This is a genomic window from Aquimarina sp. (genome assembly GCF_977115655.1).
This window is the reverse complement of record NZ_CDSBKO010000010.1, coordinates 1-57,671: the sequence shown is the minus strand read 5'-3', so window position 1 is coordinate 57,671 and position 57,671 is coordinate 1. Positions and strand designations below refer to the sequence as shown.

General features: G+C 33.9%; 34 protein-coding genes and 2 tRNA genes (1 of these 36 running past the window's edge). 11 read left to right on the top strand and 25 right to left on the bottom strand.

Annotated features, from left to right (window positions below; all coding sequences use genetic code 11):
- Together pfkA and ACZIYX_RS06190 are read right to left on the bottom strand one after the other, a co-directional pair.
- A protein-coding gene (pfkA, locus tag ACZIYX_RS06195) for a 6-phosphofructokinase (RefSeq protein WP_462681338.1) crosses the window boundary here: on the bottom strand, window positions 1–544 show its 5' portion. The gene continues 443 nt to the left of window position 1, outside the view; the window shows 544 of its 987 coding nt (coding positions 1–544); its start codon is at window positions 542–544; the stop codon falls past the left edge of the window.
- A gap of 91 nt (window positions 545–635) precedes the next feature.
- A complete protein-coding gene (locus tag ACZIYX_RS06190; protein WP_462681387.1) occupies window positions 636–5,021 on the bottom strand; it encodes a translocation/assembly module TamB in 4,386 nt (1,461 codons plus the stop codon).
- A 126-nt stretch (window positions 5,022–5,147) separates the two neighbouring features.
- On the opposite strand from ACZIYX_RS06190, the gene tsaD reads away from it, so the two are divergent.
- Together tsaD and ACZIYX_RS06180 are read left to right on the top strand one after the other, a co-directional pair.
- Complete coding sequence (gene tsaD, locus ACZIYX_RS06185; RefSeq protein WP_462681337.1) at window positions 5,148–6,170, top strand: tRNA (adenosine(37)-N6)-threonylcarbamoyltransferase complex transferase subunit TsaD; 1,023 nt, start codon at window positions 5,148–5,150, stop codon at window positions 6,168–6,170.
- Between the two features lie 162 nt (window positions 6,171–6,332).
- Window positions 6,333–7,037, top strand: a complete 705-nt coding sequence (locus tag ACZIYX_RS06180) for a 16S rRNA (uracil(1498)-N(3))-methyltransferase (protein ID WP_462681336.1) — start codon at window positions 6,333–6,335, stop codon at window positions 7,035–7,037.
- Window positions 7,038–7,349: 312 nt separating this feature from the next.
- Here ACZIYX_RS06180 and ACZIYX_RS06175 read toward each other — a convergent pair whose 3' ends face one another.
- The 9 genes from ACZIYX_RS06175 to ACZIYX_RS06135 form a co-directional block, all read right to left on the bottom strand.
- The gene (locus ACZIYX_RS06175) at window positions 7,350–7,796 is read right to left on the bottom strand and encodes a hypothetical protein (protein ID WP_462681335.1); all 447 of its coding nucleotides are present in this window, start codon (window positions 7,794–7,796) and stop codon (window positions 7,350–7,352) included.
- A 75-nt stretch (window positions 7,797–7,871) separates the two neighbouring features.
- Window positions 7,872–8,477 carry a toxin-antitoxin system YwqK family antitoxin gene (locus ACZIYX_RS06170; protein WP_462681334.1) on the bottom strand — a complete coding sequence of 202 codons (606 nt, stop codon included), beginning with the start codon at window positions 8,475–8,477 and terminating at the stop codon, window positions 7,872–7,874.
- Window positions 8,458–8,592, bottom strand: coding sequence for a hypothetical protein (locus tag ACZIYX_RS06165; protein WP_438712278.1), 135 nt, complete (start codon window positions 8,590–8,592; stop codon window positions 8,458–8,460). Before ACZIYX_RS06165 ends, ACZIYX_RS06170 begins: the two co-directional genes overlap by 20 nt.
- A gap of 54 nt (window positions 8,593–8,646) precedes the next feature.
- On the bottom strand, window positions 8,647–9,099 hold the full coding sequence (locus tag ACZIYX_RS06160) for a hypothetical protein (RefSeq protein WP_462681333.1): 453 nt from the start codon (window positions 9,097–9,099) through the stop codon (window positions 8,647–8,649).
- Window positions 9,100–9,125: 26 nt separating this feature from the next.
- Complete coding sequence (locus tag ACZIYX_RS06155; protein ID WP_462681332.1) at window positions 9,126–9,722, bottom strand: toxin-antitoxin system YwqK family antitoxin; 597 nt, start codon at window positions 9,720–9,722, stop codon at window positions 9,126–9,128.
- Between the two features lie 92 nt (window positions 9,723–9,814).
- Window positions 9,815–10,429 (bottom strand): toxin-antitoxin system YwqK family antitoxin, encoded by a 615-nt coding sequence (locus tag ACZIYX_RS06150; RefSeq protein ID WP_462681331.1) that lies wholly within the window; start codon window positions 10,427–10,429, stop codon window positions 9,815–9,817.
- 34 nt (window positions 10,430–10,463) lie between these two features.
- A complete protein-coding gene (locus tag ACZIYX_RS06145) occupies window positions 10,464–11,087 on the bottom strand; it encodes a toxin-antitoxin system YwqK family antitoxin (protein WP_462681330.1) in 624 nt (207 codons plus the stop codon).
- On the bottom strand, window positions 11,077–12,786 hold the full coding sequence (gene tssD, locus ACZIYX_RS06140; RefSeq protein WP_462681329.1) for a type VI secretion system tube protein TssD: 1,710 nt from the start codon (window positions 12,784–12,786) through the stop codon (window positions 11,077–11,079). The genes ACZIYX_RS06145 and tssD overlap by 11 nt, the downstream gene beginning before the upstream one ends.
- Before the next feature lie 678 nt (window positions 12,787–13,464).
- On the bottom strand, window positions 13,465–15,150 hold the full coding sequence (locus ACZIYX_RS06135) for a T9SS type A sorting domain-containing protein (RefSeq protein WP_462681328.1): 1,686 nt from the start codon (window positions 15,148–15,150) through the stop codon (window positions 13,465–13,467).
- A 410-nt stretch (window positions 15,151–15,560) separates the two neighbouring features.
- Here ACZIYX_RS06135 and ACZIYX_RS06130 point away from each other — a divergent pair, with 410 nt between their 5' ends.
- Window positions 15,561–16,664, top strand: a complete 1,104-nt coding sequence (locus ACZIYX_RS06130; RefSeq protein WP_462681327.1) for an esterase-like activity of phytase family protein — start codon at window positions 15,561–15,563, stop codon at window positions 16,662–16,664.
- A gap of 38 nt (window positions 16,665–16,702) precedes the next feature.
- Here the strand turns inward: ACZIYX_RS06130 and ACZIYX_RS06125 are convergent, their stop codons facing one another.
- On the bottom strand, window positions 16,703–17,980 hold the full coding sequence (locus ACZIYX_RS06125; protein WP_462681326.1) for an alpha/beta hydrolase-fold protein: 1,278 nt from the start codon (window positions 17,978–17,980) through the stop codon (window positions 16,703–16,705).
- 298 nt (window positions 17,981–18,278) lie between these two features.
- Between ACZIYX_RS06125 and ACZIYX_RS06120 the strand changes: the two genes are divergently transcribed.
- From ACZIYX_RS06120 to ACZIYX_RS06105, 4 genes are all read left to right on the top strand, one after another.
- Window positions 18,279–18,911: a DUF4159 domain-containing protein gene (locus ACZIYX_RS06120; protein WP_462681325.1), complete on the top strand. Its 633-nt coding sequence runs from the start codon at window positions 18,279–18,281 to the stop codon at window positions 18,909–18,911.
- Window positions 18,912–19,427, top strand: a complete 516-nt coding sequence (locus ACZIYX_RS06115) for a TrmH family RNA methyltransferase (protein WP_462681324.1) — start codon at window positions 18,912–18,914, stop codon at window positions 19,425–19,427.
- Window positions 19,428–19,522: 95 nt separating this feature from the next.
- Window positions 19,523–20,611, top strand: coding sequence for an AI-2E family transporter (locus ACZIYX_RS06110; RefSeq protein WP_462681323.1), 1,089 nt, complete (start codon window positions 19,523–19,525; stop codon window positions 20,609–20,611).
- Window positions 20,612–20,736: 125 nt separating this feature from the next.
- Entirely contained in the window at window positions 20,737–21,924 is a 1,188-nt protein-coding gene (locus tag ACZIYX_RS06105; protein WP_462681322.1) for a THUMP-like domain-containing protein, read from the top strand.
- A gap of 315 nt (window positions 21,925–22,239) precedes the next feature.
- Here the strand turns inward: ACZIYX_RS06105 and ACZIYX_RS06100 are convergent, their stop codons facing one another.
- Window positions 22,240–23,862 (bottom strand): hypothetical protein, encoded by a 1,623-nt coding sequence (locus ACZIYX_RS06100; RefSeq protein WP_462681321.1) that lies wholly within the window; start codon window positions 23,860–23,862, stop codon window positions 22,240–22,242.
- 242 nt (window positions 23,863–24,104) lie between these two features.
- Between ACZIYX_RS06100 and ACZIYX_RS06095 the strand changes: the two genes are divergently transcribed.
- From ACZIYX_RS06095 to ACZIYX_RS06085, 3 genes are all read left to right on the top strand, one after another.
- Window positions 24,105–24,188, top strand: a tRNA-Ser gene (locus ACZIYX_RS06095).
- 14 nt (window positions 24,189–24,202) lie between these two features.
- Window positions 24,203–24,277 (top strand) — tRNA-Pro (locus ACZIYX_RS06090).
- Window positions 24,278–24,747: 470 nt separating this feature from the next.
- Entirely contained in the window at window positions 24,748–25,518 is a 771-nt protein-coding gene (locus ACZIYX_RS06085) for a lysostaphin resistance A-like protein (RefSeq protein WP_462681320.1), read from the top strand.
- Window positions 25,519–26,141: 623 nt separating this feature from the next.
- Here ACZIYX_RS06085 and ACZIYX_RS06080 read toward each other — a convergent pair.
- From ACZIYX_RS06080 to ACZIYX_RS06025, 12 genes are all read right to left on the bottom strand, one after another.
- Window positions 26,142–26,954 carry an aminoglycoside phosphotransferase family protein gene (locus tag ACZIYX_RS06080; protein ID WP_462681319.1) on the bottom strand — a complete coding sequence of 271 codons (813 nt, stop codon included), beginning with the start codon at window positions 26,952–26,954 and terminating at the stop codon, window positions 26,142–26,144.
- A 3-nt stretch (window positions 26,955–26,957) separates the two neighbouring features.
- The gene (locus tag ACZIYX_RS06075) at window positions 26,958–27,749 is read right to left on the bottom strand and encodes an aspartyl/asparaginyl beta-hydroxylase domain-containing protein (RefSeq protein ID WP_462681318.1); all 792 of its coding nucleotides are present in this window, start codon (window positions 27,747–27,749) and stop codon (window positions 26,958–26,960) included.
- A gap of 1 nt (window position 27,750) precedes the next feature.
- Window positions 27,751–34,884, bottom strand: a complete 7,134-nt coding sequence (locus ACZIYX_RS06070) for a beta-ketoacyl synthase N-terminal-like domain-containing protein (RefSeq protein ID WP_462681317.1) — start codon at window positions 34,882–34,884, stop codon at window positions 27,751–27,753.
- 164 nt (window positions 34,885–35,048) lie between these two features.
- Window positions 35,049–36,413: a hypothetical protein gene (locus ACZIYX_RS06065; RefSeq protein WP_462681316.1), complete on the bottom strand. Its 1,365-nt coding sequence runs from the start codon at window positions 36,411–36,413 to the stop codon at window positions 35,049–35,051.
- 22 nt (window positions 36,414–36,435) lie between these two features.
- Window positions 36,436–40,407, bottom strand: coding sequence for a hypothetical protein (locus tag ACZIYX_RS06060; protein WP_462681315.1), 3,972 nt, complete (start codon window positions 40,405–40,407; stop codon window positions 36,436–36,438).
- Window positions 40,408–40,417: 10 nt separating this feature from the next.
- Window positions 40,418–41,350 carry a hypothetical protein gene (locus ACZIYX_RS06055; RefSeq protein ID WP_462681314.1) on the bottom strand — a complete coding sequence of 311 codons (933 nt, stop codon included), beginning with the start codon at window positions 41,348–41,350 and terminating at the stop codon, window positions 40,418–40,420.
- A 5-nt stretch (window positions 41,351–41,355) separates the two neighbouring features.
- On the bottom strand, window positions 41,356–42,858 hold the full coding sequence (locus ACZIYX_RS06050; RefSeq protein WP_462681313.1) for a hypothetical protein: 1,503 nt from the start codon (window positions 42,856–42,858) through the stop codon (window positions 41,356–41,358).
- A 4-nt stretch (window positions 42,859–42,862) separates the two neighbouring features.
- Entirely contained in the window at window positions 42,863–52,387 is a 9,525-nt protein-coding gene (locus ACZIYX_RS06045; protein ID WP_462681312.1) for a DUF6603 domain-containing protein, read from the bottom strand.
- A 24-nt stretch (window positions 52,388–52,411) separates the two neighbouring features.
- Complete coding sequence (locus tag ACZIYX_RS06040; RefSeq protein ID WP_462681311.1) at window positions 52,412–53,962, bottom strand: lipase family protein; 1,551 nt, start codon at window positions 53,960–53,962, stop codon at window positions 52,412–52,414.
- Between the two features lies 1 nt (window position 53,963).
- A complete protein-coding gene (locus ACZIYX_RS06035) occupies window positions 53,964–54,716 on the bottom strand; it encodes a hypothetical protein (protein ID WP_462681310.1) in 753 nt (250 codons plus the stop codon).
- A 14-nt stretch (window positions 54,717–54,730) separates the two neighbouring features.
- The gene (locus tag ACZIYX_RS06030) at window positions 54,731–55,411 is read right to left on the bottom strand and encodes a hypothetical protein (RefSeq protein WP_462681309.1); all 681 of its coding nucleotides are present in this window, start codon (window positions 55,409–55,411) and stop codon (window positions 54,731–54,733) included.
- Between the two features lie 31 nt (window positions 55,412–55,442).
- The gene (locus tag ACZIYX_RS06025; protein WP_462681308.1) at window positions 55,443–56,024 is read right to left on the bottom strand and encodes a hypothetical protein; all 582 of its coding nucleotides are present in this window, start codon (window positions 56,022–56,024) and stop codon (window positions 55,443–55,445) included.
- Between the two features lie 538 nt (window positions 56,025–56,562).
- Between ACZIYX_RS06025 and ACZIYX_RS06020 the strand changes: the two genes are divergently transcribed.
- A complete protein-coding gene (locus ACZIYX_RS06020) occupies window positions 56,563–57,510 on the top strand; it encodes a T9SS type A sorting domain-containing protein (RefSeq protein WP_462681307.1) in 948 nt (315 codons plus the stop codon).
- Window positions 57,511–57,671: the final 161 nt, after the last annotated feature.

The following is a 57,671-nucleotide window of genomic DNA, read 5'->3' as shown; positions in this document are numbered from 1 at the left end:
CTATAAAACCTGCATCTCTACCCATTACTTCTACAAAAAACAATCGATCGTGTGAGCTTGCTGTATCTCTTATTTTATCGATAGCTTCTACTACTGTGTTTAATGCGGTATCATACCCAATTGTAAAATTGGTTCCGGCAATATCATTATCTATAGTTCCTGGCACTCCTATTACAGGGATTTCAAATTCTTCACTAAAAATTTTTCCTCCTCTAAATGTACCATCACCACCGATCAGCACCATTGCATCTACTCCTATTTCTTTAAGGTTGTCTGCTGCTTTTTTTCTGCCCTCTGGAGTCATAAAATCTTTGGATCTTGCAGATTTAAGTATGGTACCTCCCTGGCTTATTATGTTACGAACACTTCTGGCATTCAGCTCACTATAATCTCCTTCTATCATTCCTTGGTACCCCCTGTAAAATCCTATACATTTTACATTATAATAGGCACATGCTCTTGCTACTGCCCTTATTGCTGCGTTCATCCCCGGAGCATCCCCTCCGGATGTCATTACCCCGATTGTTCTTATTTCTTTGCCCATAATTAGTTGTTTAGCAAACTTTTAGTTTTATAAAACTATATATTGTATTGTATAAGCATTTATTGACCGGTACAGAAAAATCATCTTATACTTATTTGTTTTTTTGTGTAAAGTTAATAAAATCAGGAGTTTTAATTTTGGTTGTATCTACAGGTTTTACAATTGAGTCCACTGTTTTTTCATTTTTAAAAATCTTTCTCCATAATTCTTTAAAATTATCAAAATCCACAGAGTATGACAATCCTATTCCTTGTTCGTAGCCCTGGTTTCCTGATCCTACAAATTGAATTCTGTTTTCGCGGTTAAAAATCTTTCCCCTCAACGACCCATCTTCATTAAACAAATATTCTACCTCAACATTTCCTACTATCCCAGAGTCTTCTACCCCGCCACCTATAGGCACTCCTACTCTTCCGTTTATTAAAATTTTATTATTGATTTGGGTAGATAGTGTCAATCCAAATTGATCGGCATCTTCCTGATCCAAATTACGAACTCCCTGTACATAATTTAACCCTACCTGTATTTTATCTTCTTTATCTGAAAATATCCCATTAAAAAGGCTTGATGCTCTTTCTGCAACTAATCCCCCTGTAAAAGCATTGGCATCAAAAGTACCGTTATAAAACTGTCCTGAGGATACCAAAGAAAGGGCTTGTAGTTCTTTTATAGATTTATCGCTTAGTTTATAATCCAATTCGCTTTTTACTATAGAGCTTGCGTTTGGAAATTCTATATTAAACTCCACATCCGGGTGGATTAATTCTCCTTTAAGATCTACTACTACTTGTACGGGTATTTTACGATTTACAGAAGAGTTTTCTAATAGTATAGCAGGATTTGCTTCGGTTTTATATACGGCACTAAGATCTAAAACGGCTCTGGTCGGGCTTCCATCCCAGTTAATGGTTCCCCCTTCACGCACTGTAAATAATTTTTCGACAAATGCTCCGTACCTAAAATTATAGGTTCCCTGGTATGCCACAAAATCCCCCCACATATTAAATTTGCCATTGGTGTTGATCTCGATAAGCAATGTACCGGCTCCCCGCCCTTTTAAGGAGCTTCCTGTGCTTTTGTCCACTACAATTTCTACTTCGGCATCATCTGTTACATCTAATTCAAAATTAAGCTCCAAGCCTTTGATTTCTTGTAATATTATTTCTTTTCCATCCAATCGGGCCCGTTTTTCTTCGGGGCTTAAAAAATGTATATATGAGTTGTCTCCTATAGATTCTAATTCGTTTAATGGTATTTTAAAAACAGTTCCTTTTTCTGTGGTTGCATTTACGTTTATAACCAATTCGTTAATCATGCCTTTAATAGAAGCTTCTCCACTTATAAAACCTGTACCATAATATAAGGAGTCTTCGTTTTCTTTGGTATCCAGAACCAGTAATTTTTTATTTGCCAAGATCTCCAGCCCCAGTTCCCATTTAGAAAAGTTTTTATGTGCAATAAATCCTTTTAGGATTCCATTTGTTTTATATTTTGTGTCTGTAATACCTACATCTATAAAATTAAACTGTTGCTTTTCTAATACGACTTTAGAGTTGTTTTCTAAATTCAAATCAACGTTTAGGTATGGTATCGTAAGTCCTGCTTTATACAGTTCTAAAACCCCATCGACAGAAGGGTTTTTATAACTACCCGAAATACTTGCTTTTCCAGACACATATCCTCTTATATTGGTAAGGACTTCGCCTCCTAGTGCACTAAATTCTGAAATATTAAATGTATCTAATTTTAGGTCTACATCTATAGAGGGGTTATTTTCTGAAACATTAATAACTCCCAGTGCCGAAAATGTTTGCTGTTTATTAGCTAGTAAACGAGAATTGATACTGTATTGGGTAAGATCTGCATTTCCTACAATATTAAATCTTAATTCTCCTAAGGGGGTTTTATTTATTTGTAAATCATTAATGATTATTGTAGAGGTTGGTAAATAATTACCTTTTTCCTGTAATACCGATAAGTCTCCTTCTACCTTGCCTCCAAAATCCAAACTATCAATTCTGGGGGTTATCTTATGAAGGTCGACATTTTTAAAAGTTGCTTTTAAATTTTTGTAGTCCTTACCTTTGGTTATACCATTTATGGTAATCTCTTCATCCATATAGCTAAGTATTATGGATCGTATATCTATATTTTTAAAATCATTGTCAAAAATAATTTTGTTGTTATCTTTTCTTTTTTCTTTATTAGCATACCAGGTATATCCTTTGTAGGTAAAATCAGATTTTCGTAGCCCTACAACAGAATTATTGTCCTTATTTATGGTGTGATAAAATTCAAGATTAAAATTATCCTCGTTGTTTGTTCCTCCTTTAAACTCAGAATGCATAAACAAGGTATCTTTTAGGGTTACGTTAATCAAACTAAACTCGGATACATCATAATACTTAGAGTCTATACTATCAATTGCTATATAGGTATTAAATAATGGGTTTTTGTTGTCGATCTGGATGTCCACATCATGCATAAAATTATCAAAAGCTTTGATAAACGGGGACTTAAAGGTAAGTTTAAATTCGGATTCATTGCTTTCAACTTTTCCTCTTATAATAGTGTTAGGTGCAAATTCAATTTCTGGAAAAAACACATCTACTATTTTATTGTAAATATTAAAATTAAACTCCATAAACTCATTATCGGTAATTTCTGTAGCTTCAAAATTGGTATACAGACTTCCGATAGAGTTTCTAAACAAATCATATACATTTTCAAACCTAAAAATTCCTTTTACATTTCCTTCTACTATATCGGGGCTATTTATAGTTATAGTTCGTATACTTTTATCATCAAAACTTGAAGTGATATCAAAATCTTCAAAATAGACCCCCCTGTCTTGATTAGTATATAAAGTTTTTTCAAAAGAAATGGTTCCGTAAGCATCATTAACCCCGGTTCCTTTCATATTCATATATACATCTCCCTTAAAAACAGAAATACTGTCTCTGGTAAACAGGTTTAGTTTTTTAAGGTCTATATGGTCTACATAAGCAATAAAGTTATAGTTATGTATTTTTTTTGACAGGTTTGCTACCCCATTAAAACTGAATTGGGCATTGGGGTCTTTAGAATTGAGGTTACCATCAAACACCCGTTCTTTTAATTTTCCTTGTGCATCTATATTGGTATATGTGTATCCATTGAGTTCTAATTTACTAATATCTCCTTCTATCTTGGTATCTAAATTTTCGATAGTGAAACCGCTACCGTCTACATGGATATCAAATGCTGAATTTCCTACAGATTTTTGCCCTATCAATCGCCCTATATTAAAGTTATTTGAAATTACATTACCATTATAGGAAGCATTTTTTACATCATCCAGGTTTTCTAGCAAAACAAAAGCATTAACTTTTCCTAAATGAGAAAACAGATCCATATCAACATCTACTGTTTTGGTGGTAACTATGGCATTGCCTGTAGCCCGTACACTACCAAATTGATATAATTGCCTTGGCAAAGAGTTACCCAATATGTTTGGCAACAGATTGACCAGGTCGTAATAATTACTGGTAAGATTTTCAAAATCCCCTTCTAATTCAAACTCTGAGCTATTGCCCAATGCATTCTTAATTCTAATATCCCCTTTAACAACAGATCTGTCTAATCCGGATATATTGGCATTATTAACTTTAAAATTATTTAGTATACCTCGTACCGATGTATTTCGCATCTTTAATTTTTGATCTTTTCCAAATTCTTTATAAAATGGGATCAAATCATTTGTAGAAATAGTTGCTTTGTCAAAATCTGCATCAATGTTTACTTTATTTTCAAAATCTTCTAATCCTCCTTCTTCATACGAAAAAAGTATTTGCCCTTCTATTTTAGAATCTTTGGTTTCTATAACCAGATCCTGAAAATTCATATTTGTAGGAGTAATCGAAAAACAGGTTTGTAAATTAGAGATATCCAATCCTCTAAAATCTTTACATGCCAAGGCATCAATATTTATATACACATCCTCATCATCTACCAATAAGCTTTCTGCTTTAAGCATAATATCTGTATATTCAACAGCTTTTGGAGTATTCAGGTTTTCGTTGGTAAAACTATATGTACCTCTTGATATGGTTATATTTTTTGTAGATAGTATAAATTTTTGTTCTGAAGATGTTTTTTTGCCTGTATTAAATTTTCTAACAAACGTCATTAAATTATCACTGTTCTCGTCTTTATAAATTTTCATTTTAAAGACCAGGTCTTCGATCGATACTTTTCCTAAAGCCGGTTGTCCATTTATAATTTCATTAATACTAAGAAGTGAAGTTTTTATATTACCCGCATATATTAATGTATCCTGGTGATGATCTTTAATTAATATTTCGTCAAGATTTACATTTCCTGCGTAGGTAAGTCCTATTCTGTTAATATTAATATCAACACCGTATGTTTTATCAAGGTAATTTGTGGCTTTTTTACCTACAAAAGTTTGCACTGCAGAAATAGAAAAAAGCACCACCAAAAACGCGAATAGTGATAAAAGAACAAGAAATGTTCTTAATAATATTTTCCTAAATTTCCTGATACGTTTTATTGTTTTAACTTTGTTGACAATATTAACAATTTCTATGCCTTTTTCCTCATAATGAATCCACAAAAAATATACATATTAGGTATTGAGTCTTCTTGTGATGATACTTCTGCTGCTGTATTATGTAATGGACAGGTTTTATCTAATGTTGTTGCATCGCAAAAAATACACGAGTTATATGGTGGTGTTGTCCCGGAGCTAGCCTCCAGAGCGCACCAACAAAACATAGTACCTGTAATCGATCAGGCTATCAAACAAGCTAACATTAAAAAAGAGGATCTGCATGCTATTGCTTTTACACAAGGTCCCGGTTTAATGGGCTCCTTACTGGTTGGGACTTCTTTTGCCAAGTCATTGGCACTTGCACTGGATATTCCTTTAATTGATGTTAACCACATGCAAGCTCATATTTTGGCTCATTTTATTGAAGAAAAAGGTTTTGATACTCCAGAATTTCCTTTTTTGGCAATGACCATAAGTGGCGGACATACTCAAATTGTAAAAGTTACCAGTCATTTTGATATGCAAATTATTGGCGAGACTATAGATGATGCTGTTGGCGAAGCTTTTGATAAAAGTGCAAAAATATTTGGTTTGCCATATCCCGGGGGACCATTAATTGATAAGTATGCGCAACTTGGTAATCCAAAAGCGTTTCCTTTTCCTAAACCTAAAGTTGGAGACCTTAATTTTAGTTTTAGCGGTCTTAAAACATCGGTTTTATATTTTGTACAAAAGATGGTAAAAGAAAATCCGGATTTTGTTGATGAAAACCTAAATGATATATGTGCTTCTTTGCAGTATACTATCATTAATATCCTTATCGATAAATTAAAAAAAGCGTCTAAGCAAACCGGCATTAAAAGTATTGCCATTGGTGGTGGTGTTTCTGCAAACTCCGGGATTAGAAAAGCTTTAAAGGATGGAGAGCAAAAGTATGGCTGGAAAACCTTTGTGCCTAAATTTGAATATACTACCGATAATGCAGCTATGATAGGAATTGTAGGCTATCTAAAATACCTGAAAAAAGATTTTACAGATATGACCGTAGTAGCTAAAGCACGAGTGCAATTTTAAATTATTATGTGCAGAATACATTATTTATTTTAGACTTTTAAATTAATCTTTAAATACTATAAAAACAGAAAAATGTAAAATTCTAAATAATAAAGTTTCATAGGTTAAATGCAGTCATGAATACTTTATCATTTTATTAATACATACTGAAGCCATCCAAAAATGCAATTATTTTATAACAATACCTTAACCAAATCCAGTACAGAAATCAAGTTCTCCAGAGAAGAGAGTAAGCATATCGCAAAAGTGCTAAGAAAAAAAGAAGGCGATATACTGCATATTACCAATGGTTTGGGATACTTTTTTACTGCTTGCATTACTTTTTCTAACCCTGCACAATGTATTGCCGCTATACAATCGTTTGAGGAACAAGCAAAAAAAACATATCGACTACATCTTGCAGTAGCTCCTACCAAAATGAATGACCGGTATGAATGGTTTTTAGAAAAGGCTACAGAAATTGGTATTGATGAAATTACTCCTATTATTTGTGACCATAGCGAAAGAAAAGTTATTAAAGAGGACCGTTTTGAACGTATATTACAAAGTGCTATGAAACAGTCTTTGCAATATTATTTACCAAAACTTAATCCTGCGGTTTCTTTTTCTGATTTTATAACCCAATCTAACACTGATCAACTATTGATTGCGCATTGCGAAGAGACAAAAAAGCAATCTTTAAAAGATGTTTTACAACTAAAATCAAATACTACTATCCTTATTGGTCCAGAGGGAGATTTTTCTTCTAAAGAAATTGAACTTGCTTTAACTTCTGGATACTCACCTGTTACTTTGGGAGAAACCCGTTTGCGAACAGAAACTGCTGCTATTGTAGCTGCACATAGTGTTGCTTTATTGAATTTATAAAATTGGGATAAAGTTTTCTTAGTACATGACAACAAATCTAATCTTTTATAAGAATGACTAAAAATCAATAAACTACAGACATAATTTGTTGTTTTTTGTCATTTCATCCCTTCAACAAGTTCAGGATAAACTAAAAGCTGGAATCCATTTTCCATAGATTTTATCAATGAGTGGATTCCGTTCTACAACGGAATGACAAATCAGCTCATCTCTATATCTTATAAATATTTGTAATGTACAAAGCAAAGGTTCTTTTTTTATGTTGCACAGGGTTTGCGTATAAGTAAAAAATAATGTGACAGTCAAAATAATTTACCTAGTGCAACTCCTTATAGATTCATAAAAATCACGATACTCCTGATGTGTGATTATTGCACTTTTTTTATCTAATACAATTATTTCTTTTTCAGAAAATTGATTAAAAGGAACAATTTTTCTAGAATACCCTTCAAAGACAATAATAAAATGACTCTTGGTTGTAATCCTGTTCTTATCAAACAAAACCCCAAACTGTCCATCAAAATTAGAATAAGCATTAATGCAAACAGAGTCATTTACTACTAATTTAATGGCGGCTAGAGTAATTGGCTTATCGTTAGCATCAAGTATTACAGCTCCTAATGAGTCATCCCCTAATGCTGACGGGTAGTCGTGAGAATAAATTTCTAATTTCTCTAAATCAGGAATTTTAGGGGGTTCTATTTTGACCTTACAAGATGTTAATAAGATAAGAAATGAAATAAAAATATACGACTTCATAAAAAAGGTTATTTATAATAATTTTTTATATCTTCTTGCATAACTAACCATTACCAATGATAAAAGTCCTTGCGTTTATTCAATTAACACTCCATCTTTATAAACCTCTTTTGTTACTTGTCCTATACTGGTATCTTCTATTAACCAGACCCCTTCTTTTTTATCCTTCTTATATTTTCCAAATTCCTTAATATTCAATGTTTTATCATTACTTTTAAACAAACCAGATTTTAAGTTATTTTTGAATGTCACTTCCATCACATTACCCGCTTCTTTTATTTTCCAGACACCTTGCTTTTTACCATTTTTGCAATAACCTTCTTTAGAGTAAGTATGATTGTCTGACTCAAAATAATAACCATTCATTACGTCATTTTTATAATTAACTACTTTTGCTATAAACATTGACTCCAAACCTTTTAAAAAAGTTAGTGATTCCCCATGTTTTTTTTGATTTTTATATCCTGTAACTTCTATCTCCATCAAAACATTCTCATTACTATACTTGGTTTTATAGTATCTGCCATCTGGAATATTTTTAACATTATTATTTATAATATCATCATACTCAAAATCCAAAAGTTTAATAAAGGAATCTGGATATTCTATTTGACCATACCCTACTGCAAAAGACAGAAAAAGAAATGGTAATACTATATTTTTAATTTTTTGATGTCCCATGATATTTTTTTACTTCTTCTTGTATTATTAGCCATTGCCAACGATTAAAAGAGTTGGGGCTTGTCGTATGATAATCCATATAATTATCTGTTCCAGATTGCTTAAACTTAAACATGTTTGAAGAAATAATACTCTCTAAATCTTGATTGTTGTTTTTTTAGTTAGTTAATCACCAAGAGCACTTTCTTATTTTTGCAGAAAAAGATAGATAATCATCATAACTTAGTATCTTTCCTATCTTATCTATTACAATAGTACTGTCTTTTATAAATATATGAAATGGTACAGACCTTTTGGCTTGTCCTTCCTTAACTACTTCAAAGTAACTAAGATCATTAATTTTAGATTGATCATAATAAACACCAAAATAACCCTCAAAATCTGTCATAGTATTAATACAGATACTATCATTTATTTTTAAAAGGATCGCTGCATTTTGTATTGTGTCACTCGTAGTATTTAATACTATTCCATGTATATAATCTTTTCCTATTGTTTTTCCTTGATCTGGTATATCTTCATTTATTTTATACACCTCAATTGCAGGAGGCGATAATAATTTCTTTGTTTTGCAACAAACAAAAAATGGAAAGAATAGTAGCAAAACATAAAAAAAATTCATAGTGTTTGTTTAATTATAATAGTTAACTATTTTTTCTTAAAAGGATCAATGCTTTCCTTTAAAATTAGCTTTCCTTTTTTATAAGTTTCTTTTAATACCAAACCTAAATCAGAGTCTGTAGTTGTCCATACTCCTTCTTTTAACCCATTAATGTATTGCCCCCTAACAATCATACGATCTTTAGTTGATTTATATACTCCTGATTTTACATCATTAGAGTATTTAATTTCTTCTAAAAAACCGTTCTCAGACAATTTCCATAGCCCTTCTTTCATGTTATCTTTATAAAAACCTTTTTTAGAATAAGAATGATTATCTGACTCAAAATAATAACCATTAAGTTTATTCCTTTTATAATTCGCAACAAAAGCTAGTTTTAAACCATTAAATAAATCACGAAATACCAACCATTCACCAACTTTTTGCCCTTTCAAGTATCTTTTTATTTCAATACTCTTAATTTTCCCTCCATTACTTCTGTCAACAATATAAAAGTTTCCACTTAACTCTTTAGCTACACCATCCTTAATGAAATTTTGAAACTCATAGTTCTCAAGACTAGTATAGTCATACTTACTAAAATCTTGTGAAAACAATGTAAGACAAAAAAAACTTATCATCACAAAGGCTATTTTTTTTAAAAGACTATTCTCCATAATATGATTTAACTTCGTTTCTCATTATTAGCCATTGCCAATGATAAAAGTCCTTGCGTTTATTTAATTAACACTCCATCTTTATAAACCTCTTTTGTTACTTGCCCTATACTAGTATCTTCTATTAACCAGACTCCTTCCTTTTTATCATTCTTATATTTCCCAGTAGTGATAGAAATATTTCCATCAGAATTTTCTTTTAAGTTATAAGCTCCGTGTTTTTTTCCATTTTTATAATGCTCTCTTATGGTAACTAAATAGCCAATTCCGTTATTTTTTTTTGTGTTCCATTCTCCATGTTTTTTATCATTTTTATAGTATCCCTGTTCAGAATAGGTATGATTGTCTGTGCTAAAATAATACCCATTCTTTTTTCCAAATGAATAGTTTTCTACATTAGACAGGTCAATACCTCCCATATGTGATAAGAAAAAAAGCCATTCTCCATGTCTTTTTCCACTTATGTATTCTATTTTACTAATACCAAGTAATTTTCCCTTTGGATTATGCCTTATATAGTATTTTCCGTCAAGTTTTGTTTCTTTACCTTCTTTAACTATTCTAGTATAGTCTTCATTAGTAATTTCTGTATACCCAAAATTATCTTTTGTTTGAGATACCACATAAAAAGGTAAAAGCAGTCCGAATAAAATCAAAAATATTTTACTTCCCATGATATAATTTTATCTCTTGGCTCATCATTTTTACTTAATCACTTAAAGAATCTAATATTTCTGTTGAAATTAGTTTTCCTTTTTTATAGGTTTCTTTTGTTATTTCCCCCGTATTAGTGTCTTCTATAAACCAAACATTTTCTTTTCTATTTTTTTTATACTGCCCTGTACTATTTTTTCCTAATAGGTTATCTTGACTTGAATAGTTACCCGATTTTAAACCATTTTGATAATGTATATTTTCAAAAAAATCATTTTTACGTATCTTCCAAAAACCATGTTTTTTACCATTTTTGTAATAGCCTTCTTCTGAAAAAGTGTGATTATCTGTATCAAAATAATACCCTTCTCTTTTTCCTTTAAAATAATTGGTAACATTAGCCACAAACATTATTCCTAATGCTTTCTTGAAAGTCAAAGATTCACCATGTTTCTTTTGATTTTTATAACCGATAGTTTGAATACTTTTTATTTTTCCGTCTTTATATTTACTTGAAGTATAATACCTTCCATCGGGAATATTGCTTGGTAAATCTTTAAGAATAGTATTATATTCAAAATCTATTAAAGAAATAAATCTTTCTGGATGCTTATTTTGACTGTTACTAATATTACAGATTAAAACTAAGGTTAGGGATACTACTAATTTATTTACCATGATACTGTTTTGTTTCGTTTCTCATTAAGTCCCATTGCCACTTATTAAACGATAATGGTTCCGAAATATAATAATCCATATAATTATCTGTTCCAGATTGCTTAAAAACAAATGAATTACTATCTATAAGACTCTCCAATTGGATAATATTATTTTCTAGTTCTTTAATATATTCACCTATAGTCATAATTTCACCCCTATATCTTATTTTTTTTTCAGATTTCAAACTATATTTTTTTATACTAGCTTTTTTATCTTTAACAAGTCTATTAAGATCCTCTTTAAACCCGTCTTTGAATGAATGTAAGAGCCCTAAAACATGACCAAGTTCGTGTACAAAGGTTTTTTTTTCATTTATACTTACCTGATCAGGAACAATAATTATTGAATTTGACTCTCTTGGATAAACTGCGGAGTGTCCTCCTTGTGTTCCATCTTGAGGTATTGCACTAAGAAAAAATATAACTCCTTTGAAATTAGGATGTTTTTTCTTAAAAATAGTTTCTAATGTGTTAACATATTTAGAATTTCCTTCGTGAAATTGTGGAATGTTACCAAAGGGTCTTTTTAATACATTTTTGGATATTAATTCTTCTATATCTATTACCATTTCTGAAACCTCTATTAAATCAACATTTATAAAAGCTTGATTTAATGATGTTTTGTTAAAAAAATCTATTATTTTGCCTTTATCAAATTTATGAAATGTTCTTTCATTATAAGTATTATCTGGTTCGTTTCCTTTAACCTTTACAAAATGAACTGGCAAAGTAAGTATCTCATCATTCTTTACAACAGTAATCTTGCCAACCCTATGATTTTCTTTATTCAATAACTCTATTTTTGTGTCCTTGTTTAGAGGGGTATCGCAAAATACTTTAATGGTTACCTCCCCTTTTTGAATATCTTTTATTTTTACTTCATTAGGCTCAAAACGTATACCGTTTTTGGAGGGGAGCTTAACAACATCGTCGTTTTTTGGTTTGCCTTCTGTAATTTTTACTTTTAGGTTAAGGGATACGTTTTCCTGATTGGGGAACATGGATAGCCAAGGCACAAAATATGTTTCTCCCTCTATGGTGATTTGCTCATATTCCTTTTTTAGCTCCTCGTAGTTCTCACAAATATCTTTATAGTTGTCCCGCATCCAGTCAAAACCAAACTCTCCCTTATACGTTTCTAACCGCTCTAACCAAGCTATACATTTTACTTCTTCCTTTTTTTCTTCCTCTTCGTTTTGTGGCACATAATTGTCTGTGCTTTGTGGCAGGTAGCTCTCGTTCCAATCTTTTACCAACAATGCGCCATAGTTTTGTATTGCCGGGGATATGGTTATACAGGTAGTCATAGAGGATTCTCCTGTAGCAGTAAACTTTACCCTAATATTGGTAATGGTGGCATCGCTAAACCTGTATCGTTTAACTGGTGGATTATCATAAGAACCGGGATAAAAAACAAGTTCGCCCAGGTTTAAAAAACAAAATCTTTCGTCCCCCGGTATTCGTTCTGAGGGCTTACCTGAATAATACTCAAAAACCTCATCGTCTTTGCTGGATTCAAAACTTAGTTGTAGATATCCTCCTTGCACTTCGGTAGTGGGCCTGCCTGTTTTGTGGTTGATAATACGTTGGTATACTATCTGTACGTTTTGTACTTCTTTTTCTATGCCCAGAAAAAAAAGCTTGGCTAATACGGTCATTTTAGGTTTAGGTTTTAATAAGCCCTTAAATTTAAACTAAAAACCGGTACTTTTTAAAAACCTAATATTTATTTTATGGTTAATTTGGTATAAAAGTAGTTTCTAAAAGCTTTTACCTCCACAATACTACCATCTATTTACAATTTTATAGTCCTCTAAACTTATATAAAAACCTCTTTATAAAGTTATTTTATTCCATATAGATTCTAAAAAAACAAAAAAACACATAAAAAACTGTTTTTAAACACCTTAGCGATATCCTGCGTCCTTGCATCGGATCGATGTATGGATTGGGCTTCGAGTGCCTCAGCTCCCTACTTGATTTTCTGCGAGACTGTTCATTAAAGTGTGTTATAAATGTTTTAAATTATAAATTTGTGATATTATGGAAAAACAAGAGAATTTTGGTTACAATGGTTTTAAGAGAAAAGTTATTGAAGACATTAGAAAATGTAAATTAAAAGCGCTTCGATAAGCTCCCTGTGACAAACAACTTTAAACATCCTTAACTAAACATTACGAAAAAGCCCTCACTAGTTTTTTAAACCAATGAGGGTTAAGTGTATTTTAATCAACACCCTCGGAGCAAGCTTACGAGGTATGCTTCTGAAAATATATTTTGTTTTCGAGACAGGCCTCGGAGAATTAAACTCCACAATGTGGATTAAAATGATATTACTAGTTCTTAAAGAATCTCTTTATATGTATTTCTCCGTTTTTTGTTTTCAATTTAACAACGTATACTCCTGCTAGTAACGATTCTGTATTTAGTACTACATTTCTTTTATCTTCTATTTTTATGTTTTGCAGAACTTCTTTTCCTTGTAGATCAAAAACTTTTATTTCTGCAATCTGTAACGATTTTTGAACTTTTATAGACAGAAAGTTATCTGCAGGATTGGGATACAGTGCTATATCTTCTTTATTTTCAAGTGTTTCCACTTCTTCTGTTTTAGCACCTATTCCTCTTCCGCAACCATCTTGTTTGTACTCTACACGAACTGCCTTAGGATCAATTTTTCGGTATTCGTTTACAAAAATCTGTTGTACGCTTTGGGTTACACATGGCTCTTCCTTTTTTTCTTTCAAACCTACCCCTATTTCGCAAGAGGTATCTGTTTTTCCTGTATCGGTTGTTTCTACCATATAAATTTCTGTAGCTCCTGCTCCAAAAGATGTTGTATATCCTGCAAAAGCAAATCCTTTATCAAACTCGTCCACTACCATTTCTATCCCTGCTTCGTTACCATTTCTTCCATAATTACGTGCCCAAAGTAAATTACCCCCTGCATCTGTTTGAAACATCATAGCCATAGACGATCCAATAATCTGTTGCCCTACTACAGTATATAAAGGAGTACCTGCTGTACTAAAAGTTTCTTCTACCCCATATCCATACTCGGTTCTTTCTGTGCCATAGGTTTTCATTCCTATAAAATTACCATTGCTTTTTAAAAACAGTAAAAACGCATCATAAGAGTTATTGACACCAAAACTATTGGTTATTCCTGTAAGCACATAATTTCCGTTTTTGGTTTGCTTTATACAAGTTCCTATATTGTAATATCTGCCAGAAGGATCAAGTTCTCCGGGATACCCAAATATTCTGTTCCACTCCAGGGTTAGATCTGGTTTTAATTTAATTACAAAAATATCGGTAACCGGATTCGCCAAGGTAGAGGTTGCACCACACCAGTAGTTGGTTGTTGAACCTGTAATAATATACCCTCCATCTTTTGTTTGTTCAATCCACGCGCCTCTTTGATCTCCTCTGCCTCCTATAACTGTTGCTTTTGTAAGATTGCCCATAAGATCTGTTTTGGCAACATAAATACTGGTTCCCGGATATGCTTGCGAATAACTTCTGGTCTCTCCTACCAGTACATATCCAGGTTTTCCTGTTACTTCTCTGATATTTTGTACACAATGTGCCACATCGTATTCTTTGCCCCCATATACCATAGAAAAAACAGGTGCTCCATTTATATCTACTCCTGTAAGGTATGCATCTCCTGCCCCAAAACCAAAACTTTGTGTAGTACCAGCTGCTACATAAGCTACCTTGTTATTAGGGCTGAAATATGTAGATTGCCGCACAGAATTAAAATATTCAGACTTTTCTCCCCCATATACATAAGACCATATTTGATTTCCGTCTAAATCTGTTTTTACTAAAGTAGCATCTACATTACCTATAAAATTTTGAGAGGTATAGCCTGCTATTACATATCCTTTTTCAACTTTTTTAAGTTGGGTTAAAGATCTGCCCATTTCTGATTTTTCTGTCCCAAATGTTCTTTGAAACTGTGAAAAACCCAAGCTTACTATAAAGCTAAAAATCGCACTTAATACAATTGTTTTCATGATGATTTATATTTGAATTGGTTAAAAATAATTTCTTCTTAATCTCAAATAACTTAACTGCCCCGGGAAAAAAATATTAGTACTAATCTTCTGGCTTCTATTTGGTGTTTAATAGGATCAAATACTATTTTACAACTTAATACCCAAGTACTAGCCATTTATCAAAAATACGAAACAAAATAATGGTTATCAAGTGGTTACACCCCATAATTACAGAGGGAAAAACCTGTTTTTTTAATCATCAGGTACAGGTTATCCTTATTTAATTTACAGATTTGTATATATACATTTATTGTGCTAACCCCTATCTTTACCAAATAATAAATGGTGCAATAAATATTACTATGGTTCAAAAAATAGGAAAATGTATTCTAATTGTTTTATTAAGTTACAATTGCTCCAAAAACAATATGTCAGAAATAACTACAGATATAGATACAAATACCATTATCAACGAACAGGCAGAAGAACAAAACACTATTAGTAAGCTTGTCTTTATTGATGAATTTGTAATTCCTGACAAAGAGATAGATGGTATCCCAATCGGTGGTTTTTCCGGGATGGATTACAAAAATGGAAAATGGTATATTATCTGTGATACTTCTACCCCACCTATACGGTATTATGAAGCCCAAATTGATTACAATAAAAATGCTTTTACCTCTGTTAAAATAGATACAATGATAGAGATTAAAGATACAACCGGCAATTCTCTAATACAAGGTATAGTAGATCCGGAAGCTATTAGATTTGATCCTAACACCCAAAAAATCATATATACCAGCGAGGGTTCTATACAAAATGATATAGATCCTGCTTTAATCGAAATAGATACAAAAGGAAATCAAACCCGAAGTTTTACTTTACCAAATAATTTTAGCGCGAATACACAAAATGACACTTTAGGACCAAGACATAATGGTGTTTTAGAGGGGCTTTCTTTAAGTATAGACGATCGTGGGTACTGGATCTCATGCGAGCTTCCTCTAATCGAAGATGGACCAGAACCTACCACTACAGACACACAATCCCCGGTAAGAATCACTTATATAAACAAAACATCGGGTATTGCAGAGCGACAATTTGCTTATGAATTAGATCCTGTTGCCCGTAAAGCTGCATTAGGCACCACATTTGAAGTGAATGGTTTGGTAGAAATTTTAGAGTATGACACCAACAAATTCTTAGCCTTAGAAAGATCTTTTTCTTCGGGTTATGCAGATGGTGGTAATACTATAAAAATTTATAAAGTAGATGCTGGTAATGCTACCAATACTCTTTCTTTAGGAGCGCTTTCCTCTTTGCATTATACTCCTGCAATAAAAACATTACTTTTTGACTTTGATACTATAAGAGACCAACTTACTAATGCTACTGTAGATAATCTGGAAGGGATTACTTTTGGTTCTACATTAGAAGATGGCAGTCGTACTATTGTAGTGATCTCTGATAATAATTTTAATTCATTTTATCCTCAATTTAACCAATTGATAGCTTTTAAGGTAGTGCCTTAACCAAAAAGATAATCCATAGTTTCTTACCAGAACAGCAATTATTGTTTATCTATTTGTGATTGTATATTTTCAAAATTAGAATATAACTCATTCATCATCCATTGTCTGGCTTTACATTTTTTTGCAATTTCGATAGATGTTTTACTAGATTGAAGTGCTTTTTGTAATTCACCTTGTGTTACATATATCTTGGACATCCCATCATAAGAAGAAAAGGACAAAGGGTTCTCTTTAATTCGTGTACTATATATATTCATAGCTTTATCTAATTCTTCGTTTTCTAAGTGATTTAAAGCTAATTGAAGATAATAATCCTCTACAGAACCCGGAAGCTTATTTTTAATCCCGGACTCTAAAATTAACAAATCCTCTTGCTTTTTATGATTAAAATAGTAGTAAATAACATTTCCTAAAAAGTAAGGTGGTATAGAAAACGAAGTAGAAAAATCTGTGGATAACTGACTATAATGATCTATAATCTGTTGTGCGCTTTTAAAACTATAAAACTCTTGTCTGGTGATTTCCCAGTTTTTAAAAATTTCTTCCAAGGATTTTTTTATAGTTACTAATCCTACAGAGTTATGATTTTCATTTTTAAAGTACATAAAACTCCAATCTTTTTCCTCTGGAAAATGCTTATCCAAAACTCCTACAAATTGTCTTACTCCCATTTCTTTGGTATCTGCAAGAGAAATGAAGAGATTTGCTCCTATTTCTTTTTTATCTTTAAAAACAGTGTTCGCTTTATTTATAATTTCATAATCTCCCAACCATAATGCAGGATCTATTGCTATATACGAATCGAATGCTTGTGGATTTTCTAACAGATAATTAGTTACAAAAACACCTCCTATAGAATGCCCAATTAAAATTTCATAACCTGAGACTCTGTAATTTTGATGTATATAAGGTTTTAATTCGTTTTCTATAAACAACATAAAATTAGAGGCATTACCTTCTCTTTTGGGGATATAATCAGGAGTACAGTTTTTTCTGTACTTGGTTTTTCCTTTATCGGCAATACCTACTACTATCATTTCGGGTATTTTTCCACTTACACTGGATAAAAGCTCTATTAGCCCTGTATCATAATGAAAATTATAATCCCCATCTATTAGATAAACTACAGGAAAATTTCCTTTTGGGTTAGAATAATAGCTTGGTGGCAGATATACCTGAAAAGCCCTATCTTCTTCCAACACTTTTGAAGGTATAGATTTTCTCTCACCAATAGTAATACCTGAATTTATTTCTTGCCCGTAAACTATACCGGACACATAAAAGAGTAAAAGTAAAAACAATATATTTTTGTTCATTTTGATGGGTTTTATTTTTTTATAGTTAGTCTTAATAATCATTATCTATATAACATTTACTTTCTTTCATTATTATAAGGTTTAACAGTATAGCTAAGTCTTATAATTTATTCGAAAAATAGTATAATCATTATAAATAAACGATAGTAACGATCAAAAAGTAATGTTAATTATAAAATCAATAATCTCGGATCATAGAATACATTTACACAAAGAATAAGAGTTAATAGCATCATAATCATCTGTATAATTTTAGTACTTTTAGGCTTTATTTTAGACGAATATGAAAATAAATCTTATGAGATGTTTTTTGTTTTTTTTGACAGCTATCTCAATGTACAGTCAGGATATTGCTATTTTACAATATAAAGGAGGCGGCGACTGGTATAGTAACCCTACTGCTTTACCTAATCTTATACAATTTTGTAATCAAAATATAAATACTGCAATAGGAACAAAACCAAAAACCGTAAAACCAGAAAGTACCGATATTTTTCAATACCCCTATATCCACATGACGGGGCATGGAAATGTTTTTTTTACAGATGCAGATGCCAATAACCTAAGAAACTATTTGTTAAGTGGTGGTTTTTTACATATTGATGATAATTATGGAATGGAACCTTATATTCGAAAAGAGTTGATTAAGGTTTTTCCTGATAAGGAACTAGTAGAGTTACCAGTAACTCATCCTATTTTTTCATCAAAATATAATTTCCCGCAAGGATTACCAAAAATACATGAGCATGATGGGAAAAGACCGCAGGCATTAGGGATTATTGATGAAAACAGATTGGTTGTATTATTTACTTTTGAAAGTGATTTAGGAGATGGTTGGGAAAATCCCGAAATACATAATGATCCGGAGGAAGTTCGTGCCAAAGCTCTTAAAATGGGAGCGAATATTATTAAATATGCTTTTGAAAATTAAATGTCAGAACAATTACATCATAACAATAGTACGTTTATAAAAAGAATGTTTCCTATAACACTTGTATGTGACAGAGTAAACTCTCCTGCCAATATAGGTAGCTTATTCCGGATTGCAGATAGTTTTGGTATAGAACAAATTTATTTTTGTGGAGAGGAGATTACTGTTATTAGCAAGCGTATGCAGCGTACTGCAAGATCTACACACGAGATTATACCATATCACCAAACAGAGGATATTAAGGATACTATAAAGCAACTTAAATCTAATGGATATACTATTTTGGCTTTAGAAATTACCAATACCAGTATTCCTGTTTATGATTATAAATATAAAAAAGAGGACAAGATTGCTTTAATTATAGGAGAAGAAAATTTTGGGGTATCCAACGAGATTTTAGAGCTTGTAAAGCAGACTATACACGTAAACATGTATGGAAACAATAGTAGTATGAATGTTGCTACAGCTACCGGAATTGCCCTTTATGAAATCACTAAACAGTTTAGTAAACAATAAAACAGATATATACTGAAGTGGGGTAAACACTTTAAAAAACATGCAAAGCAAAACTTGTACATTTGAGTATGTATCCCTTTTGAAATTTTAAAAATATGAATTCAAAAACAATTGCTTATGGTATCCTTAGGGCAGTAGCCGCAATTATCGGTATTATTTTACTTATATGGTTTTTATATAAAATACAATCTGTACTTGTGTATATTGCATTTGCTTCTGTGATTTCTCTTATGGGAAGACCTTTGGTTTTATTTCTTAAGAAAAAATTAAAATTTAACAATACTCTGGCTGTAGTTGCTACCCTGTTTATAGTTATTGGTTTGTTTTTAAGCATTTTTACATTGTTTGTACCAATTATAAGTGAGCAAGGTCAATTGATCGGAGAAATTAACATTAATGAAGTAAGTAATGATTTAGACAGACTTAATCAAGAAGTAAGCAACTATTTTAAAGTCAAAAAACTAAACTTGGTAGAACTGATAAAGCAAACCGATTTAATGCAGTTTTTTGACCTAAAAACCATCCCTAATATAATTAATTCATTTCTAAGTGGTTTTGGAGCTGTATTAATTGGTTTATTTTCTGTATTATTTATTTCTTTCTTTTTACTTAAAGACAGTCAACTTCTTGAAAATAGTTTACTAGTTTTTGCAAAAAAAGAAGATGAAAATAGATTTATGACTGCTTTTAATAAAATTAAAGATTTACTTTCCCGGTACTTTATAGGCTTATTATTACAAGTTTTTATCCTTTTTGTTTTATACACTATACTTTTACTTGTATTTGGGGTTCATAATGCCATTGCAGTTGCACTGATCGCTGCTATTCTTAATCTTATACCTTATATAGGTCCCTTATTTGGCGGTATATTTGTTTTAATATTAGCAACTACAAGTAATCTTGGGCTTGATTTTCAGGATGTTATTTTACCAAAGCTATCTTATATTTTAATTGGATATCTTATCATTCAGTTAATTGATAATTTTTTAAATCAACCTCTGATTTTTGGAAACAGCGTAAAATCACACCCTTTAGAAATCTTTTTGGCTATCCTTATTTTTGGACTTCTGTTTGGTATTGGCGGTCTTATTGTTGCTGTACCTTTTTATACAGCAATTAAAGTAATAGCTAAAGAATTTTTATCTGAATATAAAATTGTTAAAACTCTTACCAAAGATTTATAAAGTTCTGAACTTGTACAATCACTAACCCTAAGCAAGCTTATATAGTATGCTTCTGAAAATATGTTTTGTTTTTGGGGCAAGCCCCGGAGAATTAAATTCCACAATGTGGATTAAAAGTATAAAAATTGAATATTAAAATTTTAGACAAAGAAGTTCAGGAGTTTATTACTGAAAAAGCAAATAGCACATACGATATAAGTGCTTTGGTTTTAAGCGGAAGTCCTTTTGATGCCATATCGGTTCAAGAACTGGCGCAGCAAGTACAAGCCAAACGTAAAGCTAAGAGCAAACTGCCTACCTGGTATTCTAAAAAAGAAATTTACTATCCGCCAACACTTAATCTGGAGCAAACATCTTCAGAAACTACAGCTTTGTATAAAAGTAATCTGGTTTCCGGGGATTCACTAATCGATTTAACAGGGGGATTTGGTATTGATGACTATTATTTTTCAAAACGTATAAAAAAAGCAATACACTGTGAGTTAAATACCGATTTAAGTGTAATTGCAGCCCATAATTTTAAAGTTCTTGGTTCTGAAAACATAAAAACATATACTGGTAATGGACTAGATATTCTTAAAGAACAAACTTTTGTAGACTGGATATATATAGATCCTTCGCGCAGACATGATACTAAAGGAAAAGTTTTCTTTTTAGAAGATTGTTTACCAAATGTACCAGATAATTTAGATCTCTTTTTTCAAAAAAGTAATAATATATTACTAAAAACATCTCCTTTACTGGATTTACAAACAGGTATTAATGCTTTAAAAAACATAAAAGAAATTCATGTAGTTGCTGTAGAAAATGAGGTTAAAGAGTTACTATGGATTTTAGACAAAACAAATAAAGAGGATATAAAAATAACCACTGTAAATATCCTGAAATCTGGTAACCAGACATTTTCTTTTATACAAAAAGAAGAAGCACGACAGCCCATTAACATTGGGGAACCTATAAAATATCTTTATGAACCAAATAGTGCTATCTTAAAAAGTGGCGGTTTTTTAAGCATTAGTACTGCTTTTAAGGTTAAAAAACTTCATTTACACTCCCATCTATACTCCTCTGACCAAAAAATTGATTTTCCCGGAAGGGAGTTTGAAATATTGGCAATATATCCTTATCAAAAAAAAATAATGTCTAAAGCAGCAATTACCAAAGCAAATATTACCACTCGTAATTTTCCTGAGAGTGTAGCTACTTTAAGAAAAAAACACAAAATAAAAGATGGAGGGGACATTTATTTATTCTTTACAACAGATCATACCAACAAAAAAATCGTTGTTGCCTGTAAGAAAATAAACTTCTAAATAGACTGTTTGGTTATTTACTCGATAAATACTTTAGAATTTGAAATTTTCTATAAGTGGTTCAAGAGTTACAGTTATCCTTTTCAATGTCGTTAAATCAAGAATTTAAACTATTGATTTAAAATTTATTAATAGTGTATCAGCCTACGCAGGATGAACTGTGCTTAAAAACAAATATTTGGTTATTTTGTCATTCCGTTGAAGAACGGAATCCATGATGGAAGTAAAGGGGTATTTTGCTTTTACAGATGTTTAATCCTCAAAAAGATACAGCTTAATAAACGACATTGGTTATCCATTACACCTTAAACACTCTTATTTTGCTACCGATATTTTAAGTAATAAATTGCTTTTTTTACCATCATAAGCTTCCATTATCATATCCATATTAGGTAACGTAGCTGCTTTGGTAAGTTCTAAAACATCCAAACGTGAATTTCTAATATCGCTTCCGGTAAGGATAGCTTCTTTGGTTGTTTCTCCAGATGCATCATCTATCACATAAGAAGTTAGATAAATAAATTCTTTTTTACCATCAAAGTAACGTGCAGGTGTTTCATCAAAAGATCGTTTTAGATTGGTAAAATCATCTATAAAGAACAAATAATGTTTTCCTTTATTTTTAAAATTCAGATAAGACATACTGCGCTTGCTTGTAGTACCTAATTGGTATTTTGGCAATTTATGCATCCAAGCCATTTTATTATCTTGTAATAATTTAAACGCAAAAATATCTCTGTAATAATACCTGTATGTTGTTCTGGACCCAGAGGAACTTGATGTAGTAAAAGATTCTACATAGCGTTGTTCCCCTAGCAATACTATACTACCATCGGTATTAAATACAATATCATTAACCCTAAGGTTTTCTAAATCTTTTTTATCTGATTCTTTTTGTGTTCCTTCATTAATTCGTGTCTCTCTTTTTAGAGCCAGATCTTGGATCATTTCTACAGAAATATCACTTTTCACAATTTTATTTACTGTACCATCTGTAGATAATATTGCTGAAAAAATACCTGAAATTTCTGCTTTATTATTGTTATTAGCATAAAAGCCAGAAATTGTGATTATACCCGATGTATCTTCTTCTATAACTGCATCGGTAATTGATTTTCCAGAAACATCAATTTCACTTTTTATAATTTCACCACCGTTTTCTGTAATCTTAAAAACTTCGGTTCGATATGTACTTTCAATCTTGTTTTTATCTGTCGAAGAAGCATTAAAAACAGAGGCTGTCATATAAAAATTACCTGCATTATCTATTGCAAAATCTTCATTCTCAATTTTATCTGAAGCATAAGGCAATGTTACTTTTCTTTTCCACAAAAGATTTAATTCATCATCAAAAACAGCAATTCCAATTATATCTCCTTTATCAGAACTGGTTTGGATTCTATACAAAACCAATAATTTTTTTTCGTTTGCAGACTTTTTAAATACAAATTTATTTATTCTTCCACCTGCATCAAAACCGTAAGTGCTTTTAAAACCAAAATCTCTGTTTATATTTTCTTTATCATTAATAAGCTGGATAGGTTTTTCTACCACAATTCCGGTAAGAGATACTTTTTGTGCGTATGCTTTATCATTGATGGAGTAAAAAACAACTGCTTTTTCCCCCAATTTCATTACGGTTTCAAAATCTCCTTTGTCCTCTACTATTTGTCTTTTTTTTATATCTTCTTTAAGATCTTCCAATGAATATCTTTGTATAGTCATAGAATTGCGTTCTTTTTTAATGGACACAAGTCTGTTTCCTGATGCAACATGATATGTACCTATGCTTTTTATTCTTTTATATTTTTCTCCTGTTTTAAAAGAAAAATCTTCGAGTAAAATTGGTTTTTGGGAAAAAGCGTGAAAAGAAATGAAAAAGCTAAAAACTAAAAGATATCTAATATTCATTTGTGCATCTTTTTTATAAATATTCATAAGGTTATAGGATAAGTTCAATTCTATACAAATATATAAAAGAAGTATTTAAGGATTTTATTAGTGGCAAGGTAAAATTTTCATGTTTTTTTACATCAAGAAAAATCTGATTTTCAAGCCATTAAAAATAAGTATTCTTCAAATAACAAATTATGGTAAAAAAATCTTGCATTGTAGTTTCATAAAAGCTACATTTGCATCCGCATTTGAAATAATAAATGTGTTGTTCATAACAAAGTTTTGGAGAGGTGCCAGAGTGGTAATGGAGCAGATTGCTAATCTGTCGACGGGTAACTGTCGCCAGGGTTCGAGTCCCTGTCTCTCCGCATTTTTTAATTTTCGGGGTGTAGCGTAGCCCGGTTATCGCGCCGCGTTTGGGACGCGGAGGTCGCAGGTTCGAATCCTGCCACCCCGACAATTTAACATATCAATTGTTACTAAAAACCTGTTAATCGTATGATTATCAGGTTTTTTTGTTTTTAGGAAAATCAAATGATTCGATTTAATGCGTCAACAAATCGGATAACAAAACCGTTTTAACATTTGTGTTGACCTAATTGTTAAAGCAACCTTTTTGGTTCGGTAAATAAATGTATCTTTATAAATGATTTGGCTTTCGTTTGACAATATCTGTTGTTAACTAAAAGACGAAACAAATGAAAACATCGACTACCTTCAGTTAGCAAACTTTTCTTTCTGTAAAAAGGGAGAACCAAGCGACCTTGCAACCGAACGTTATCATGAGATATTGAATAATTCAAAATAATCGTTGGGTCATTGACCCTATCCATGTTGCGATAATTTATGAGAGACTGCATAAAAAATAATCCTATTACACTCTACTTCATTCTGACATTTATAATTTCGTGGAGTGGAATTTTGATCGTGGCAAACCAAACAGGAATTCCTGCCACTACAGAACAATTTGATAAACTACTTCCAATTGCAATGATTCCGTATTTACTGGGCCCTAGTATTGCCGGTTTTATTATGATCGGTCTAACTAAGGGAAAAAAAGGATTTAGCGAGCTATTTAGAAAGCTCTTAAAATGGCGCTTGGGTAGCTCGATCTATCTGATAGCTATATTTACCGTACCAATTCTTTCACTTGTTGTTCTTTTTATTTTATATCAATTTTCAGAATCATACATTCCGGATATTGTTACCACGAATGATAAGACGGCCCTAATTCTAAGTGGATTGATTTATGGTATTATAGGCGGCGGTCTTTTAGAGGAATTGGGATGGTCAGGATATGTAACTCCTAAACTAAGGGAAAAATATAGTATAGTAAAGACCGGTCTTATTATTGGTGTATTCTGGGGAGCGTGGCATTTCCTTCCTGTTTTTTGGGGGTCTGGCGACAGTTCAGGTAACTTGGTGCTATCAAAATTTTTACCAGGTCTGTTTTTTCACTATGCCGGTTCAATACCTGTACGTATACTTATAGTTTGGCTTTATGATAGGTCGCAAAGTCTAATTCCGCCCATAATTTTGCACGCAACACTCACGGCATTCTCATTTTTCATCTTCAATATTTCCCAAGTAGGCGTCTCTCTTTTTATTTATTATGTTCTGCTTGCTATTGGTTTTTGGATACTTGTCGCTCTTATCAAGAACAAATCATTATTGAAACCAAATAAGATTATAAAATGAAAATACCTCAAAAGGCAAAGTTGTTAACATAAAAAGAAGGTTTTACGAGACTGCTTTTTTATTTGTGAAGTAATAATAAAATTTGATAACTCTTATATTGTGTTGAATTACACAAATAATATCTTTGCTTTATCAGAAAGTAAAGCATTTTACTTTAAGTTCATTTATAGTACCGTCAACAAATCGGATAGCAGCTAAATTTTTTAATCTGTAACTGATTGATATATAAAGCATTGTGTGATTGAGTTCAAACTCTGCCACCCCGACTAAGTTAAACCGTTCATTTTCAGTAGATAATGAACGGTTTTTTAGTTTCTATACATCTCAGGAGTTGGCATTTATTCTATACAATGAGCTACACTACTTTTGTAAAAACTAAAATATTATACAAAAGAGGAATTGAGTTTTATAACAATACCTTAGAGAGGTTTCTAAAATGGATTGAGCTTCGTGGACAGTTTCAATTTTGAGTAAAATCTGCACCAATATCTATACACAGAGTCATTTAATTAATATTTCAATTTATCTAGTAGACTTAAAGAATTGTATTTTTTATAAGATTTCTAAGTAATCTTATAAAAAGAAAAAAATCATAAAGAAAATCAAATTTCATCAACAGAAAACTAGGTGTTTTTAAATGTATATCTAATGTACCGCTCTGTCCAATCTTTCTCTTCAAGTGATGATTTAGTATATAATCTGGTTGCAGCAATTGGAAGAAGCCATTCATTAATTTCTTCCCTAGATATTTTTGTAAGACGTATATATTCTTGAAGATATAATTTAGAAAATAATTTTCTATACTGATTATGTAATCGAAAATAATGGTTTGATGTTTTAAAGATCGGTGCCGGAACCGGATGTTCTTGCACCAGTAAAGCATGTACTATATCTCCAACAGGATTACCAGAAAGCGCTTCTTGCCAATCCAAAATTACCGGACCATTTTTAGAGAAGATAATGTTTTCCTGATGCAAATCATTATGACAAAGTTGTCGCCCTTCAGAAAGTGTTTCAAATTGGCTTAAAATAGTATTTGCTATTTCTCCCAAACGCCCTTTGGAGTTCGAAATGGCGTTTTGCATAAATTTTCGCTGATCGCTAAAACCTGAACCCGAAAGCTGATGCATTTCGACCTGAGCCTTAGCAAATTCATGAGCATATATCTTTATTTTATATGGTTCTCTTCTAAGAATATTAGTAACTGTAGGACCTTTTATAAACTCTGAAACTATACCAACACAACCATCTAATTTAATTACATCTTTTATTCGAGGAACAGTAACCCCTTGTTTTATTGCTATTTCAGTGTTAGATACTTCTCGCTTAATATGATTATCACTAACGGTATTATGAAACAATTTTACTACCTGTTCTGCCCCATACATAAATATCTCAGCATGTTTTCCTTTAGCAATAAGCTTTCCCTTTTTCATCTTTTACGATTTTAAGGTAACATTTTGTATAGGAATGTACAAATACATAATTATTCGTATGATGTGGTAGATAATTTTTTTTACATATCTTTTTCTGCGTTTAAGAAAATTATATTTTTGATAGAGCATCTGTACTGCTGCAGATGCTAGTACATGAGCACAAACTTCATTTTTTCTATTTCTAAATTCGGGACGCATAACGTCAAGAATCATTACATAGCGCCTCTCAGAAGTATGATTCCATGCGGTATGTGTTCTAGCATCACAAAAAGGCATGGTTTGCCCTTCTTTCCATTCTCGCATTTCACCGTCTACTTGAAATCCACAATCGGGTAAAGTCCCTGGTATTACCAATCCCATATGGCATCTTATAACAGCATCTGTATCTCCTTGGTGAGGATTTATATTAGATTGTGGTTCTAAAATACTTAAGGAAGCAGAAGTACAACCGGGAAGAGATCTTAAAATTTTCATTGTTTCTGGACAACGATTACAATTCTTGTGATTCTTCATTTTCCAGAATATAAGCCCCATGGTTTTCCATCTTTGAGGAGGAAAAGACATAGACTTATTTATTTTATAGGGCTGTAACCTATCTGGTGTTTCTTCTATTAAATCAATTAATTCTTTTCGAATTACTTCCCAATTATTTTCGAGTATTTTGGTCCATGGCAATTGCTCTTTATCATGAAAAGCAGGCTGATCTCCTAAATATCTTCCACCAAAAATACTATACCAGGGATTGGGTTTAAGGTTTGCTTTTCTTTCTATAGTTTCTGACCCTAAGCTATTCATATTATTCAACATTTGTTAATTCGTCTAAAACTAATTGTATTTCATTTGACCAATTAGCATTTAAATGTCCTTCAATCATGAGGTACAATATTTCTTGTTGTTCTTTTACTAAATCGTGCCCGCCAGGCATATATACAATTTTAAAATCTTTTCTTGATAAAAGCGCCCATTCTCTCACTTTATCAGGTAATAAAAGAGAATCGGATTCCCCAACAATAATTGTAAGCGACGCTAGTACCTCTTCGTTACTTGGCTGGTAGGTTTCTAATAGTTCAATATCTGCTCGTAATAAATTTACGGTTCTTTCAATTGCGGATCGTCTTTCAGGTTGATTTTTTGTGTTTTCAAATTTATCCATTACAGCTTGAACAAATTCTGAATCCGATAAGGTATGAATATGGTTTCCTTCTGTTTTTGAAGGTGCATTACTTCCTGATAAAAAAAGATGATCTGGCAATCTTTTTCCTGCCTTTTTCAATGCTACATAACACTCATAAGCAGTCAAAGCACCTAAACTATGTCCATAAAACGCATACGGGCCTTTTGGAGGTTCAAACGCTTCTATAAAGTCACCAACTAAAAGTTCCATCGATGTATGTGCCTTTTCTGTACTTCTATCATCATGTCCGGGAGACTGAACCCCTATCAATTCTAAATTAGGATGTGCTATAGAAGCCCAAGGTTGAAAAACTAATGGTCCTGAACCTGCATAAGGGAAACAGTACAGCGTTATATCTGCATTTTGTTCTGCAGATTTAATAGTGGTAAACCATTCTCCCTTAGAGAACTCTTTTTTAATGGTATCTCCCTCTTTTACAGACTCTTCATTCTGATCCACAGATTCTTTATACGTACTTTGTGGTTGGTAAACTATATCAAACAAATAATCGGATACCGCTTTTATATGAGGATAATTGTAAGCAAGTGTATTTGCTAATTTTACCTGAAAATATTGCTCTAATTTTGTAGCCATCAAGATTGCCATAAGGGAATCCATTCCTAAAAAATTAAATCGTTTATCATCCGGAATATGATCCATCGATTCAATCAACATAACTGATCGTAGCTCCATTCGTACTACGTCTTCTATAAGTTGTCGTGCTGTATCAGGAGATGCTTGCAAAATTTTATCCAGATGATCTGAAGATGCTACTGTAGACACAGTTGAGCCATTACTTATAACTTGTTCAAATAACGAAGGTTGTAAAGTAAAATCAATAAAAGGGCGGTATTTTTCCCAATCAATTCGTCCAACTAATGACAATGCTTTACCAGTATTCAGGTCATACTCCATAGCTTCTAATGCCTCAGATGGAGGCATCAATGTAAATCCCATTTTACTTAATAGCTCTGTTTCTTCTGGTTTGGCACTCATTCCTACATCTCCCCATGGTCCCCAATCCATACAAAGAGTTTTTTGCCCATTACCTGCGCGATAAAGACTTACCATATCCATAAAATAATTCGCAGCTGTATAGTGACTTAAATTAACAGACCCCCACAGTGCAGAAACAGATGAGAATAAAATGAAACAATCTAAATCATAGGATTCTGTAAGACGATGTAATGCCCAAGTAGCGTGTATTTTAGTTTTTAAAGTTTCAAAAAAAGCATTTGTATCCAGTTCCACTATTTTTGAAAACCAATTCTCTCCTGCAGTGTGTAATACTCCTCTTAAAGGGATCTCTCTTTCTTTTAAGGAAACCAGTAGTGCTTCAAGTTTTTCGATATCCCGTACATCTTGTGTTGCTATTTCTACAATAACCCCTTGTTTTTCAATGCCCAACAACTCTTGAATCAGAGCATATTGATGATGATCTTCTGTAATCGAAGCCCACTTATCGTTAGCTGGTAAACTACGACGGCTCATAAGGATTAAATGCTTTGCTCCTTTAGTTACCGCCCAATTTGCAGATTTAAGTCCTAGACCTCCTATACCCCCTGTTATTAAGAAAGCTCCGTCTCCACGAAATACTACTGGTTCGTATACTTCTTTTTCTACAGGAGCTAATTGTTCTATATATTGAATTCCATTACGAACAGCTACACAATGCTCTCCGTTTGGTTCTAGTATTTTAGCTAATATATTATTTCCTTTTTCTTCTATACTAGAATTTACATCTAAATCCATCATTCCTCCACGCCACTCAGGATGCTCTAAAAATAATGTCTTGGCAAATCCCCAAAGAGGAGCAAGACTCAAATTAAGACGCTTTCCTTCTTCTTTTTTAATTTGTTGCGTTCCTTGAGTAACTATCCAAAGCGGAGGCGTAATAACTACTTGTTTTAACGCTTTTAAATATGGAATAAAAATACCGAGAGTTTCTTGTATTGTTCTATGGATATCATCTACCTCTAGGTCTTTGTTGTTAATTTTAGAAAAATCATCTGTCAAATAAACTACTTTCCATGCCTCTACATTAGCTCTACTTTGGCTGGTTACAATCTTATTTAAGATATTAAATACCGTAGTGGTTTCTAGTTTTTTTGGTAAGATAACATCTGGTTTATGAGTACTTTTAGTATCTGTACTTATCCAAAAACTTTGATGCCCGCGTTCCTTAATTTTATGAATTAAGGTTTGTAAAACAGGAGTATCTCTACCCAAAATAATCCAAGAGGTATTTTTTCTTAATTCTGTAATTGTTAATGGATCCGGAAGTGCTCCACGTTCCACCCAATCCAAATCATAATGAAGGTTAAATTGTGTAGCTATTTCGGGCTTAACCTCAGCTTTTACATAATCTGTGTTATATACCGGACCTGCAAAAGCTGCAATATTTTCGGCTTTTAATTCTTTTATCCAATAGGACTGACGATTAAATGATAACCCTGGTATACTATGTGGCTTCTTTTTACCATTAAGTAATGCTTGCCAAAAAATGTCCCATCCTTCTTGATAAAGTTTACTAAGAGAATCGTAAAAGTAACGTGTTTCAGAACGACCTCCTTTTGGTATATTTAAGGATCGTAAAAGCACTAAATCTTTTTGATTCAGACATTCCCGAACAGCTACTAATGTACTAGCTCCAGGTCCAATTTCTGCATAGTGTCTGATTTCCTCTTTCTCTAACAAACTTACTGCTTCAGAAAAACGAACTGTATTACGCATATGCCGTTTCCAATGATCTGTATTTGGTGCAGAATTCATTTCTTTTGCTGTTGTCGAAGAAATCCATCTTTTTGTTGGTGGCTTAAAAGTAAACTGATCTACATATTCTCCAAAAGATTCTAAAACAGGATCCAAAAGATGACAATGAAAAGCCATATTCATTCGCAGATTATAAAATTCTACCCCAAGATCTGCAAAGTGATTTACAACACGACTAACTTCTTTAGAGCATCCTGCTATTACGGTTTTTTTAGGGCTATTTACCACTGCTATTTGCGCTAATTTTTTATCTAGTACTGCCTCAATTTCTTCGTGGGCAGTAAAAATGGTAACCATTCGTCCTTTATCGGTTAAAGAATCTACCAACTCTGCACGCTTTAGTAATATTTTCATTCCTGTTTCTGGTTCAAAACATCCAGCTAAACAAGCAGCTGCATATTCTCCCAGACTATGTCCTAATAAAACATGAGGTACAACTCCACATTCCTGATAAAGAATACCTAAACTATATTGTATAGCAAACAATATTGGTTGTAAATAAAGGTCATGCCAGATTTCATATTTTTTTTCTTCAAAAGCTATAGTATGTAATGGTATTGGTAAGCTTTCATTTTCTATAGCTTTTGCACAGCGATCAAAACTAGCCTGAAAAATAGGAATAGTATAATATAGTTCTCTTCCCATCTGCATAAACTGCTCTCCCTGACCCGTAAAAAGAAAACAGATTTTATTTTGCTGTGCTGCAGGTATACTTGCAGGATCTGTAGTTTGTACAAATTTTTCTAATTCTAATTTAAGGTTTTGTTTATCCTGCACTAAAAAACACTTCCTGAATTTTAAATGAGAACGACACATAGCCTGAGTATACGTTAAGTCGTTTATGGATATTTCTGGATTTGTATCTAACCAGTTTATCCAATGAATAGCTTGTTCTATTATTCCTTTTTGTAAATGGCTTGATAATGGAAAAGGCTTGTACACCAAATTTCCTGTTGACAATTCAGTATTAGTTACAGGAGCTTCGATATTTACATGTTCTTCTATAATAACATGTGCCAAAGATCCTCCAAAACCAAATGAACTCACTGCTCCCCTAAGTTTTTCTTTACCAGATGTCCATTTCTGACTTTTAAGTGGTATTTCTAAGCGGTTATTTTCTAGATGAATTTGAGGATTTATTTTTTTGATATGAATTTGAGGAGGTATTTCATGATGCTGTAACATTAATAACACTTTGATAATACCTGCAATTCCTGCTGCAGTTTCTAAATGACCAATATTAGCTTTAACAGAACCTACATAGCATGTATCGGCATCTGTTATTTTACTACCATATATCTTTCCTAGTTGTTCCATTTCTACGGGATCACCTGTTGGCGTTCCTGTACCATGTGCCTCTACATAACTAATATTTTGACCTTTTAATCCTGCTTCTGCTAAGGTTTTTGTTATTAGTTTTTTTTGTGCTTCTCCGTTTGGATAAGTCATTCCCATGCTGCGTCCATCTTGACCAATAGCAGAAGCATTAATTTCAGCCAAAATTTGATCTCCATCTCTAATCGCTTCTGATTTTCTTTTTAACATTACAAGACCACATCCTTCAGATCTAACATAACCATCTGCACTAGAATCAAAAGCTTTACAGCGACCCTCTGGAGACATCATACCGAATTGAGAAAGTGTAATTGTTGTACCCGGAGAAATAATAACATTTACGCCTCCAGCAATAGCTTGTTTACATTCTCCTTGAAGAATAGCTTTTGCTGCTAGATGAAAAGCAGTTAAAGAAGAAGAACACGCTGTGTCTACTGCTAAACTTGGTCCTTTCAGGTCATAATAATAAGACAACCTGTTGGCTGCTACACTATTTGAATTACCGAGTCCTGAATATGCATTAAAGCCTTCCATATTAGCAGTTAACTTTATTTTCATATACAAATAATCATTATTAGCAATACCAACAAAGACACCTGTATCTGAATTTTGAAGATCTTCTTTTTTCCAGCCTGTATGCTCTAATAATCGCCACGAAGTTTCTAATAGCATTCGTTGTTGAGGGTCTAATTCTGGAGCCTCATAAGGGGAAATACCAAATAAACCAGAGTCAAACTGATCAATATTTTCTGTAAATCCTGACCATTTTGTATTCATGCGTCCTGGTACTGCAGCTTCTGGAGCATAAAAAATATCATTATCCCACCTGTCTTTAGGGATCTCAGAAATTCCATCTTCTCCTTTACTAAGCATCTCCCAAAAAAGGTCTAAATTTTCTGCTCCACCAGGAAAACGACATGCCATACCTACTACCACAACAGGGTCATTTTTAGGAAAGACCCCTTCTTTATTTTTTTGTTCTTTAGTACTATAAAGAATCTTGAGTTTTTCTAATTGATAAAGTTGTAAGCATTTGTTGCGAGAAACTTTATAGTTCTGGGTTTTAGGCATTAGACCTCTTGCTATTAAAAAAATAGCATCTGGATTAACCCCAAAATCAGCAACCAAATTTGCCCTAATATGATCTGTAATAGTAGTATACTGACCAGGAGTTATATGTCTATGAATCTCTTGAAAAATTAAAAGCTCTTCTTTTCCTGAACTAAGATCCGCAACACAAACCGTTTGATCACTTACCTGAATTAAATCTATGCCAAATTTAGCTGAATGTTCTAAATCTTCTGCATTGTAATTGACACCTCTAATAATGATAATTTCTTTACTACGACCCGTTAAATAAAGAAACCCATTTTGAATAAAACCACGATCACCAGTATGAATAACATGTTCTCCTTCTAACGATTTATTGTTCCATTTTTCCAGATATGCGCCAGAATTATGCACTGCTTTTATATAAATCTCTCCTTCTTCTCCTTCTGGAAGTAATTTTCCTGTAGATGCATTTTGAATATAGATTTGTCCTATCTCGTTATCTATCCTATAAGGAGTTAAACATCTTTCAATTTGTTTTCCTATTTTTTTTGTCTGAAAATTATCTTCTAAATTTGTTACACCTAAACCTCCTCCTGCAACCAAAAGTGTCGCTTCTGCTAATCCATATACTGGACGAATAGAATTTATTTCAAAACCTGCGGAAGAGAATTTTTTAGCAAAATCATCAAGAACATCTCGTCTTACAGTCTCAGAACCAACATATAAATGTTTAAAATTACTTAGATCCCATTGCTCAGAGACTTTTACTTTGCCTGTACACATTTCTAAAGCAAAAGTAGGTGCTGCTGCTGCTGTTCCCTGATAATTGTGGATAGCTTGCAACCATAGGTCTGGTGAAGACAAAAAAGCTGTTGGAGGTAAAAATGCTCCAAAACCAGATTCAAACAATACAGTAAAAAGATGACCTACTAATCCCATATCATGATGAAAAGGTAACCACCCAACAACACGAACTTCTTCTTCCCTCTTAAAAACCCGATACATCTTCGCTAAATTTTGCATTACTTGCTTATGTGTAAGCATCACCCCTTTGGGACTAGCTGTAGAACCCGAGGTATATTGAATATACGCTAAATCGGTATCTGAAATTGTAGGTAAAGAAGTATTGGCAGCAGGTTCTTTATTCAGGTTTTCTAATACAATAACCTTAACAGGAACAGTTATTTCATTTACTAAGTGATCCTTAACCATTGCTTCCTGATTTTTGGATATAAGAAGTGTTCCTACTCTGTTGGATTCCAAAATGTTTTGCACACGACCAAAGCTCATTTTATCTCTTTTATGACGAAAAGAGGGTAATGGAGCTGGTACACAGCCTGCTAACAGGCAACCAAAAAAAGATATAACAAAATTTTCCTGTTCCTCTATAGGCAATAAGATGATTTCCCCCTTAGAAGTTTGATCTACTAAATTTTGGGCGACCCGAAGACAATCTGCTTTTAATTTTTGATACGTAAAATGATATTTTTCTTTTCCTTGATTATCTAAAAATATAAGCGCTTTCTGATCTGTTTTATCATCTGGATAATGTATTACCAAATCATTGACTATAGTTCTATTGCTAATTTTTTTCATCTAATTTTGATCCACATTGTGGAGTTTAATTCTCTAAGGTTTGCTTCGAAAACAAAATATATTTTCTGGAGCATGCCTCGTGAGGGTACTCCGAGGTTATTGATTCTGTTTTCGTAAGTCGTTTTAAATAATCTCTTTTATCTATTTTATTCGATTTTGCTTTCTTATATTTTAAGAACACTCCTAATGGTCTTACCATTATTACCTACACCAGTTAATACTACAGTGTCTGTTTCTGAAGGAATAGTATGCGTACCTTGGTCTATATCTGAAATAGAAATATTTCCTGGATCCAGAGTTAATGACTTTAAATTAGCAGTAATCCAGGATAGATCTCCATCTACAATATCAAAATATTGAATCATAGGATTAACAGTATCCTCCTTACTTAGATAATACAGATCTTTAGTGAACCCTGGTTGGTATATGGTTAATGTTAATGAGTCTGTTGCAAAAACCGAAGATACTGCCCTCCAATCAGAAGGATCAATGGCAAACATAATTTCGGTTAAATCAGGATTTTTATACTTAATGTATACAAGTTGTACAGGATTTACCTTAAATACAAAATTACAGGTAGCGGATTCTTTAAAACCTTCAACAGTTAACGTGTAAGTTACCGTATCTGGCATAAAATCTGCATTGTGATTAGCTATATTATATACCTTGGTAAGCTCTTGTCCCGGTACTGTATTTAGAGGAGAATTTGGATTAATTATTTGAGATTGCAACCATTTCATTACACTACTAGTACCATACATTGCTTTCCAGGATATAACAACTTTCTCCCCTGCTCCTACTATTTGTTCCTCACCAGGGTTTTTAATTGTAATTACCGGAGGAACCTGTGTAAGGGTAATAGATTGTGGTACAGATTGATTACTACCTGCCCACGCAGTTGCTATGTATGTTCGTTGAGATTCGGTATCAGAACCTACAATTACTTTATCACTTGCTGAATAAGGTGGCGTTTCAAATGTTTTTTCTCCTGGTGCTTTAGGATATCCCGAAATCACTACATTCGTGCTTGCGGCACTTTTAAATTGAAGTAAAGATTCTTGATTCAATCCTACAATTAATGGATCTAACCAAACAATAACTCCCAGTTCTGCAGGGATTTTTGAGATTTTTACAGAAGTAGTACCAACTCCTCCGTCTACATATTCATTAATGGCAACAAATGAATCCCCTGTAGATTCATTAATTGGTACCTGAGTAAACTCTACCGAAATTGTTTCTCCCGGATCTATTTGGGTATCCTGAGTCGCTGTAATTACAAAATTACCTCCAACCAAAGTACATGTAAATGGACTGGTTACATTTCCTACTTCAAAGTTTAGACTAGAAGCTAAATCACTATCTGCATCTCCTATCGGAAAAACAACATTAATACTGTCTCCCCCTCTTCCCGCTTTAAATTGAATCGAAGAGCCACTACTTATAGGATTTTCAGCTACTAATTTAAGATCATCTACAGAATTCACAAACACACTATTTGGAAGGAATGAGTATTTTAATTTTATGCTCATTGATTTCTTTTTTAATTAGGTTTTACTTTTTTTTATTGAAACTAGAAAGTTTCAGCCACCCCTCTGTTAAACTTACCGGATCAGGGGTTAATGTTGCATTTGGGGTTTGTTCAACCACAACCTTACCTGGTTGCCATTCTGTAACATCATTTCTTGCAATCCAAGCCCAATCACCACGTATTTCTGCTGGTGTTGGCATTTTTATTCGATTAGGGTTTAGCAACAAAGGTCCCTGACGAAAAGTTGCAGATAAATTTTCTAATGCAATAGACACAGGGCCGTTTGGTAATGAAATACTACTTCCTGTTAAACTACCGGATACAATAGGCATATCTCCATTTGGATCCATTAATAAGGTTAATTTTACAGATCCTTGATTAGCAGCAAGAGATACCAAATGATCTGTAATTACATACCCTGATGAAAATGAAGATTCAGTATCCAGAGTAGATTTCATTTGATCCATTGTAATACCGGTTCCATTTGTTTTTAATAATTGCTGTAATTTTTGGGTCTGTCCTCCTGCACCATAAACAGCATAAAACTTGGTATAATCATCTGCTTCAAAATATCCCATTACCCCATTTTTTTTCATGAGATTATCTCCGATGCGCACATTAAAATCTACAGAAACAAAAGGAGGGTCTTGAGGATCAAAAACACCATTATTATCATAAAACTTTCCAGTTTGATGCCAACTTTGATTATATGCAGGATCTCCTGATAGATTTAGCTCTACCTCTCCCCGCACAACTGCCAATGGTCTCCCCATTAATATTGCTAAATTATCCCCTTCTTCATTTATAGTATTATTTATCCAAAGGGTAGAATCTATTGTACTTAAAAACTCTGTATACGCCATAGCGCCATTACTTGTAGTCCCTGTTGCTAAAAGATCATTAACGAATTTTTGCAAATGCTCGTTATCTAAATTGGGTGCTGCACCAAGTGCTGTATCCAAACCTGGTGTATTATCCCAACGAATAGTTAAGTTATTATCATCTCCTGTGCTTTCTCTTCGAACTTTAATAATTTCACCTTGACTTTTACCTTCGGCATCAAATACCATAAGCGAGTCATTTAAATGATTTGGCATAACCCATCCACAAATAGGACTGGTACTGTCTGAGGAATTTGTTATAATTGTATCGTTATCCCTTTGCAAAAAACGAGGAGTCATAATTGCATCCTGTGTGATTCGAGGGGGCAGTTGGCCATACGTTTGGGTATCTCCAGAATAGTTTGGACTAGAGGTAATCATATCGGTCGACCAAATAATACCCTGAACAGGATCATTTGGGCCAAGTAAATTACTCTTCCCTTTTAAAACCTGACCATACGAATCGACCAACCATAAATCCATTACCTGAAAATGTCCAGAACGAATGGGAGAAAAAGGTTCTGCTGTCTGTTGGTTTGTGGTTCCTGTAACTGGATCAAAAAAAGTATTTTCATTAAGTAGTTCTTGAATATTCGAATCTAATGGTTCGTTTTTCATAGTATTCAAGTATGTATTCAATTGCTGTGTAAGACCCGACATAGATTGAGTTACCATATCCGTATACCCAATATTTTCTGCTACCCACTCAAGATTATCCACCGTATTTTCAGGAAGATTTTGATAGTTAGGATCATTTTTAAACATTGTGAATTTGGTCTGGATATTTTGGGCCGTCTTTAGATTAAGTACAGAGCGCCCCTGAAACTCAATTTCAGGAGATGGAGATGTTAGATTTGATCCTTGCCACTTATAATCAAGTTCTCCTAGTTTCCAATCCTTTAATGCATCAGACACGTTGGTATAAGAAGGTATCCATTTAATCTTCCAATCCATAAAAACAGGAGTCCATGGGTTTTTATTTGGTCGGTATGCCACACCAATAGAATCAGGAAATAACCCTTCAAAACCGCAAGCTAATGTAAGTGGTTCTGTTGGAGGCACTGTCTTAAACTCTGTCCAACAAGCAGTTTGCTGTTCTTGTATTTTTGTGGTTAGTTCTGCCAACTGATTCCCCTCTGGTATTTCTCCTGCCTTTTCAAAATATATAGAAGCAATTAGCATTGCATTACTTGTATCTAAAAACAACGCTTCTAACCAAAGTCCTTGAACTTCTTTTGGAAAAGCATTCCAAGAAGCTACTGTTATTTTATCTAATACATCTTTCCAAGTAATCGAAATTGCATCTGGTTGTATTACAGTATACGTCACATCTATTGCCGTAATTGTTTGTCCTGTAAATCGAATTGGTAACAACTTAGGCTCTCCACTATCCACAGGAGGTAAAAGTTTAGTATCTAATTCGCCACCACTAATTAAAACTACAGGATCTGCGGGAGCAGAAACAGGATCTATATCAATTACTTTTAATGTATAAATAGTTGGATCAATACTTTTTTGAAGATCTTCACTAAAAGCTTCAATTTGATTTTTTAATGTTGCTTGTTGGCTTTTATTCTCAGTTAAAGCTCCGCTAATAGCGTCTATACTACTACTTACTTTTTCTGATAATGTTGAAAAATCGGTGGGATCTATAAAGGAACGGTTATATTCTAAATACTCTTTTTTCATTGCAAGAGCATACAATTCCATTTGTTGGGTAATAATCGTCCAATGCAAATCATTCAGTATAGATTGATTTTTATTTAGTGATATAAGACTTTCTGTATCTTCTTGGTTTAACGGGATGGATTGTTGTCCACTTCTTGTATCTTCTGTATCTGGTTGATTGGATGTATCATCCACTCTTACAACAATCCATTCATGGCCTGCTTTTTTCTTATCAAACTTTGCATCATGAATCATACTCTCTGCCCAAACTGGATCTGTCTGAAGATCAAACAATAAATCTCTTTGAAAAGCTTCAAGTGCAGTGGCTAAATTAGGTATATCTGCTGGAGTAATACCCGATCCTGGAACCTCAGAAGCTTTTGTAGCCATATAAATAGCGATAGATGACTCTGGAGTATTTGCAATGGCCAAAGTTGGTAATTTTTGCTTACCATCTTTACCTATTGGCGCTCCAGAACCGTATGAAGGGCTTTTTCCTCTCCATTGTACGGTAGCAATCATAGAATGACATAGTGTTTGTGTAGGAAGATCTGGTTTATCGCCAGTGATACCATTTACTTGTTGCCAATCATGCCAAGCTTCAATCATTGATTTTGCCTGATCTGGTAAATTCAAATTAGATGGATCCCATGTACCAGATAGCCCGTATTCTTCTTGCCAGGCAGTCCAATCTTCTACTGCTTTTTCAACATCTTCAGATGTCCACTTAAATTTCTGTTCTAACATCGCCAACCAATCACTATCCGAATCGGCAGGTAAATTATATAATGGATCCATTTCAGGATTTGCATACCATCCAACAATCGAGTATGTATATGTTTGTGTTTTATCTGGTAAATCATCGTGCAATGCAAATACATTTTTGATATTGTCATAAGTTACAGACCAGGAAACATCTCCTGGCCCGATCGCTTTAATATCTATAGAACCAGAGTTATCCCCCGTATAATTTTCTAATGGTATATTACTACCTATTTGTCTTACTCCTAAATTGGTGTCTTCATAATAAGGATATTGATTCACCTCATTAACGTTACCATTTATATCAATTAGGATATCACTTTGTACAATAATCGGAGTGTTTTCTGGTGCTTCCCCAGCATTATTATAAGCAAATCTTGTAATAAGCCATCGATTAGGAGCTAAAGGAAAATCTACTGGTGCACCTTCTGTTGATTGTTGTGTTCCTTGTCTTAAGCTATTAGGAAGGGACCACATAATATGAGCTCCTACTGATGGACAAGTACCCGTCGAAAATGGTTTTGGTTGTGCGGTAGTTCCAAATTTCCATAAACCATAGTAATCATTTTTTAGATCTGCCCAAGTAGATTTTGCATTTACATCTCCCTGACCTATTAATAAAATATCAGTAGGTATAGGTACTAAAACAGATGGTCCTGGCCAAACAGGTGATTTATTACTCATAATTTTTTATTTAAGAATTAACCGATTTTTTTGGATTACATGAAGGAAATTGATCTCCTGTTTCGTAGGGCTGTTTCTGGGCTGTTTTAGTTAACTGAATGGCTAATCCACCAGAGGTTAGTTTATCCCCTTCAAGAGAACCCTCGGGCATAGTTGCCACTATATTACTTACCAAATCATTAATTTTAATAACTCTTGCAGGTTGACTATCTCCTGTACGATAAGAACCATAGCCTCTTAATTTCACACCGTGATCATCTTCGATTTGTTTCCCTGCCTCATAATCTCCTTTTCCTAAACCTCTAAGAAATAGGTAAAAATTGCCTGGATCTTCTGTATTATCATTTGGAAAAACACCACAATGAAGTCCTTCTCCTGGTTGAATAAACTCTACCTTATCTGGTACTCCCGAAACCAAGCATAATAATGTATTTGAAGAAAGGGTATCCATTCGTAAAATAGGTAATGTTACACCATCTTTAGTTGGATTTATTTCTAATCCCGGAAAATCAGATACTACCTGTGATCGAAAAATAAAACCAGTTATCGGGCCTCCTGCTTCACCAGAATCTGGAGGAGAAGCATCTCTTAGTGTCGATCGCAATTTTAACTGGGCTTGGTCAACCTGCTCATAAATTTGTTTAAAGAATGAAAGGTTAAACACTGCTTCTTGTGTAGAAAGAACACCCACACTCATTGCTCCATCTACTAATCTATCCATCCAGTTTCTATCCATATAAAAAAAACGGATAGACTCTGTAGGTAAAAGCCTTACATCTGGAACCATATATTCTACAGGCACTCCATAAAGAAGTGTCAATTGGGCTAACCGTTGCTTTAAATCTTCTGTAAGTACAGGAGCAGGAAATTCCCCCGATTGGGCCTTAGCCAACTGATCTAATATATCGGAATGTAATTCTTTTCGGTTTGATAAAATTGACATAATACCTATTGTTTAATTTTTTTATGTAAAACCAATAAAGGATCTTCATCATTCTCCTCTATAGTTTTCTTCTCTTCTTGAGTCATAATACCCGGCAAATGATCCCCTAGCATTATTTCCTTTCTGGTTTTCAAGATATCCCAATCTACTTTTTGGAAAGCATCGGTAAAAAATGTTCGGGTAGCGGATTGCATACTCAATTTACTCGGTCCTATATCTGCTGCCTGAATAGAAGCCGCTGCTGCCAGAGTGTTTTTTTGTTTCGAATTATTTATAATGGATCGCATATAATTTGCGCGCCAATTAAAAATTCCTCGGGCAAAAGATGCATCAGATAATGTGAGTAATCTTCCTACTTGCCAAGCTGCACTATATGCATGGTTAAAAATACCTGTCTCAGGATCGTAGTGCATGGCATGATCTGAATATATATATGGTCCATAATTACCTTCTCCTACAGGTAAATTAGATTCTCGTTTTGTGGGTGCAGGTAATAACGGTCCCCGATACCATGATGTGGCATTTTCACCAATTCTCATTTGGTTTTGCAATGGTACATATCCTATTTCCAAGGCTTCTTTTGCAACAGATTCCTCCTCTGTAGATTTATCTATTTCCATTTGAATTAGAGATGTTCCTCCATTTCCAGGAAGGCAAATAGCCTCCATCATATTTAAAAATTCTTTATTAAAAGTAGTTGTTGTAAATTCCCAACCTCCAAGACGTACCATTCTAATTTTTGTATAATCGCCTGTAATAGTATCTCCGTTTAAGTGGTTCTCATGTCCCTCAAAAGAGACTAATACAATACTGTTTTTTTGATCTAAACCTGGCAAACGATTACCCATACATAGTGAAAAACATCCGTCTGCATCCATATTTAGAACCACTTTTCCATCGGTATTTACTGCACGAGCATGGGATAAATATTCTAATTCGGCTAATGTTGGCGCTATTGCCTGAAAAAAAGTTATATCTATATCTACAACGGTAACTTTATCTGCATTTGCATCAAAATTTGGTCCTAAATCAGGACCTAATATTTTATCTCCAGGATTTACTAACTGCTCTGTGGTAACTGTTACAGGATCGCTTATTACTCTTTTAGCGCTCCCTTCCTTATACTCTTCTTCATGTATGGTTAATAAACCCATCCATGGGGTATTTTCATTTGCTGTAGCCTCTTCTGGGTTAATACCTCTGGACCAAGGCATCGTAAAATCATTAAAAACTATATTTGGAAGATAATTAGAATAATTTCCTTTTTGATTAGCTGGCGGAAAGATGGAATGGATCGCATTGGGTTTCAATACAAATCGAGGTCCATCAATAATTAACTTTTTAGTTGCAACATACTTAGGATCTTCTCCTGTATCCACTACATTGGTTACACGCTGATCTGCTACAAGATTGTAATCATCTGCTTTTAATGGAGGTTGAATGGAATCAAAAAACTGTATATTTCCAGCTCCAACTGTTCCTGGTTCAGTTATTATACTATTAGACATACATTTATTTTTTTTGAATTAATTTTACACTACTCGATTCATGTAAATCGTCTTTAAAGTCAATCCCTCCTTCTATCAAATTGAGATCATTAATTAACTTACTTACTTTACAATTAGATGCATACATACCTAAAATCTCCGTTTCCTGATCTATGAAACTAATAATAGCACCGTAAAAAGTTTCCGTTTTAGTAGGAGCTTCAAATAACAAAAGTGTATTTCCTTCATAATGCTGTATGGAAGTAGCAATTGTTTTTCCTGCTTTTGTAGGTACTTCATTTGCTGTAATAGAAACTTGTAAAGCATCTGCATTTACATCTCCCACTACTAATATTCCAAAAACTTTACATTGCCTAGAAAAAACCGTTTGTATCCAACCTTTACGAATAACATTACCTTTAGTTTTTACAGTATTCAATGCTATTAGTTCACTTGCTTTTACGTGACCTATTTGTCCTTTTCGGGGTTTTATTTGTCGACTATTCTGAACGCGAATAAGACACCCATTTGCTAATGCCCATGTTCCATTAATTTTTGAAAGGTTCATATTTATTTGCCAGCCAACAGTACTATCCAGATTTGTTTTATATCCATGAATCACTACTTGCCCTATTTTTGAATGTAAATCGTAAGTCCCTGAATTATCATAATAATTTAAATTCAATAAACTTCCGTATTCATCAAAACTGGCAATTAACGACGGTAAACTGCCTTCTTGCTCTAAAATCAAGTTCATTTCAGGATCTGTTTTCCAAATAAATGTGGTACCATCATACAATGTTTTGGCGGATGTACCTACATAATTAGCCCCATCTATTAAGCGGTTTTCTTTTGCTACTTTATTAGTCGTTTTCCATTGTCCTCTAGCCTTACTCGATATCACAGGGATACCATTTTCTTTTTTAGTACTTCCTCCTCTTACTTTATAAGATTGCAGTTGAGCTTGAAGAAGTGGTGCATATAGATTAGGAGATTCTATCGCCGAACTTTGTACTACATTTGTAGTAAAACTGATAAATTGACCTGGCTCTACTTCTCCTCCATTCTGATATATCCCAACTCTTGCTAATACTGGAAAATCCTGTAAAATTAGATTTGCCGATGAAGCCATTACACTAAGATCCGGATTTAAAGGAGCGTTAATATTGGAAAGTTGAAGAGCTTTATAAATACTATTACGCTTACTAATCACACTATCCTCCATAATTGTTTGCTTAATCATGGTATAGGCAATGCTTTGATATGCATTAGGATACAATTCTGCAGCAGGATATTTTGGTGTAAAATCATACGCAAGTCTTTTAGTATCTCCTTCCGCATACTCCAAGTTTGAAAGGGAAAACTCAGGTATAACAGTACGATACACATATTGACTAGCATTAATAGTTAATCCAAATAATGCAGATGATATAATCATGGTTGTTGGATCGGGAGCAATCTCTCGATTCAATTCTGTTCTGGCCCATAATGCAGATGGTGCCCCATTATTACTCGGGGTAAGTGAGATATTTCGTTCTCTTAAATTAATCTCATTTCCTGCTTCATCAGTTAATTTAACCGTCATTGGTGAGATTAATTCATCTTCTTTCCCCATAGGTCTTACACCTATTTCTGAACTTCCTTCTAATAAAGTATCAGAACTTGCAACAGTAAGCGTACTAATCGGAATCGCAGATTCTACCGTTAATTGCCAAGGGATTGGTTGTATAGTCCATTCATTACTACTATCTCCTTCACTGCCATCATTATTATCTTGTTCCAGACCTATTTGAGCTGTCCATTTTACAACTTCCTGGATTTCTTTTTCTTCGCTATCATTTGCAAATACTTTGACTAAAGCATCATTTTGATTACTCTGAATGGATTCTGTAGAGGAACTGGGAGAAGGTAAAAAAGCTTCTTCAAAACCAGCCCAATCCAAGTTTTCTTTACTTGGGTTATTATCTTGATTACCTATAGGAATAGAGAAGCTGATTACATACCAGTCTACTTCTACTTTACCATATACTGGTGGTCCTTTTAACTCAAGTGTACAGCCTAGTTTAGCAACTAAACGTACAGAAACACCCGCTATGGTTGTTTCAAAACCTGCAAATACGGTAACACCAATAGCAACATTAAAGTAAAAAGGATTCCATTCAATCAAGAAATTAGCATAAGCATCTAAACCTGCAATTAGCGGTCCGGCATTAAATGCAATGGTTAAGTACCCTCCTGCCATTATTGCAGTTGGACATATTGCAAAATAAGCCCCGCCAGTAATAGCAACTTGTCCCACACTAAAATCTAATTTCCAATTAATACCTAAACGTGGTACATCGGGATAATAAGAAGGTTTATTAAATGCTGGATGATATCCGCCCAGAGTGACTACAAAATCACCCGCAGGAATCCTTCCACCATCTTCTAATGGAATATCCTTAAACCATAAATAGAAAGCAAAGCCACCTGTAATTTTAACATCACGTGCTAAAACAAATGAATTAGGAGTTAATTGTGCTTCGGCAGAAACATAACCTACTATTGGATTTATAGTTACTTTAATTGCCAGTTCCATATAGGCTAAAGCCAAATTTGTAGATACCTTAGGAGGCAACGTAGCTGTAGAAACGCCTAAAAGATTAAATTCTAAATCTTTACCAAAACTAAGAAAAAGTAATGCTGTGGTTTCTAGTAGCCCAAATGATGTAAATTTTAATCCAGCGGCAAACCAATACTGTCCAACTTGAGGTCGAATTACATCATTTAACTGAAGTAAAGCCTGCATTGGATCTTCTCCTTCTGTAAAAGAACCTTCTGCTACTCCTTTTACTAACGGAAAATTAGCTACATTTTCGATACTTGGAATATCTAAGGTTCGATTATATGCAAATCCTGCTGCAATACCTGTAATAAAAAAGGCTGGAACACCACCCAAGGGTGCATTTAAAACACCAAAAATAAACATAGACGTAGCTGTTTCGCCATCTCCCATATCTATTTGGGCATACGACCCTAAAGCACCTAATGAAAATTTAGCACTAGATAAAATTGCAACGCCAGTATAATTAACAATACCATCTATCTCATCTTTAAGAAAACCAGCATTAATATTAACTCCTCCTGAATAATCTATAGCAAAACCATCCAGATCTATCGTATATGCGTTCCAATCTGTTGGTTGTGTTACAGGAACTCCAACTTTTAAACCTTGTAGACTAGCTTTAAAACCAGCTAGTTCAAGGCTTCCGGAACTAATAAAATCTAATATTGGTGGATTCTTTTCTCCTTCCCAACCCACACCAACACTTTCAATATAAAGTGGTCCAAAACTACGTTGCACAGGTACAATAACCTCTGTACCGTTACCAGTATTACTTCTTAAATTTACCCAAAGTTTATCTATATATCCTATATCTACAGAAAATTGCGGATCTGTATCTGAGTTATCCCCATCTTTTTCTCCTGACCCTAATACATTTTTAGCTACGGGATTATTGCCTCCTCCTTCTGAAATACTTTCTGGAGCTAAAGAAATCCCCATTTGATCAAATGTTAAACCTGCTCCAAATTGCATCTTTATAGGTTCGTCTCCCTGAAATTGCATATCAAATAAAGCACGTGGATCTACAGTTCCTAATTTAAAATTACTGTAGTTAACAATAGGTTGGCCATTTTTACCTATAAGATCGAATCCTACATTGTTTAACACCAAGTTAAACAGAGTAAAATCGACAGAATACTTACCCCCTCCATTATCTTGAATAGGAATATAAAAACCAATACCTGCATCTCCAAACGAAGGTGTACCGTTCATACTTTTACTTATCCATTCTGAATTTTCTGCTCCTATTTGAAATACCAGATTTGGAATAGCCTCAATTGTAAGACCTGGTGCTTGAACCAATAACCCAAATTTACCTTCGTCATCTGTCTTTGGTCCTATACTAATTTTTCCTTTCTCTCCAAAAGTTAAAAGTGTCCATTGTTGGTTTAGTAAAGTATATAAAAAGCTGCCTAAAAATTCGGTTGGTGTTATTTGTGCTAATTCATCAAAAGATCTTAAATAATATCTACCCTTGGTTTCTTGTACAACTTGTGTTGCTTCTAACAGTGCTACAGGAGTTATAGTAGATGATGTAATTAATGGAGTTTCTAACCAAGGTTTTACATGATCGTTATTCAAAATCAATAAAGAAACATATCGCGGTAATACATCTTTAATAACATTAAGCAACCAGGCAGTCACTTTATTACTAATGTCTCCTCCTCCAAAAAAGTTTGGTAATAACTCTACATTTAAAGGAGATGGAATACTTAGGTTATTTGGGTCTGCTAATGGATCGAAGCTAAAATTAAACGTATTAGCCTCAAAACTAAGATGTAATGCAGGACCATTTAAAACTTCGATAGGTACCATAAGATCTAAGCCAAAAGTAATATCTAAGCTACTTGTGTCTAAATTATACGCTACTCCCGTAGGCGAAAATTGCATTTTAAGTAATTTCATTTCAGGCAACTCTACTCCTGCCCATAAACCAATAGCATTGGTATTATCCAAACCTGCTAATAGTTTAAATGGCAAACTAGCACTTGGAATATACTGTATTTCCCCCCCAATTACAGATAAGGATTCTGGTGGCAACGCTAATTTTAACAAATCTACTATCGCTTGTGCGGTATCTGGAGCGCCTGTTATTGAAAAACGTTCTTTAACCCATGCAAAAGCTACTTCTTCCAGATCATTCAATAAACTATCCCCGTTCTTTCCTGAATTAATACCCGTATTAAAAACATGGATAATATTTGTCATTAATTCATTAACATCTGTTTGAGTAGCAAAACTATTCATTGCTGCAAAAAACTTACCTGCATCTGTAGTTTCTGCGGGATACGTTTCCAGAAGGTAATTCATCAATTTAGGTGCAAGATCATTTATAACCATCGCTGCTCCAGTTGCCAAGGCTTCTCCCGCAATAGTTCCCCAGCCTTGAAATGGCAATAATTGCACACCTAAACCAGTAGGGTCTAGCACTGTTCCTTGAGAAAGAGATAACTGAAATCCCTTATCGTATCTTAAGTGGGTAAAAAAACCATCTTCCAGAGAAGGTATGGTTGCCTCTATATCTAAACCTCCTGAAAATGCTGGCTGATAATCCTTGTTAAGAGTTACCCCAAAATTCAAATTTTTAAGAGAAGCTAAATTGTTAACGATAGAAATAGTATCCACCCCAAAATCGAAAGTAGCAAGTCCATCTTCACCATTCATATCCATTTTAAATCCAAACGGAAGGCCACTCATCTCCATTCCTTTACCAGGAGTAGGGGTTACTTTCATCCCATTATACTCTACCTCTGGTAGTTCTCCTAATAATGTTATTAGTTTTGGGATACTAAATTTACCGTCTGTACCTAATACTTCATCGGATAATATCCAGTCTAACGGATCGGATAATATACCCATTAATGATGGCATACTCCATATATTATCTTCATCCTGACCAATACCTAAACCTGTAAATATTTTTTGAATCAACTCATACTTACTAAGTAATTCATCTTCAAAAATGGTATTTAATAGAACGTTTAATGTATATGCTGGAGCTAAATTGGCAACTTCTTTTTCAAAAATGTCACTATCAAAAGGATATAAACCGAGTGAAGCCGCTGATGGTTTCTGCCCGTCTCCCCAGATTACTCTTACTGCAAAGTCTGGAGTAAGAAAAGTTCCTTTATCCATGCGTAACCCTAAGGCTGTTGCCAAAGTAAAACCTACTTTTGGAATATAAATATCTCCTGTAAAAGTAAGCGTTTCATTACTAATGTTTAGTTCTATACTACCAAAAAGAGTAGCAAACCCACCTATATCAATCCCATTTTTAGGTAATATTGCAAAGGTAATGAGTCCATTTGCAGTTGTACTAAAAGTAATATTACCATAATCTACTGGATCTAAGTTAGAGGCTATTTGAGCAGATAAGGCCCTAACTGCATCTGCATCTGTAAAGAAATTTTGAAATCGGGTAATTAGTCCTTGCACTGGATTTGTAAATACTTCTAATATAGCATCAGGCAATAGTGGATAACCATCACTTGCAGCACCACAAATCTCTATTGCAGATAAAAACTGTAAAGCTGGCTCAGGAAGAGATGGAACAGTAATCCCTGTAATTTGTTGTAAAAAGTCGAATAATTCTACTCGGTTTTCGGGATCCTTAAGTAAGGATAATAACTGAGTGGACATATAACTCGTAGGACTCGCTAATAACCCGTTCCAACCACCAGTATTAATCCCGTAAGGAGCACTATTATTTTCTCTGTTAAGAGCAAGACCTAATATCTCAAACAATTGATATGCAGTTTGAAAACCACTGTCCTCTGTAACAGATTCCTGACTTGTCGCTACTTGAATAGCTCCGTTTATTAAAGCCAGAAAAGAAGACTGTAAATTTGAAGCAAAATCTGTACTTAGATAGTCATCAATAGTAACCAAAGCAGATTGAAAATCCGTACCCAATTGAGCATTTACCAAATTGATAACTGGGTTAAATGCTACATTTCCATCCTTTAAGGACAAAGAAAATCCAAGCTGAATCTCATCAATGCTACCTATACTGCCCATATCTACCAATTTTCCTGATGGTTTAGAGATGGTACCTATAAAATAAAGTGACGGTGCATTATTTATAAATTCTATTTTCTGATCTTTTGTAGAATATTCAACGATATTTAGTTTTAAATCCAGATCAAACTGTATTTCTGTTGTTCCTGTACTTGGGTAGTTAAATAGTTGATTACGCCCAAAACCCATTCCTAAGTTTTGTTGCTCTTTAGTATACCAAACGGGTAAATTAAACCCTAAAGGAATTGGTGTAATCCAAGGTTTATCAAATGTACCAGCTCCTTCAATGACTGGTGCTATATTTACATCTGTCATAGTATACGCAAGTAAGCCTAATATACTCTTACCTTTTTCATCTGTAGCAAAAGCCTGATCTATTTGGTTATTAAGATCTGGCCAAGGGTCTGTAAAACTAGTAAAAGGATATAATTCGAAACCTGTCCAAGTAAGTCCACTAGTTGGAAATATTGGAGAATTAGCTATGTCTTTTACAAATCCCATCGCCCCAGCAACAAATAAAGCTGCTCTGGATTGTGTACGGATAAGCATTGTACCTAATGCTGAAACAAGAAAAGGTCCAAAGGTAGAAGCTGTTTGCGTAACCAAATTTTGTAAGGAAGATTGATCATCAAAGTTTAAATCTGTACCTAAAGCAGTAGTTTCTCCATCTACTATTAGTGCAGGACCATTTACAAACATAGACCAAGACCAAAAATTCTGTTGACTCCATGCAGCAGATAATTGAGAGGAACTTACTTTTACTTGCATCCCTCCAACCTCTGGAGTTTCATACTCGTTGGGTAACGAAAGCCGAACTCCTACATTAGATAACCAATCTGCTGTAACAGTATCAAAACTACCTGTTTTAGGAAACGTAATAGTCGCTGCATCTAACTCAAGAGATGCTATAATTTCTGTACCCCCAAGAGTAAGTTCTGGAGCCAGTTCTACCCCAATGTTTAGAACAACAGTATCTTGTATATTTTCCTGATAACATGTTAGATAAGCAGGCAAAGTTATATCTGTTGTTGATATACCTGCTTTCCATGGGTTATCTTGTTCTCCTGTACCTGTTAAAACAATTGGAGAAGTTTCTGTAGCAACTTGTAATAGCTGTGCAAAAGATTCGACGATATAAGCAAAAGCTGCTTTCCCTTCAATTTGTTGCCCATAGGTCAACACTTTTGCATAATAATCTGCCCATGATCCAATAGGATTGGTGATAGAACTAATCATGCCTTCTGCAGAAAATGGTGCTACCAAATCATTTGGCCAATTGTTTCCTGCTTGTGCTGGAGGTTGTAAACCTATTATTGTTCCTATACTATCTGACAATTTCTCGTTTCCGGTACCGAAATTGAGCAAACTTTGTAAACCTTCGCTTAGAGCTTCTGCACCTGCTTGCGCTAATTGACCCGGGGAGAGTAGATCTAGTGTATCATAATGTGTATTACCTATATCCACTGTATTTAAACCAAACCAAGGCATCATAGTGGCTTCTGTACCGAGTGACATTCCTCCTTCAAGAGAGCCAATCGAGTATTTTGTGCTTTCAAGATCAAATTCTGCTAATGGATCTGATCCTATTTTATTTACAAGATTAAATTTTGTTGTAAAATTGATTGTAGGAGCCAGACCAATAGAATTTCCTGTGATTTGAAATTTAGCTAACTCTGCATCGGCCTGCATTACAAAATTAATATCTGATCCTCCTAGCGAAATAGCGGTGCTTTTGAATGCTAATCCTGGATATAAAATTCGTGTACTCTCTCCTACTACATCTGTACCAAAAGCTAAACTTATGGTACCTATTTCACTAACATTAAGAAGCGAAATTAGGAAAGGAGAGTTTCTTGAACCATCTCCAGAAACAGAAGGGTCATTAAATAAAAATCCAGAAAAACAGGATAACCATGTCTTAAATGTATTATTATCTGAAGCAATAGAATTAAACCAATCCAGAAAAATAGCATCTGCATTATTATTTTGAGCAGCTGCAAATAAATCATACCATTTTAAAACTGGAAGTATTGCATTTGGAGCTCCTTCAGCTTTTGGAACATCTGGGCTAAAACCAAACAATGGTGGGAAATATTTAATATTCTCTTCCAAATCCGGGAATACTTTACTTAAGCCACCTACAAAAAGGCTTGCTGCTGTATTCATGATCTGTTCGGCAGTAATTGCTTCCAAATCAGAAAGAGATCGATTAGACGGTTGATTTTCTCCTGCTAATTGCAGACCTATAATTTCAACTCCTAATTCAAAAGGAGAGGTTCCTGCTACCGCCTTTGCTAAATCAATATTTGCATTAACTTTAACCCCGTTAAACTCTATACCATTAATCTGAATAATTGGATTAGCTGGATCTGGCCCATTAACTCCTGCTCCAAAAACAATAGGATATCCCTGCGATACAAATGTTATTTTTACAGGATCTTCTGCATCCTCTGGATCAATTGCTACAAAAGGTATTAAACCCCAAATAGAGGATTGAATCGTTACAGGATCTCCAAATTCCCATGCATGATAAACTCCTAAACCTATCACTGTACTAGTATCTTTTTGATACGTTACAATATTTACTCCTGTATTTACATCTTCTCCATCTTTAGAATATTTTATTGGATACCACGTACCCAAAACACCTGGGTTTTGAATAGGAATACCTAATGCATTACCCCCTATCTCGCCAAATAATTCGGAAAATAAATTAGTAAACTCTTTTGGATTTTTTACAATCCCGGCTTTTGTATAGGTATATGGATCTGTAAACCATTCTGAAATTAGAGAATATGAATCATCCCCCTCGCTTTTAAGCAAGCCGACCAGTACTCCCAAACTACTAAGGATTGGATCTAGCCCAGAAAAGCTGGAAGTTGATTTTGAGGTCGTAACCTCTTCAAGTACCGGATCAAATGATATCATGAGTAATAAGTTAAAGTGAATAAATTATGTTGTTCTGCCTGGATCCAGAAGGTTTAAATAACTACTTAAAGCATGATCTGTATCTTCGATAAAATCTAATTGACCAATAAGAGCCACAATATTATCTATAGGATTAAAAATGGGTAGTGTTTTTAATGCGGTTGCAATACTATCGCTTGGGCGAAGAATTTGATAGCTAACACTACCTAATTTTTCGCTAAAATTAGCTGCAAAAGCTGTCCCTGCCCAATAATTTGATCCAAATGTGTAAATCCCATTTATGGCAATTGGAGTATCCATATTAAATGTAAAATCTGCCGCCGCCATATTGGCAAGAACACCTCCAAAGCCATGACCGGTTAGGTATAATTTTTTACCATCCACATACTTCAAAACTTTCTCTCTGACTACATCTGCTAATATAACGCCATCACTATCCGGAGATCCATAATACACATTATTAGCGCCACTGGTTACCATTTCTCCGTATGGGGTGTTTGCCGTATTTGTATCCGCTTCCATCGACAAAAATTCTTCAAAAGTTATTGTACCTCGAAATGCTACAACTACACTACTAGTATTTATAAAAACAATCGCGATAAGGCTATTAGAATACTTAATATTTGCAACTATCGAATATGGGGAGGGATTTGGAAAACCAGTACTATCTGGTTGCATTGCTTGTTGATATGTAAGAGCCGTCAACTCTCCTAAAGAAAAAGCCTGCGATTGACTAAACCCTTCGGGAGCGTTTGGAATGCTTGTTGGCGTGGGTATAACTGTTTGTGGAGTTCCCCCCAAAGCCTTCAAATAAAAATTTGAATCACGAACTTCCCATGGTGTAAAATAAGGTTTTGGTACAGCAGTAGTAATCTGGTCTGAAGTACCTAATGGTTCATAATTTAAAGTTTCTCCTACGGGTTGACTCGGAAATAAATCAACAGGTAATATGGTTGTCCCGGCAGTAACAAGATACGCCTGTACTACACGTTGATTATAGATGGTTTGAAAATCTAATGTTCCTACATTTCCTGCTGAAAAAATATACGATGGCGGTTGGGTATCCTGAGGTGGATTTTGTTGTGCTGGTCCTTTTTGACCTGGTCGAAAATCCATTGCCACGATCTGTGCCAAGGGACCACCAATACCAATCCCTGTTATATATAATGGTTTTCCTTTTACACCCGGGTTTTCTAAGTAACTTAATGCATCCCATACCGGGGATCGCAAAAAATTATACGCTATCACATAAGGACTAAATACAGTAGAATTGCCTTGAGGCTTCCCCATAACAGAAGTCGGTAACATCTGTCTGTTTTCTGGATTAAATCCTGAGTGATACTCCCCTAATATATTCTGCCATGGCCATCCTATTGCCATACAAGCAATCACCTCATCACCAACATTACCATACGCTAATGAAATCTGAAGATTACCTATACCTGGGGCAAATACCGATTTTGTCGTGAGGCTTTTCCAGGTATTTGGCAATGCCAGAGGGTTTGAAATTAAATTAGGACTGGCTGCACGTGCAGCCAGCTGTATTAAAATTTGTTTCAGTTGCTTGGTATCCATTTTATGATTTCTTTTCGAAGATTTTTTGCCCAGGCTTTCCATTTGGTCCCGGATTTCCAGTTGTACCTGTATTTCCATTAGTTCCAGAGGGGCCAATTCCGCCTCCTGCTGCTTCAGAATTTAGACCTCCTTTACCTCCTATTCCAAAATTACCTGTTTTGCCTGCTGCCCCTCCTATACCTGATCTACTATCGAGATTAAATAAAGCCCGATTTGGTGTTTGTTCATAATATACATAGATATCCCCGCCATTACCGCCAGCTCCACCATTGCCAGCATTGCCAGCATTGCCAGCATTACCACCATGTCCTCCTAGAAGTGTCTCGGTACAATGCTTCCTAAACCAGGATTCATCGGGATTATTTCCTGAGTTTCCACCTGCTCCGCCATTGCCACCTGATCCGCCATTACCACCTGATCCGCCGTTTCCTCCTTCACTTAAAATATATAGTATATTAGCTCCTGTTTTAAAAATAAACTCATTTACATCTAACACAAATGTTGGTGGTGTTGGAGCATCTTCTCCAGAAGTAGCATTAGTAGCATCAAAACCATCAGTTCCAGGCTCTCCAGCAGTAGCACATGTTCCACTACCAAATAATGGTTTCTCCCCGTCTTTTCCGTTATCTCCTGGTTTTCCATCTAACCCAGTTAAACCATCATCTCCATTATCACCATTCATAGGTGTACAATCATCTTCTCCTGGTGTCAAAATAAAAACAGTTGGTTGCTCTTGCTCCGTTTCTTCTTTCATAATAAATTGATGTATTATATTGGGATTACACTAGCAGTACCTGCTGCTCCTGGGTTTCCTGGATTCCCAGGAGTACCTGATTTACCTTTTGTAGAACCAGTTCCACCTGTTCCTGCGTCACCTCCTGCACCTCCTAAAGTTTTGTCTGCAGTTATAGTCCATGTTGCATCTTTATTTACTTTGTAATACAGATAAACTTGCCCACCATTTCCACCGTTACCACCTTTACCACCATTACCGCCATCACCACCAATACCTTGTGGACCATCACTTGCAACATTACATGCGCTATCGGTATGTCCGTCTTTTGAGGTTCCTGCATTAGGATCAACCCCGGCTGGTCCTCCTGGCCCTCCATTTCCTCCGTTTCCACCATCTCCACCAGCCTGTCCATTTTGAGCACCTACTGTAATAGTTATATGCCCAGACAATTCATCTACTGTATTTGTAAAAATTGGCCCGTGTTGACCAGATTGTCCATTTGTTCCTGAGGTAGCGTCTCCTCCTTCAAGACCTTTTTTTCCATCTGTGGGTTGTTGTGAGCATTTCCATTTACAATCTCCCGAATCATAATAACTTGATCCATTTGTTCCTGGTGTACCAGTATCTGTAGGAGTATCTCCGGGTTTACCGTTATTTGCTTTTGCAGGACTAATCGGCTTCTCAACCGTGCAATCAATTGTACTATCTGCCATAATAAATGTTTTTAATGATTTTTAAATAAGTTTAGCTTTCCTGAATAAATTGTTGACATGTCATACTCCCATCTCCTACTACCAGAATCTGGCCTCCTTTTTCAACCGTTAGTATACCATAATTAGCTACCGTACCTGCTTCTATTCTTAATATTTCACCACTTTTTACCGTATAGTTGGGTTCTGAATATGCTGCCATGGCAGATGGAAAAAGAGTGTTGTTAATCAAAGCCTTATCCTCTTCACTTATTTTATGAGATTTGCCATATACATAAGAATGAGCAAGTCTTTTTAAATGATGAATTTGATCACTAGTTAAGTCTCTTTTAGCCGTATTTGGATCTATACCTGTCGACTCTGGATACGTAATGTGATCATCATTATTATCATTTGATGCACCTACTACCTTTTTAAGTTCATCTATGCTCCCCAAAGCGATTAATTTATGAGGCAAGGTAGTTTTAGCAGGATCTGCTGCTAATACTGTTACACCACTGGATGATTTTCTTAAATTATTTACTCCTCCCAAGGCAGAAGTATGTTCTCCTGATTGAAATCCAAGTCGAGAAGCCTGAGCCTCGAATTGTTTTTGTTGTTCCGTTGATAATGCCATGTTTTAATTTATTTATTATTTTATAAAATTTATTGTGTGATTACAGAGATATGGTTATCAGAATTATTTACTTAAATCCTACTATTTTTTAACAGAACTAAGCTAAATCATTATCTGGGAAATAAATATTTCACCCTATTGCAATGGTTAACCAGTAATTAAAGTACTTGATTATGAAACCAGAAGTATATTAGATTACAAATTGTAGATTTTATTGATTTCTCTACCTTTTTATATCATTTTTAATTTGTCTCTTCTAAAATTTTAAGGATAAGGCTCAAAAATTTTACATTCTAAAGCAAACTGAAGATTTTTTGAATTGAAAAGACTTCTTTTTTACAGATTCTATCTTTAAAGAGCAATTCTTATTCTAATAATATTAGTAGATAAAATCACCATAAATGATGGTAAAATTTTCTTAAAATAAAAAAATAAGCACATAACAGCATACTATATATCTAAAACCATGAGTTATTAGGGGTTAATAATATTCTTTTACACAAAAATTTTTATATAGCTTCACTTAATTCTAACTCGTATGTATAATTTTCAGTATTTTTTATTGTTCTTTTTATGTAGTTTACCCATTATTGCCCAACAATGTGATGACAGGGTTTGGTCCGGAGTAGCAAAATACCATCAGGTAACAGATGCTATAACATCTTGCGGATATTCCCCAATGGTTGATGACACACTATATGCTGCATTAAGGGCTACAGATTATCAAGCTGAAAGGCTTTGTAACACATGTCTAAAAGTAAGTTCTGATAAAGGCAGTGTTATTGTAAAAGTAATGGATAAATCCGGCACTCATGGATTAGACATCCATAAAAAAGCTTTTGCCAAATTAGGAGATACCCTTCAAGGAAATGTTAAAGTAACATGGCAAATCACAACTTGTCCCGAAAAAGGAAATATTGGATATTACTATTCCAAAAGTTCCTTTGTGTCAGAAAAAAGGGTAATGGTTGTAAATACCAAATCTACTGTCAAAAAATTATATTTCAGGTATCAGGACAATGATTTTAAAGAAGTTTTTCGTGCAAAAAACAATAGCAATGACTTTTTTGTAATCCCTTGGCGAGACGATCAAAATTTGGGACCTTATGATTTTAAAGTTGTAGATGTGTATGATAATTCTATAACCGATCATAATATAGGTTTTGCTCCGGATACTACTTTTTTTGGTCAAAATCAATTTACTGAATGTGATAAGACCACCCAAACCAAAGGTGAATTTATGGATAAAAAAGCTGTGAAATATGAAAACCCTATGAGTCGCAACGGATCCATTTTTATCGAATCAGACCAAAAAAAACATTTTAAACTCTATTTATATTCAATAAATGGCAATAAGGTGCTAGAAACCAACCTTGAAAGCAACTCCAAGAAGCAACCCTTTAAAGAGGTTCAGGCAGGATTATACATTATTTCTATACGAAGTGGTAAGGATATAATTTTGAACGAAAAACTTGTCGTTCAATAAAGAATATCCCAATATCCTTTGTATTAGCTTAATTCTATTAGGTTGTTGATTTTATACCATTTGTATTTTGAATCTACTGTAAAATAATCTCAGAGCAAGCTCAAGAGGAATTATACCATTTTAACTTTGAAATAGTGCGTATAGAAATTGAATTTATTTTT

Excerpts from the sequence above, each read along its gene's own strand:
- tsaD (WP_462681337.1), top strand. The coding sequence starts at position 5,148 with ATGAATCCACAAAAAATATACATATTAGGTATTGAGTCTTCTTGTGAT.
- ACZIYX_RS06180 (WP_462681336.1), top strand. The coding sequence starts at position 6,333 with ATGCAATTATTTTATAACAATACCTTAACCAAATCCAGTACAGAAATC.
- ACZIYX_RS06175 (WP_462681335.1), bottom strand. The coding sequence starts at position 7,796 with ATGAAGTCGTATATTTTTATTTCATTTCTTATCTTATTAACATCTTGT.
- ACZIYX_RS06170 (WP_462681334.1), bottom strand. The coding sequence starts at position 8,477 with ATGGGACATCAAAAAATTAAAAATATAGTATTACCATTTCTTTTTCTG.
- ACZIYX_RS06165 (WP_438712278.1), bottom strand. The coding sequence starts at position 8,592 with ATGTTTAAGTTTAAGCAATCTGGAACAGATAATTATATGGATTATCAT.
- ACZIYX_RS06160 (WP_462681333.1), bottom strand. The coding sequence starts at position 9,099 with ATGAATTTTTTTTATGTTTTGCTACTATTCTTTCCATTTTTTGTTTGT.
- ACZIYX_RS06150 (WP_462681331.1), bottom strand. The coding sequence starts at position 10,429 with ATGGGAAGTAAAATATTTTTGATTTTATTCGGACTGCTTTTACCTTTT.
- ACZIYX_RS06145 (WP_462681330.1), bottom strand. The coding sequence starts at position 11,087 with ATGGTAAATAAATTAGTAGTATCCCTAACCTTAGTTTTAATCTGTAAT.
- tssD (WP_462681329.1), bottom strand. The coding sequence starts at position 12,786 with ATGACCGTATTAGCCAAGCTTTTTTTTCTGGGCATAGAAAAAGAAGTA.
- ACZIYX_RS06135 (WP_462681328.1), bottom strand. The coding sequence starts at position 15,150 with ATGAAAACAATTGTATTAAGTGCGATTTTTAGCTTTATAGTAAGCTTG.
- ACZIYX_RS06130 (WP_462681327.1), top strand. The coding sequence starts at position 15,561 with ATGTCAGAAATAACTACAGATATAGATACAAATACCATTATCAACGAA.
- ACZIYX_RS06125 (WP_462681326.1), bottom strand. The coding sequence starts at position 17,980 with ATGAACAAAAATATATTGTTTTTACTTTTACTCTTTTATGTGTCCGGT.
- ACZIYX_RS06120 (WP_462681325.1), top strand. The coding sequence starts at position 18,279 with ATGAGATGTTTTTTGTTTTTTTTGACAGCTATCTCAATGTACAGTCAG.
- ACZIYX_RS06115 (WP_462681324.1), top strand. The coding sequence starts at position 18,912 with ATGTCAGAACAATTACATCATAACAATAGTACGTTTATAAAAAGAATG.
- ACZIYX_RS06110 (WP_462681323.1), top strand. The coding sequence starts at position 19,523 with ATGAATTCAAAAACAATTGCTTATGGTATCCTTAGGGCAGTAGCCGCA.
- ACZIYX_RS06100 (WP_462681321.1), bottom strand. The coding sequence starts at position 23,862 with ATGAATATTTATAAAAAAGATGCACAAATGAATATTAGATATCTTTTA.
- ACZIYX_RS06080 (WP_462681319.1), bottom strand. The coding sequence starts at position 26,954 with ATGAAAAAGGGAAAGCTTATTGCTAAAGGAAAACATGCTGAGATATTT.
- ACZIYX_RS06075 (WP_462681318.1), bottom strand. The coding sequence starts at position 27,749 with ATGAATAGCTTAGGGTCAGAAACTATAGAAAGAAAAGCAAACCTTAAA.
- ACZIYX_RS06070 (WP_462681317.1), bottom strand. The coding sequence starts at position 34,884 with ATGAAAAAAATTAGCAATAGAACTATAGTCAATGATTTGGTAATACAT.
- ACZIYX_RS06065 (WP_462681316.1), bottom strand. The coding sequence starts at position 36,413 with ATGAGCATAAAATTAAAATACTCATTCCTTCCAAATAGTGTGTTTGTG.
- ACZIYX_RS06060 (WP_462681315.1), bottom strand. The coding sequence starts at position 40,407 with ATGAGTAATAAATCACCTGTTTGGCCAGGACCATCTGTTTTAGTACCT.
- ACZIYX_RS06055 (WP_462681314.1), bottom strand. The coding sequence starts at position 41,350 with ATGTCAATTTTATCAAACCGAAAAGAATTACATTCCGATATATTAGAT.
- ACZIYX_RS06050 (WP_462681313.1), bottom strand. The coding sequence starts at position 42,858 with ATGTCTAATAGTATAATAACTGAACCAGGAACAGTTGGAGCTGGAAAT.
- ACZIYX_RS06045 (WP_462681312.1), bottom strand. The coding sequence starts at position 52,387 with ATGATATCATTTGATCCGGTACTTGAAGAGGTTACGACCTCAAAATCA.
- ACZIYX_RS06040 (WP_462681311.1), bottom strand. The coding sequence starts at position 53,962 with ATGGATACCAAGCAACTGAAACAAATTTTAATACAGCTGGCTGCACGT.
- ACZIYX_RS06035 (WP_462681310.1), bottom strand. The coding sequence starts at position 54,716 with ATGAAAGAAGAAACGGAGCAAGAGCAACCAACTGTTTTTATTTTGACA.
- ACZIYX_RS06030 (WP_462681309.1), bottom strand. The coding sequence starts at position 55,411 with ATGGCAGATAGTACAATTGATTGCACGGTTGAGAAGCCGATTAGTCCT.
- ACZIYX_RS06025 (WP_462681308.1), bottom strand. The coding sequence starts at position 56,024 with ATGGCATTATCAACGGAACAACAAAAACAATTCGAGGCTCAGGCTTCT.
- ACZIYX_RS06020 (WP_462681307.1), top strand. The coding sequence starts at position 56,563 with ATGTATAATTTTCAGTATTTTTTATTGTTCTTTTTATGTAGTTTACCC.